Genomic DNA, 43037 nt, shown 5'->3' on the forward strand with positions numbered 1-43037 from the left:
TCTGCTTTGCGCCCTTTATCTGCTGTATGTATTCCGCAGTACTCTGCAGGGTATGGGCAATACGATTATTCCCATGCTGTCCGGTCTTATGGAATTTTTGGCACGGGTCTGCGCGGCGTTGATAGGGGCACGGATCTGGGGTGAAACGGTCCTGTTCTTCGCGGAACCGGGAGCCTGGATCGCGGCCGCTGTTCTCCTGGTCTTTGGATGTATATGGAAATTTAGGAAAGAATCGCGAACTTTTTCAGATTAAGTGGTACAATAGATCCGGATCAAAATGAATTTTGGCAAAAATAGACGAAAGGTGACAGTATTTTATGCAGCATAAGCTATCCGGCGGACATCTTGCCGCGCTCCTGACCATCCTCATATGGGGCAACACTTTTATTTCGACCAAATTACTGCTAGAGGACTTTCAGCCTGTGGAAATCCTGTTTTTTCGATTTCTGGTGGGATTCGCGGCTTTGTGGGCGGTTTATCCCCGCATGCTGAAACTCAGGGAACTCCGGCAGGAATTTGTATTCATGGCAGCGGGATTTCTGGGTGTCTGTCTGTATTATCTTCTGGAAAACATTGCCCTTACTTATACGCTGGCGTCCAACGTGAGCGTGATTCTGTCCGTAGCACCCCTTTTTACCGCTATCCTGGCGCGGCTGCTTTTAAAAGGGGAGGAGAAGAAGCTGTCCGCGAAATTTTTCCTGGGATTTCTTCTTGCCCTTATGGGGATCTGCATGATCAGTTTTAATGGGAGCGAACTGGCGCTGAATCCCGCGGGAGATATTCTCGCGGTTCTGGCGGCCGCTGTATGGGCCGGCTACTCCCTTCTGACAAAGAAAATCGGAAGCTTCGGCTATCCGGTAATCGCGGCTACAAGAAGAACCTTTTTTTACGGCCTGCTCTTTATGATACCGGCGCTGTTTGTTTTCGGCTTTCAGCCGGATATTTCCGATCTGGCGAAACCGGCGAATTTGTTTAACTTTCTTTATCTGGGGCTGGGAGCGTCGGCTCTGTGTTTTGTCACCTGGAATTTTGCGGTAAAGCAGATCGGCGCGATCCGGACCAGCATTTATATTTACATGGTTCCGGTTATTACCGTTGTAAGTTCCGCTCTTATTTTAAAGGAGCCGGTGACCGCGCTGGCTGCGGCGGGGACGGTTCTGACCCTGGGCGGATCGGTTTTATCGGAGCGGTAGCCTGTATCGTCGGTTCTTTGATTTTCAACTATTTTAGACGTTTAACTCAAATTTAACAGTCTGTTTTAACATCCTTTTAATGACACTCCTGTTCCCTTCTGATAAGATGCTTCTGGAAATTGAAGTTCAGAACGTAAGGACAGGAGTGATTCATATGATTACGTATGCGCAGGAATCCTTTTACTGTGAAATGAACAAACAGGCATGCAGCTATACGATGTATTTTCCCATGCTGTTCGATCATACTTTTCAGCTGGAACGTTTCAAAAAAGCAGCAGACTATCTTTTTCAAAATGTTCCGCATCTGGCAAGAAAAAGTGTCTCCGGATTTTGGCGGGCACGCTGGGTGGAACTGGAAGGCTTCGACAGTGAGCAGCTTTTTTCGTGCTATCGATTTAGCGATGGAATGTTAGAAAGCGAAGAAGAATTTTACAGGGAAGCGCTTAAAGCTTTCCAGAACCTTGAAGATACCCGGATTGATATGGAAACGGAAGCGCAGCTGAAATTTAAAGTGTTCGCAGATGAGAAACAGAGATGGACACTGGTGGTTCTGTGCATTCATCACTCGATTGCGGATGGAAGAGGGAGTATGCAGATTATTGATGTACTCAGCAGAGCCTATGAATCGGCGGGCGGACAGGAAAAGCTGCCGAAGCTTGAGAATTACAGAAAAGTTCCGGTTCACGCGTTAAAAGATGGATTTTTTACCATTCTGAAAAGGACGTTTCGCCAGGAGAAAGAGATGCAGAAACACTGCAAGGAGCTGTTTCCAACGGATCTCAGGGAAGAGCCGAGAAGGGAAAACTTTGAAGTCGTGCGCCTTACAAAGGGGGAACTGGAGGAACTGAAAGAACAGTATCGCCCCTGGAACTATTCTACAAATGATATTTTAGTCTACAAACTGCTGAAAGTCAGTTCAAGGCTTGGAAGCGGGGAGCCGGATGAACACGCTGTTCTGAATATCGGTATCGCGATTGATCACAGAAAAGATATCAGGCGGCAGATTCTTTCCATCACCAATTACGCGAGCATGTGTCCTTTCTATATGAATGAGTCTGATATTCAGGATTTGTATAAAGTCAAAAAACAGCTGCAGCATTTTAAGCAGAATGCGGCAGGCGTGAGCTTTTCAAAAGAATTTCTTCTTCTGGGAATGGTTCCTTTCGCGGTTCAGAAAAAAATTTTTAAGGGGGATGTCTCTAACACCATTCGGGCTATGTCCTGCAGGGGAATACAGACAACGAATATCGGAGAAATCACCCGCCATATTGGAGACTTTGGCAGCTCGCTAAGGCATGTGGAATTTATAGGACCGGCAGGGAAGTTCGGAATGCCGATTATTTCCATTTCATCCTATCAAGGCGAGCTGGCGATTTATTTCCGAAGAACCAATGATACCACAGGAATCTGCCGCAAGGTGCGCGAAATGTTTGAGGAAGAATTAGAAACAGGAAAGGGGACGAGAGACTATGTACAGGAACTTGGTTCTGCTATTTGACGGGATCGGAGAAGTGATAGGGGAAAAGACCCTGGGAAAAGATCCGGTAATTACAGAGCGATATCTGCGTATGCGAAAACACTTTCAGGAAGTTATAGAAAAAGAGCTGAATGAATTCCCGCGGCGGAGTGAAGAGGAAGAAAATCATGTGAAAGAATGGATTGATAAGTATCTTTACGATTGCTGCATGTATGAGCGATGGAAGCCATATATGGAGGTGGAGGCTGCCGTTCCTTACAGCATCGGACTGATTACCGCGCTCGCGTGTCTTCAGGGAATCCGGATTGAAGATGGAATCCGCCTGATTGTCAGTTCTTATTTTTATTCCAAGGGGAAAGGTGAAAAAGAAATGATGCTGATGATGGTAGCGGGATTTGAAAAGAGGGAGATTGCCGCGATGATTGAACAGGCGAGGGAGACCGGAAATGTGTTTCAGGCTGCGGAACTGGGAGATATCTATATGCTGCTGTCCGGATTAAAAGACAGTATGGAAAAACTTTATCCGGTGTTTATCGAAAACGGGGCGATGAAAACGGCGAAACTTCCCGCTCCGGTAGCTTATCATACGCCGCTGGCAAAAAAGCATATTCAGGAATTTGAATCCTGTGTACGGGATATTGAGGTGAAGGATATCCGCATTCCAATTTGTTCTATGTATTCCAATCAGATGCTCTGCCGGAAGGAGCAGCTTCAGCGGGAACTGGTGATTAATTTGTACCGGAAAATGAATGCGGCAGGCTGTATTGAGGCGATTATGCAAAAAAGGGAACGGATTTTCTTCGAAATCGGCGCGGGAAAATCGCTGTATAAAATTTACAGGAGTATCAACGGGGAAATCAACATACTGAAAAATCTGAGAGAAGGGAATTAGGGGGATGCGCATTTTAACCAAGTATCTGCTATCAACATTTCTGGAGAATTTCGGCAAACAATTTCTGATGTTTTTATCGATTGTCATCAGCACAGCACTTTTGATCAGCAGCCTGGCGGTGGTGGATCTTCTGACCGGCATTTATATGGAAAAATCGGTAAAACAGTATGGAGACTATAATATACAGATCAGTCAGGAACAAGGGAAAGTCTGGAATCTGGAAGATGTGGAAGAACTGAAAAACATCAGGCGCCTGTCCATGCTGACCGCCTTCGGAAGAGTATCTGATTATGAAAACCGGGACGTTCAGATTATCGGCGCGGAAGAAGATGAGCTTCAGGAATTTTCCCCTATGAAAGCCATCGAACAAAGCGGGGCGGCATTTCAGGGGAAAACCGCGATTATTTCGGAAAAGACAAAGGAAAATCTGGACGTGGAACTGGGTGACAGCCTGAACCTTTCGTTTGAAGGAAAGGAAGAAACCTACCGGATTATTGGTGTTTATGAGACCGAGTCCCTTTTTCAGGGGGATATGGAAGAACGGTTTTCCGTTGTCATACCTCAGGAGAATCTGGCAGCCTATGAAAAAGGAAAAACAAACTGTACGAGTGTGTATGCCTGTGTGGAAGAGGAACAATCGGACGCGTGGGCGGAATCCTTTAACAAAGCCCATAAAGAACAGTCTGTTATCTGCGCCAAAACCTATGATCAGGATGTAATTAAGAGTCAGTTTGAATGGATTCAACTGCCGATGCTTTTCATGCTTCTGATTACCCTGATTATGTCAGCCTTTATTATCTCCTGCACCTTCAGGCTGATTATCGGACAGCGTCTTCCAGTGCTGGGAACGTTCTTCAGTCAGGGGGCGTCTTCCGGGCAGATTTACGGCCTGTTCCTTATGGAAGGTCTTCTGTACGGAGTTGCGGGCGGACTGGCGGGATGCCTGGCCGGAAATTATCTGACCCGTTTTATTGCCAACTATTCGGTACATAGCCTGCGGTTTTCCGCATATGAAGACTGCCAGGTTCCGGGAAGTTATTTTCTGGCAGGATTTCTGTTTTCCATCCTGTTCTCCGCGGCGATGGTCATCATTCCCGTCCATTCTATAAAGAAAATTCCGTTAAAAGAGATTATCCTGAATATGATGGAACAGAAAAAGCAGCGGCGGCGCGGACCATTGATCTGCGGTCTGTGTTTCCTGGCGGCAGCGGCAGTGATGGCGCTGATTGCGGAGCCGACAAATTATGTGCTGTCCATGCCATGCATCTCCTTTTTCCTGATTGGAGCGGTCGTTCTGATCGGATATGCGGCTTATGCTGTCTGCAGACCGGCAGCGGCCTTTTTCCGGGGAAAATCCGCGGTCGGAATGCTGGCGTTTAATAATGTGGGAACCTCAGGAATTTTAAAAAATAACATCACCTTAATTACCGTCTGTATCACAGCAGTTCTGATTATCTCCGCTCTCAGCGCTTCCATTACAGAAGCCATCAACGGCAGCTACGCAAAGATGAATTTCGATATCTGCGTTACCGTTTCACAGGCTGAAAGTGAAGAAGCGGGAAGCGCGGTTTATGAAAATTTTGATCCCGATTCTGTCATTGAAATCGGAACGATTTCCACCCGGTTTGATGGCGATCCGCTGAAGCCGATGTACCTTTTCTATGTGGATCCGGAAGAATACCGGGACTTTGAAAACTATATGTCCTACGAAGATAAAGAAGCGCAGCTGAGGAAGCTGGATGGACAGAAAAACGGGATCATCGTTTCCCAGAGGATTGCCAGAACCTACGGGATCGAAGCCGGCGATACCATCTCCGTTGAATCCGATGGTGAGGAATATCAGCTGAATGTACTGTCGATTCTCGATGCGCGAATGTACTCAAGCGGCAACTATAATCTCATCACCAGGGAGACAGCCGCGGAGCTTTTCGGTTTTGAGTACCCTTCACAATATTATATCCGCACAGAGATTCCAAAAGAAGACGTGAAACAGGAACTGAGCGGGTATGGCGCGGAAATCACGGACAAACAGGATCAGGTGGACGCGGCGGAAGAAGAAATGCGGCAGTTTACGGATATTTTGTCAGTCTTTTCCTACGTGATAATGATAATGGGCGCTTTGGCTGTAATCAGTAATGTGACAATCAGTTTTCTGCAGAGAAAAAAGGATATGGCGGTTATGACGTCCATCGGAATCAGCCCGCCGCAGAAAACGGGGATGCTTCTGCTGGAATCACTGACGGTCGCGGTGGCGGGGATTGTGTTTGGAGTGATATCCGGAGGGATTTCTTTATATCTTCTGGGAGATGTATTCACGCTTCTGATGCTGGATCTGAACCTCGGATATGACGGCGCGGTGCTGGGAGTCATCAGTCTGGCAACTGTACTGATTGTTATGCTGACCGCAGTTCCGGTTGTTATAAAATGCGAAAAACTGGACATTGTGAAGGAGTTGAAATATGAATAAAGTGATTGACGCAAAAGGAATCTGCAAGGAGTTTATAATTGGGAAATCGAGAGAGCAGGTGCTGAAGCAGATCAGCTTTCAGGTGAGGCAGGGAGAATTCCTTTCTGTTATGGGGCCTTCCGGCTGTGGAAAATCAACGCTCCTGTATATTCTGGGCGGGCTGGATCTTCCGACAGGCGGCGAAGTATACAGCTTCGGGCGTTCTTATAAGGACATGAGCGAAAAAGAAAAAAGCAAAATGAGGAGAACGAAGATCGGGTTTGTATTCCAGTTTTATAATCTGGTTCCCAATCTGAATGTAGAAGATAATATTCTGCTGCCGATCCTGCTGGATGGAAAAAAAATAAAAGACTATGAGAATCCTCTTTCGGAAATTCTGGAAATTACAGGACTTACGGAACGAAGGAAATTCAAACCCAGGGAACTTTCCGGAGGGCAGCAGCAGAGAGTCGCGATTGCCAGAGCGCTGCTCTTCGGCCCGGAACTGATTCTGGCTGATGAGCCCATCGGAAATCTGGACTCCAAATCAGGAATCGAGATTATGGAACTGTTTAAAAAGATCAACCGTGAAATGGGAAAAACCATCATTCAGGTAACGCACTCCGAAGAGGCGGCTCTTTACGGAACCAGGCTGATACGGATGAAAGACGGCGTTATTAAGGAAGATAAGAGGATCGAGCAGAAATAATGGAAGAACAAATTGTGTATGTGAACCTGAAACAGGGTGATATTGCAAGAAGGGTGATTACACCGCAGATGCGAAAGCGGTTTATCGGGGCAATCGGGATTAATGTGATGATTCTGATGGAAGAACAAGCGCACAGGTATGATGCGCTGTCCGAAAAAAATGTCCTGATTTTCGGAATCGGACCTATCACGGGGACCGGACTGATGGCAGGCAACCGATGTGTGATTACAGCCAGGAGCCCGATTACAGATATTTATGGAGACTCTAATATTGGGGGAGACTTTCCTGTAAAAATGCGCTCACTGGGAATCCATCATCTGGTCTTCCGTGGAAAAGCAGAGACTCCTCAGTACCTCTTGTGCAGCGCGGACGGACAAATCCGGCTCTGCGCCGCGGAGGATCTCTGGGGAAAATCTACAGATGAGGTCACGGATATTCTGATAAAGCGCCACGGAAATGACTGTGATGTGGCCTGTATTGGAAAAGCCGGCGAAGAGCTGGTGCGGTATTCCAGTATCATTATGTCCAAAAACCATGCGGCAGGCAGAATGGGTACCGGCTGCGTGATGGGAAGTAAAAATCTGAAAGCAATTGTTGTGCAGGGACGAAAAAGCACGGTGGAGTACCGTGATCCGCAGGCATTACAGAAGATTAAGGAAAAATGGATCGATGGAGCGAAAAAATCCGCCATTTCCCATATGGGCGCAAGATACGGAACTTTATTCCTCCTGGAAGCCAATAATCGGAGCGGCGGGCTGCCGGTCAGAAATTTTCAGGCAGGAAAAGATCCGAAGGCAGAAGCGCTGTATCCGGTGGTATTTAACCGTGACTATAAAATCAAAAAAGAAGCCTGCTATGCATGCCCCATCGGATGCTCAAAAAAGTATCAGGTAAAAGATGGAAAATATAAGGGGCTTACCGGTTCGAGGATTGAGTTCGGGGCGGCGTCCATAGGTCCTATGACAGGCGTCTTTGACTGGCCGGGGGTGCTGCATATGAAGCTGCTGTGCGACCGTTATGGAATTGATACCATTGAAGCGGGGGCGGTGATCGCGCTGGCGATGGAAGGCTGCGAACGGGGAATTCTGAAAAAGGAGCAGCTTTTTGGAAGGAATGTGAAGTTCGGCAGTGTAGAGGACGCGGAATACCTGATGGAAAGGATCGTCAGAAGAGAAGGAATTGGAGATCTGCTCGCGGAAGGTGTATACAGGGCGGGGAAAGCACTGGGACTTGAAGATTATGTATTCTGCATCAATAAATCTTACACCGGACTGCAGTCAAACGCAAGACTGGTCCGTTCACTGGGATATATCACATCTACAAGAGGCGGCGATCATCTGAAAAGCTTTGCCTTTTCCATGCAGAATGGAGGCTACTATATCGCGCGCCATCTCTTTCATATAAAAAACGCCAGAAAGGAACTGGCAAATCCGGTTAATATCGGAAGAATTCTATGGTGGCATGAAAACTACAAAATTGTTGTGGACTGTATCGGAGTCTGCCTGTTCGCGATTCAGGGGCTGCCGTCTCTGGGGATCGGGATGTTTGATGATTTCGCGGATATTATGAACGCGATATATGGACTGGATATGAGTCCGGAAGATGTGTTCCACGCCGCGGAACGGATTTATCAGCTGGAGAATGTGTTCAACGTAGCCTGCGGGCTGAAGCTGGAACACTATATCTGGCCCAGACGAAAACAGGAAGAGCCTGTCAGACAGGAATTCTTAGAGAGGACTGTACTGACCGAAAAAGATCGGGATCAGCCGGGGATGCTGCCGGAATATTTCCGGTACCGGGGGTTGACAGAGAAGGGAAGACCTGTAAAGAAAAGGCTGGAAGAACTGGATATTCTGGATTTGTGCGAGGGGTATCCCTGTGAAGAGGCAGAAGCCGAATCTATGGCGGAACTGCTGCGGAATGTGGCCCTTGTAATTCACTATACATGGAAAGACAGACTTCATGTAAATCTGTCCTGCTTTCTCATGGATCGGATGCTGGAATTAAAAGACAGGACGCAGCTCCGAAAATTGGAAAAGCGACAATACTCGTCATAATATAATGGGTTCATTATATTATATATAAATTTTATCAACCTGAAATGGAGGAAAAAATGAGAGAATTAACAGCGGAAGTAAAAGAGGCAATGAAGAAGGAAGTGTATGATTTTTTTGCGGAGGAGAGTGACCGACCGGCAGAGGAAATTACAGACAGTCTTTCTGTCATGGAAGATCTGGACGGAGATTCTCTGATGTTTGTAGAACTGGTGGAAATGCTGAAGGGACAGTATAATCTGGATATTCAGCTGCAGACAGTCGGCAAATATCTGTTAAAACATCCTGCGGATACAGTGGGCGAAGTAATCGAAACGCTATACCTGGTGTATCAGTATGAAAACGGTATTGTGGAACTGGAGAGGGAGTAGGAATGACAGCTGTCGTGTTTCAAAACGCACTTACAACGATTGCGGTTAAACATCATATCGGTATTCTGACGATCAAAAACGGAAAACAGAACCTGATTGCCGACCCGGTGTTTATCCGGAAAGAAGAGCTGGAAGAGGTGATCCGTGCATGTGAACTGAAGGCTCTGATTCTGACCGGCCATGGAAAAAATTTTTCTTCAGGAGCGGATTCAGAACGGTTCGGAGACTACAAAGAACAGACGGAAGCGTTTAAAGAAAAACTCAACGAAGGAAAACGGGTGTTGGACTATATTGAGCAGCTTCCGATTCTGACCGTGGCTCTTACAAACGGAGCATGTTTTGGAGCAGGATTTGAAATCGCCCTCAGCTGCCAGTTTCGGATTGGCTGCAAAAATACGTATTTCTCATTTCCGGAGCGTAATCTCGGATTACTTCCGGGAATGGGAGGCACTGTGAGGCTGCCCCGCCTGATTGGGAGATCAAGAGCCATGGAACTTATTTTATCCGGAAATCTGATTAATGCGCAGCAGGCGCTTGAGTGGGGAATCCTCAACGAAATTGTACCCAAAAAAGAACGGATGGACGCGGCGGTGAAGTGGGTGGAAGCTCTTCTGGAGGGAACCTCGCACAAGCAGCGGGCAGAAATCATCCGCGCCGTAAATATGGCGCAGAACGCGGACATACAGCAGCTTTATCAGGCGGAAACGGAAACGTTTGTCAATCTGCTTTCCGACCGTTTTCGGCATAAGGAGCTGCAAAGAGAAAAGAAACATGAAGTGGAAAAACGAAGAAAAAGTAAACATTAACGCGGTTTTCCGCATTGAGAAAAAATATGCGGATCTGGAGCAGGTGTTTCAGCAGGTCTATGATACAGACTGCTATACCAGATGGTTTAACTGGAAACCCTTTGTCTGGCTGTCTTTTGATCAGAAATATCTGGAAGAAGGCTGCAAAGGAATCATTCGCTTTACGATTCCGCCTTTCCGTTATGAGCTGACAGTGACAAGAGTGGAAAAAAACCGAATAATTGAATTCCAGTCAGACGGCAGGCTGTTTGGCGGAACCGCCAGAATGGAGTTTTATGAAAAGGACGGGAATATCTATTACGAAGATCCTCATATTCTGTTCGGGAAGAACCGGCTGATTCACAAGTACTACTGCTGGTTTCTGGCAGGAAAACATGTACCGTATATGGAATCCCGATTTCAGATATTGCGGAAATTTCTCTTAAATCAGCAGAAGGACATTTCAAATGATGAAAACAAGATTTGAATTTAATGTCAGAGGTTATGAACTGGACTCTTTTGGACATGTAAACAATGCGGTCTATCTGAATTATCTGGAACAGGCCAGATGGGAGATGTTCCTGGAAAATGAAGAATGGGGCGCATTTTTAAAGAAAAATGAAGTGTTTCCGGCGGTAATTGAAAACCGTATCCGTTATCTGCGGGAACTGACGCCTTTCGCAAAAGCCTACGCGGAGACCCTATGGAAGCGCAGGGGCGCCTACCTGATCGCGCACCATAAGATTTACAATCAAGAGACACAGAAGCTCAGCGCGGTTGCGGAATGCAGGATGCTGCTTCTTTCCAGGGAACGGATCATCTATGAACCGCCGGAATCCATGAAAAATATGCTGGAGGAAGAATAGTATGGAATGGGAACCATTTGAACAGTATGAAGCCTTCGCGGTAGCTGATCAGAGTGAGTTTCAAAGGCAGCTGAAAAACGGAGAACTCCGCGGCCGGAAGCTGAAAGCGATGGCAGTGAGAATTCACGGCGGCAGTGAGGGGACCCTTCGGGAAGAACTTTTAAAAGCAGATCCGCAGGAACTGCCCTTTCTGCGAATCGGCATTCTAGAAGAAGAAGCGGATCTTCCGGCTCTTCAGACCGCGGCTCTCATGCATGTGAGAATTGCCCGGAAACATGTACGGTATCGAGGAACCTATTCGGATTTGCAGGTTCTGAACCGGAGCGGTCTTCTGCTGAAACATGCGGAGAAAGAAGGAGGCCGCAGACCGGATGAACCGCTGACTGAAACGCTTCTGCTGGAGTCAGGATACCTGTCCCGGGTGTTTGAGGGAGAGGAAAAAGAACCCCTGTTCCAATGGGTACAGGAGCATATCCTGTGCAGAGAGGCAGAGCAGATTCAGGCAATCCGCATGTGTTTTGAGCGGTACCTGTGGCTGTATGAAAAGACATCTGATCGGGGCCTGCTGCTTCAGGAGGAAAACCGCCAGTTCTGTCTGATGGCGGAACGGGCGCTTGAAAAAAGGAGTTCCGGGAAATGAATCATGTGAGTTATACCGTGGAAGAACGGATTGGATATCTTACCCTCTGCGGAGCACAGGGGAACAAAATGACAAAGGACTTTTTAGATGAGATCTGCGGGATCTTCCAGAAAAAAATCTGGAAATCACGGATACAAGGTCTGATTATTATGGGAGAAGGCAGACATTTCAGTTCCGGCGCGGATGTGGAACAGCTGATTCATAATACCGTATCCATGTCGGACATTTGCCGGGGAGAAGTTCGTTCTTATCCTTCCTGGTTTTTGGATTTTAAACAGACCCTGAACGGTATCGCGGCAATGAATATTCCGGCGGCAGCAGGCGTTACAGGAGTCTGCATCGGTTCCGGTCTGGAACTGGCGCTGGCCTGCGGCATCCGGATCTGCGCGGACAGCAGTAGGATCGGATTTCCGGAATCTACTTTTGGACTGCTTCCGGGAGCGGGAGGGACTTTAAGAGCCGCGGAACTGATGGGCAGCGGGAATGCCCTGCTGGCTGTTCTGGAAGGGAATCTGATGAAAGGGACAGAGGCAGTAAAAGCAGGACTGTTTCAGAAAAGCTGTTCCAAAAAAGAAGTGAAGAGAGAATGCGAAGCAGCTCTGGAAAGGGCATGGAGCATGAAAACGCAATGTTAGAAAGGAAAGGAAAATGAAACAGGCAAAACTTATCGGTACGAGCACCGCGCTCGCGAAGAACACAGTTCCTTTTGATGAGATCAATGACTATCTGGGGCTGTTTGACCGGGCTCCGGAGAAAATAAAAAAGTGGACCGAGCGGATTCAGCCGGTTATGAAGGAAATGTTGGGAGTAGAGTATACACACTACGCATTTAACTCTGAAACAAGAACAATGGACGAAGACAATCTCTCTTTGTCGGTAAAGGCGGCAAAGCTGGCGCTTGCGGACGCGGGGATGGATCTTTCGGAGATAGACTGTCTGATTTATGCGGGGGGATATTCCCATCAGATGCCTCCCATGTCCGCGAGGCTGCAGGGTGAACTTGGAATGGGACGCTGCGCGGAATATCAGATTCATGCGAACTGCACTTCTGTGTACAAAGCCGTTAAACTGGCTCACAGCTTTCTGCTCCTCGGAGAATACAAGAATATACTGGTCGTGTCCTCCAATGTGATCAGCTCCTGCTTTGTTCCGGAATATTACAATCAGGAAATTCTTACAAAAGAGGATATTTTCCTCCGCTGGTATCTGTGTGACGGTGCCGGGGCATTCGTTCTGACTGCCGCAGATGAAGAGGATGAAAGTGAAGGCTTCTATCTGGAGCATACCTATGTGGAGTCCGGCGGCGTTTCAAAGCCGTCCGCCATGGGCAACCGCTATCAGTATTACCTGACAAACCCGAAAGAGGAATATGAAAGAGGAGCCCATCATATTAAGCAGCTGTATATCAACGTTCTGAATGAATACGCTATGGAAGAGGACGGGCAGACCATCTTTTTCCACGCGCTGAAACGGATGCTGGCGCAAAAAGAAATCAATGTAAAAGAGCTTGCCGCTTTTGTAGTCAATATGCCTTCAAAATCCGTCCGGAATCTGATCTCTGAGGAATGCGCAAGTATCGGAATCTCCCAGGATATAATATTTAATTCTCTGGAAAAAAGCGGGTACGTAGGTCCTCCCGCAGGATTGATTTCGATTGATAAAGTGCTCAGAGAAAAGACCTTTAAAGACGGAGATCTGATTCTCAGTTTTGTCATGGAGGTAAGCAAGTTTATGCAGGCCGGATTTTCGCTTCGTTACCGCGGCGGGGAGAAGCGGGCATGAGAGGGAAAAAATCGCGAAAAAAATATGTGATTGCCATTATTCTGCTGATTGTAATAATCGCAGCAGGATGGTTTTTTTGGGCATCACGGGCGAATACCACGGTGCATACAGGGATTGATATTATGCTGGATGGACAGGGCGGCAGGAACGCCAGCGCGCTGGTAATCTATCAGCCGGGAAGAACCTCTTTTTCAGAAGACGTGGCGCGGGATCTCGCGGACGGCATCTGTAAAAGCGGATACCGGGTGCGAATTACCACTGTAAATCCGGAATTGTCCGACGACCTGTCCGGATACGATCTGGTTGTTTTCAGCAGTCCTGTGTATATGGGAGCCTGTTCCCCTCTGATAGAAGATTATGTGAAGTCGATTCGGAATTACGGAAAGGCGGAAGTCGCTTTTTGCGCCACCGGAATGCTGGAAAGCGCGCCGGAGCTGGAAGCTGTGGAACAGTGGTTTTCCGCGCATCCGCTGAAAAAGATTGGAAAAATTTCCAAACAGATGTATTTAGATGAGGAAAACTGCGCCCGAAACTGGGGACAGGAAATCGCGGGGGAATGAAATGAAAAAGAAGTTCAGGCAAATCTTGTGCGTGAATCTGATCACACTGCTGCGAATTCCTCTGACCATATTGTTTCTGGCAGAGACAGAAGCCGCTGTGACCGGCGGCGGGAACCTATGGTCTTTCTGGACAGTGATGACCGCGGGATGCGTATGTGCCAGCGACTTTCTCGACGGAAGGCTTGCGAGAAAATGGCAGGCGGTTACCGAGAAAGGTGCGCGTCTGGATCTGTTCTGTGATTCCGTTTATATTCTGGGAAGCCTTGGACTGCTCTGCGTCAGAAGGGTGCTGCCGTACTGGCTGCTGCTGGCTGTCTCCGGCAAGCTGGCGGAATTTCTGATTTGCTCCCGGATGAAAAAGTATAAAGAGAAAAAAGGCGGGAGGGTCTATTATTATGATCGGCCGGGAAGAATTCTGAGCGCGGTCTACTATCTGACACCGTTGCTGGTAGTGGCTTTCTGCCGGTTCGCGGGTGCAGAGGCGTATTCCCTTCTGTACGGGTACAGCGCGGCGCTCACAGGAGCGACCGTAGCTGTCAGTTGGCTGAAATTCAAAAAAGGTGCGAAAGCGGAGAATGCTTTCGGAAAGGAGATTCTTAGAAATGAAAGTTCTGTTAGTAAATCCCCCGATCCCGCATAAAATGCGTATGCTGGAATTTTCCGATGAGGCGGGGCGCAAAGCGATGTCCCTGCGGGTTATGGTAGGGCCGCCTCTGGCTCTGAACGAGCTGGCGGGGGTAATTCCGGATGAAGAAATCCTTATTCTGGATCAGAAAACCGAACAGGATCAGAATCCGGACTATGACTGCCTTGCGCATCTGGAAAAAACGGTGCGGGATTTTCAGCCGGATTTTGTCGGATTTACCTGTATTACTGCCCAGTACAACTCCGTAAAAAAGATGCTGGAACTGATTAAAAAAATAGATCCCTCGATTATCACACAGGCGGGAGGGCTTCATCCGACTTTGTGTACGGAGGACTTTGCGGATTCAAAAGCGGATATCATTGCGGTGGGGTTGGGAAAGCGAAGCTTCCGAGACGTGATCCTGGAACTCAGAGAAAACGGCTCCAAGGCTGATTTCAGCCATATTCCGGGACTCGCGTTTCCTTCCGCGGCCGGGATGCGGTACACCAAAAAACTGAGCGAGTTTTCTTATCAGGAGATCAAGGAGCACTTCATCATGGATGAGATTATGCCTAACCGCGCTCTGACGGATCGCTATGATTATATTATTCCGTATGAGAAAAAAAGGATTCAGTATATCAGTACTTCCCAGGGATGTACGCATAAATGCAACTTCTGTACAATCTGGCCGGTAGCGGGAGGACAGTATTTCCACAAAAGTGTGGATCTGATTCTCAGAGAAATCAAGCATATGGAACGCTATCCGATTATCCGGTTCTGTGACGCGAATACCTTCGGAGATCTAGGAAAGGCGCGGCAGCTTTTTACCCGGATTCTGGAGGAGGGACTGGATCATCATCAGTATATTGTAGATGTACGGACAGACTTTGTGATCCGCCATCCGGAAATCATGGAGCTTGCCTACCGGGCAGGAGTGCGGGTGGCAATCTGCGGTCTGGAATCTGTTAATGAAGAAGAACTGAAGAATTATGGAAAGAACAGTACCGTTCAGGATACAATCGGCGCGCTGCGGATTCTGAATCAGCTGGGAATGAAAGTAAACGGCAATTATATGGTGACCCCGGATTATGTGGAGCGGGACTTTGAGGCTCTGGGACAATTTGTGGAGGAAAACGCGATTTTTCATTCCGGTTTTACAATTCTGACGCCGTTCCCGGGGACTGCCCAGTGGGAGATGTACAAAGACAGGATTACGATTTCGGATTTTGACTATTACAATCTGACAAACGCAGTCTTTGACACAAAACTTCCGGAGCCGGTTTTTTACGATAAAGTGACAGAACTTTACAAGCTGGCGGCTGCATCGCGCCGGAAATTTATCAGGCAGTACGGCAGCGCCGAAGAAAAGGAAAGAGTGGAAGCGGTATCATGAAAATAAGTATTTTCGGCTGGGGAAAGATGGGAAAAGAGCTCTTGGACGTGTTTCTGGAATCAGACGCGCAGCTTGCCTGGATTGGAAGAAATCCGAAAGCAGAGCAAGAGGCGCGAAGATATGCGGAGAAAAGGCTGAAACGGATAAAAAAGACAAAAGGCTGGACAGAAGAAAAAAAGCAACAGAGGCTGAATGAGATACTGGTCTCTGCAGACAGAAAAGACGCGGAAGGCAGTGATTTTGTGATCGAAACAATTACCGAAGATCTGTCAGCCAAACAGGAGCTGTTTCAAAGCCTGGAAGATTATGTGGATCCGGAATGTATTCTTCTGACCAATACATCTTCGATTCCGCTGGAACGTATTTTTGAAAAGGCAAAGCAGCCGCAGCGGTGCGCGGGGCTGCACGCCTTTTATCCCGGAAGTCTGATCCGTACAGTTGAAATCAATTACAGCGATTCCGTGTCCCGTCAGTGCCTGCGAAAAATAAAGGAACTTGTGGAGCAGTCAGGGCGAAATTATGTTCTTCTGCCGGAACCTTTCAATCTGTTGTTTTCAAAGCTGATTTTCGTTCTGATGAACGAAGCCTTTCGAATCTATGAATGCTGTTCTCTCAGTACAGAAGCCATTGATTCCATTCTGAAAGAAAACTTTATGATGCTGGGGATCTTTGAAATTCTGAATACAACAGGAAATCTCATTGTCTATAATTGTGTGAAATACTTTGAGGAAGAAGAAAACGAGGCCTTTTATCATGGGTTTAAAAGCGCTGTTGCCGATATTCATGAAAATTACGGGGACTGCACCTTCGAACAGTACTGCCGGGATACCGGAAGGCAGAAATCCGAGAGAGGAAGCGCGGCGGAACACAAGGAAATACTGGAAAGATTTGAAGCGCTGTATGTAAACTATATGACACAAATTTTTCAGGACGATCGTCTGGATATAAGGCAGACGCTGGATGCATGCAGGGATATTCTGGGAATCGCCCGGAATCCGGAAGAAATTCTCCGGGAAATGGGAGAAGAGAGAATAAAAGAAATATTAAGCCGGAATTACGAGGCATTGCCCTGCAGCTTTTATCGGGCAGGTGATTATCGCATCTGGAACAGGAGGAAAATAAATTGAAGCACAAAAAGATTTATGTAACAGGAATGGGAATGGTTTCTTCCCTGGGTACCAGTACCGGGGAATGCTGGAAGGCGCTCTGCGAAGGAAAAAACGGAGTCCGGCGGATTAAAGGGTTCGATCCGGAAGGATTCGATACCCAGGTGGCGGCGGAAATCGATCCGTACTGTGTGGAAGCAAAAGCCAAAGACCTGTTTGGCAGAAGAGAGTCCAAACAGATGACGATCAATACAAAGATGGGGATGCTGGCAGTTCACGAAGCGGTTGAGCAGAGCGGAATCACGAAAAACGCGGTGGATAAGGACCGGGTAGCGGTTATTATGGGCGTAGTTTCTACAAATAATGCGATTACAGATAAAAAAAGCCAGGCCCATTATATCGTAAAGACCATGCCCAATTCCATCAGTGCCTGGACGACGATCCGGTACGGATTCGGGGGCGCCAACTTTAACGTTTCCTCTGCCTGCGCATCTTCCGCCTACGCGCTAATTCTGGGAGAGCACCTCATACGCTCCGGGATGGCGGACGTTGTAATTGCGGGCGGTTCGGACGCAAGCGTTCAGCCGGAGTATATCCGGGGCTTTAATCAGATTCTGGCCATGTCCAGCAATCCGGATCCGGAGAAAGCGTGCCGCCCGTTTACCGCGGATCGGGACGGATTTGTAATGGGAGAAGGCGCGGGCGTACTGATTCTGGAATCCGAGGAACACGCGCAAAGAAGAAACGCGGAAGTCTATGGAGAAATTCTGGGTTCTGCGTTCATCAGCGAAGCGGCCGATATCACAGCTCCGTGCAAAGACGGGGAAGGGATGGAAAAATGCATGCGCATGGCGATGAAAGCGGCAGAAATCAATGCCGATCAGGTGGACTGCGTTAATGCCCACGGAACCTCCACTTATCTCAACGATAAATACGAGACAATGGCCATTAAAAGAATTTTTGGAAAACATCAGAAAGAATTGAGCGTCACTTCCGTAAAGTCCATGCTGGGGCATACGGTAGCGGCCTGCGGCGCGATTGAAGGGATTGTATCGCTTCAGAGTCTCCGGCATAGTAAAATTACACCGACCATTCACTATGAAAACTCGGATCCGGAACTGGATCTGGATTATACGCCAAATGTGAGCCGCGACAGGGAGATTGATGTGGTACTTTCCAATTCCTTCGGCTTTGGCGGGCATAACGCGTCGATTGTATGGAAGAAAGCATAGCAAAGAGAGGGGTTTTATGTTCAAAAAAATCTTGTTTTTTTCTTTCCCGCTGGCAGGTCATGTGAACCCGCAGATCGGACTGTGTGAGGCGCTGGGAGAAAAAGGCGTGGAAATGGTATTTTATACAACCGCGGAGCATTTTCACAAGCTAGAACACATCCGGAATCTTGAGCTCCGGCCGTATCCGGAACCGTTCCGGCAGTATTTTAATGAAATCGGGGAAAAAAGGAAGATCCATCACAGGATGCTGACTATGTTGAGTACATTTTACCGGGACGCGGAACTTCTGATCGATTTCACGATTCAGCAGATGGAACAGGAGCAGCCATGTGTGGTTGTCTGCGATCAGTTTGCCATATGGGGAAGGGCCGCGGCGAGATACTGCGGGGTTCCGGTATGCAAATTCTTTTCCAGTATCCTGGCAGATGAAATTGTTTATGAGACGGATCCGTATTTTAAAAATGCCATCGCCTATATGATTTTAACGCAGGGCATCCGTATGTTTGATATTATGGGGGTAATCCGGAGAGTAAACCGCAGATACGGAAAACCGATTGTGGAAAACATTTCTCAGGTGATGGCGAGAGGTGACGGCCTGTGTCTGGTTATGACATCGAGAATTTTTCACCCGGGCGGCGAGAAATATCCCGAAAACGTCCTGTTTCTCGGCGCGGATCATCAGAAGAAACTGCCGCCTCCGGTCAGAAAAGATAAAATTTTTATCTCCCTGGGAACCGTTTCGCTGCGGCCGCATTTTTTCAGGGACTGTATCGAAGCGACAAAACATTTCGGCTATGAGTATGTGATTACGCTGGCAGGGAACAAGCGGCACAATATTGACGATTTAGAGTCTTATTCCAATGTAACGGTTTATGACAATCTGAATTTCGAGGATTATCGCAGAGTTGTAAACGAATCCGCCCTTTTTATTTCCCACGGCGGCTTCAACGGAGTTACAACTGCGCTTTTATATGAAACCCCGCTGCTCATCTGTCCGGTAAGCCCCGAGCAGATTAATACAGCGAAGCTGATTACCAAATATCGCTGCGGAGCCGGCTATTATAAAAAGAAAATCGACAGACAGGAAATGCGAAGACTGGCAGATTCTATTGTCGGGCAGCCGGATGTGCAGGAAAATCTGAAAAAACAGAGCCGGGGTCTGCAGGAAGCTATGGGTTACACCGGAGCGGCAGAAAGGATGATTCAGGAGTATATAAAGGAGGACGCGAGATGAAAAAAGCAGTTGTATATATTTCAAAAAACGGAACCACAAGGGATACCGTTGATCAGATTCGGAAAAGAGCGGCAGAATCGATTGATTATTATGATTTGGAGAAATCACAGGACATTCCGGTGTCACAATATGATCAGCTGTATCTCGGATGTGGAATCTATGCGGGCACCGTCAGCAAAGAGATGAGGAAGTTTATGAATAACGGGGAACTGAAAAACAAAGAAGTAACGTTTTTCGTTCATGGACTGGACAGCGCGGAGTCGCACCGTATGATTCTGGAACATTCCGTTCGGGATCATTCGTGGATGGAAAACTGCCCCATGTATTATCTCGGCGGAGCCTGTGATTTAAAAAAGCAGAATTTCCTGATCAGGAAAATGCTGAAGGCGATTGCAAAGAAGAAAAATCTGGATGCCGATCATATGGAAAATCTGGATCAGCAGGCGATCTGCGATTTTGTATCCCGGGTTTGTGAAGACAGGTAAGCGATATGAGTATCATTGAGGTGAAAGACGCGGGAAAAGAATATGGCGGACAAAGGGTCGTGGATCATCTGAACCTGCAGATCGGGGAAGGACAGATCTATGGCCTGCTGGGCCCCAATGGAGCGGGAAAAAGTACAACGATACGGATGATCTGTAATATCATCCGTCCGGATTTCGGTGAAATCCGCATATACGGACATGATATCAGCCGGGAATTCAGTCTGGTGCAGAAAAAGATCGGACTGGTTCCGCAGAATATCGCGCTGTATCAGCAGTATACAGCGGAAGAAAATATAAAGCTGTTCGGCGAACTGTACGGACTCAGAGGGGCAAGTCTGAAAAGGGGAACGGAAAAGGCGCTGGAGATGACAGGCTTGGAGCAGGTTGCGAAAAAGCAGTCCGGGACATTTTCCGGAGGAATGCTGAGAAGGCTTAACATTGCCTGCGCCCTGGTTCACAGCCCGAAGATCCTCATCATGGACGAACCGACTGTCGGAATTGATCCCCAGTCAAGAAATTATATTCTGGAAGCGATTAAAGCGAGAAATGAGGAGGGAACAACCATCATCTACTGCTCCCATTACATGGAGGAGGTTGAGGCTCTATGTACGATGATTTCGGTACTGGATAAAGGAAAAGAAATTGCGAAAGGAACAAAAGAGGAACTGAAGCAGCAGGTTGGAAAGAATAAAACACTGCTTGTGACAGGAGGCGCCTTTAATGAAAAACTTGCAGAATGCCTGCGCGGGGTACCGGGGGTTCTCTCCGTCAATGTGCGGGAAAAGGAACTTGCGGTTATCAGCAGAGAACAGGCGGAAAATCTGAGTGAAATCATTGACCGCATTCTGCAAAGCGGTGCGTCTGTTTCCGATATTCAGTATTCGGATGTAACTCTGGAAACCGTATTTCTGGCGCTGACCGGAAAAAAACTCAGGGATTGAGGTGAACCAGGTGATAACATTAATCAGACAAGGAATTAAATTTCAGATTCGAGATCGGAAGTGGCTGCTGTTTAATCTGTTGTTTCCGATCCTGCTGCTGGTGATGACGTCCTACTTTATGGCGGAGACCTTCAGCGGAGGCGGGGCAGAAGTGGGGAAAATACGTTTGGCAGTCTGTTCAGAGGAAGGACAGAACTTCGGACAGATGGCGAATCTGTCTCAGGGCGATGTGGAATTATCTGTTTACCGTGTGAATGGACTGGAAGAGGGGAAAGAGGAACTGAGACAGGGGAACTGTTCGGTCTTTTTATGGAGCTCCGGCGGCAATATCGCTGTGTATGCGGATAGAGACGCTTACGCGGAAAAAACATATGTTATCAGCCTGCTGGATCTGGCGGCGGGAGACAGTTCGATTCGGGATATGGGAATAGAAGCGGCGCCGGAGGAAATTCCGGTTCAGGAAGTACATCAGGACTTTACGGCGGCAGATTATTACGGTGTGGTGATTATCACAATGATGGTTCTTTATGTAATGATTGTCCCGCTTTCGTTATGTTCCTACGATACGGAGCACCAGATTATCGAGAGAATCGGAATCAGCCCGGTAAGCAGACCTGCATATTACACGGCGAGGATTCTTTCTTCGATTTTTCTGGAAATTATGATTATCGCGCCGATACTGCTGTTTTCCATACTGGTTTTAGGGGCGAACTGGGGCAGTCATGAAGTGTTGGCGGGACTGGGCCTGCTCCTTACGATTGTGATGGCGGTTTTTCTGGGGATGCTTGTGTACAGCCTGCTGCAGAATTACGAGAAAAGTCTGATTGTAATCCAGACACTGATTATACCGGTCTGGTCGTTCCTCGGCGGCGGCTATATCAAACTGCAGTCAGAGAACCCCATTCTTCAGAGTGTCCTGTTGCTTTCACCGATACGCTGGCTCAATCAGGGGCTGTTCCGCACGATCTATGCGGATGATACGCGGATGCTGTGCCAGTACCTTGGAATCGCGGCAGGGATAACAGCTGTCTGCGCGGTGCTGCTGGTCATAAGAACACATAGGAGAGTAAAGACGTGAGAGTGATTTGGATCTTATTAAAAAATAACATAAAAAATCTTACTGCGAAAAGTCCGGTTTTCACAATTTTGTTTATTCTGCTGCCGGTTATTATTTCCGTAGGAATTTCACTGCTGATTCCATCGACAAAGGTCTTTAGCGGTATCATTTTGGATCAGTCGGGAAGTGTGCTTTCCTCCGCGTTTGTTGACAGCCTCAGTTCGAATGAAAGCATGACCATTCAGGTAAAAAAAGAAGCGGATATTGCGGGAGAAATTAAGCTGGGGAATTATGATTTTGGAATCCTTCTGGATGAAGATTTTGACAGTGCTCTGAAACAGGGGAATCCGGCAGAATCTGTAAAAGTCTGGAGCAGTGACGCGTCCGGAACGCTGGGGATTGTAAAAGCGGCGGTTCAGACAGAGTTAAGCCGTTTTTCCGCAATCTGCAGGGCGGATCCGGGAAATGAACAGGAAAACCTCGAAGTCTACCAGAAGGGAAAATATAATGTGGAATCCAGAAATTCAGATGACAGCAGTTATGATTATTCCGCGGCTAATATGCTGTTTTCGTTTCTTATTATGTTCGCCTTTCTGCGCGCGATGACAGGGGCTTTCTTAATCAGCAAAGATAAAGAACTGGGCATATACACAAGACTGTTGCTCACACCGGCGACGGAATTTCATTATTACATGGCGAATCTGCTGAGCAATGTAATTCTGGTAGCAGTCCAGAACGGTGCGGCCCTGATTCTGATTTATCTTCTTTCCGGCGTTTCCATGGGGGGAACGGTTCCGGAAATTCTGCTGATTATTCTTGTACTGTCTTTTGTGGCGGCAGCCCTGGGGGATTTCTTTGTAGCGATAACAGATAATAAAGAGATCGCCAATATTTTATCGACTTTTGTAGCAATTATTCTGCTGATGGCGGGAATTGTTCCCAAAGAACAGCTTCCGGAGGGAGCGCTGTTCCTGTCAAACCTGATTCCTACGCGCTGGGCGGTTAATTGTCTGGAACTTCTGCAGGAAGGGGGCGGCATTTCGGACTGCGCGCTTTATCTGGTTCTGATGCTGCTGAGCGCGATTGCTTTACTGGCAATTACACTTGGCGCGGTACGCAGACGTTCTGTTCGGGGAGGCGCGGTATGAATCAGCAGGCGAGAAACCGGGAGTTCCGGGAGAACGAAACCGCTCTCCCGCAGCCGCCTTTTCAGGAAGAATCCCTGACGCTTTACTGCAGGAACAAAACCATCCGTCCGGTAAAAAAGCGGATCCTCAATGAACAGCGCCTGGAGCTTTATATAAATGGAAGCTTTTACGCCAACATGACCTGTTCCCCGGGAAATACAACGGAGCTGATCGCAGGCCATCTGTATACAGAGGGAATCCTTTCCTCTCCGGGCCAGCTGGAAACGCTGCGAATCATAAGGGAAGAAGACAAGTTCCATGTGTTTTTAAAAACCGCGGAGAAAAAGCCGCTTGTGCCGCTTGCGGCCTTTCCCTGGGAAGAAGAGCAGATTTATCGGATTGCGGAATGTTTTGAAGGCGGCACTCCGCTTCATGAAAAAACCAGGGGCACCCACAGCTGTTTTCTGGCGCGGGAAGATTCTGTGTTCGAACCCTGCGAGGATCTGAGCCGGCATAATGCCGTAGATAAAGCGGTTGGAAAAGCTCTGTTCGCGGGCGTGGATCTGACGGCCTGCATCCTTTTTACCAGCGGAAGAGTTCCGGTGGATATGATACAAAAGGCAATTCGGGGCCGGATTCCGGTGATGGTCAGCAATAAAATTCCCACCCGTCAGTCCATTGAACTGGCGCGTATTTACAATATAACGCTGATGGGACTGGCAAAGAAGGACTCGTTCTGCGTCTTTCATGATTCCCGTCTGTAAGTACAATCACATTTACTCTTTCTTAAAATGAAAAAGGCGCGCGGAATTTTTACCCGTGCTTTTTCATTTTTTGTGTTGACAGAAAAGTAAGTAAATGCTAAAATAATTAAAAGCTTAACTATTAATAAAAAAATAAATAGGGGATAAATAGGTAAGTGATAAAAAATCAAGGGGTGTGATAATAGATGAGTTTGGTGCCATATGTAGTAGACCAGACCAGCCGCGGGGAGCGTTCGTATGATATTTTCTCACGGCTTTTAAATGATCGGATTATTCTGCTTTCTGAGGAAGTAAATGATACAACGGCCAGTTTGGTTGTCGCTCAGCTGCTGTTTTTAGAGGCCGAAGATCCGGAAAAGGATATCCAGCTTTATATCAACAGTCCGGGCGGATCAGTAACCGCCGGTCTGGCCATTTACGATACGATGCAGTATGTGAAGCCGGACGTGTCTACCATCTGTATCGGGATGGCGGCTTCTATGGGAGCGTTCCTTCTGTCCAGCGGGGCAAAGGGAAAGCGGATCGCTCTGCCCAACGCGGAGATTATGATTCACCAGCCCTCCGGCGGGAGCCGCGGACAGGCAACTGACATCCAGATCCAGGCGCAGCATATTCAGAAAACAAAAGAAAAGCTGAATCGGATTCTGGCGGAAAATTCCGGGCAGCCCCTGGAAAAAGTGGAGAGGGACTGCGAAAGAGACTATTTTATGAGCGCCGAAGAGGCAAAAGATTACGGCCTGATCGACCGGGTAATCCACAGCAGGCATCCCGATTGATGAGTCGTCTGAAAAGTGGAAAGGGGTGATTTTAATGCTTTGTCAAAATTGTAATAAACAGGAAGCTGACAAAATCTTTGTTATAAATCAGATGGGAAAACAATATTACATACATCTGTGCAGCGACTGCCTGCATGAGATGTGGAAGTACGCCAATTCGGCGGGACAGGGTGAGTTCTTCAAAATGTTTTCCGGCTGGTGGCCGGGAAAAGAAGAGCCGCGGCAGTCAGGGACCAATCCGTTTCCCGATTCCGCGGAAAAGGATCTGAAGACGCGGCGCAGACTGGCCGCGCTTCATGAGAGACTGCGGGAGGCCGCTGAACAGGAAAACTATGAAGAAGCCGCCAGACTGCGGGATCATATAGCGGCTGTGGAAAGGGAGGCGTGTACACATGAATCTTAATACAAAAGCATACAGCGGCCGAACCGGCGGCGTGATTTATGAGGTCTTCCGTTTTGCCGCGAAAATGAGGCATGGATTCGCGGGGAGCGAGCATGTTTTGTGGGCCATTGCCCATGAGGGACAGGGCCGCGCCGCGGAGGTGCTGGGCAGATTCGGAGTAGGAGCGGATCTGATTGAAGAAGCAATCCGGCGATACGACCGGGACGCGGCGGAAAGTGGAGGCGTTCAGGCGATCCAGATGTCCCGGGAAATGCAGCGAATCTTAGAGGTTGCCGAAGACATTCGCAAAGAGCAGGAGGACGAAAGCGTCGAGCCGGAACATCTGCTGCTGGCGATTTTACGGCAGAGTGGATGCGCGGCCTTTCAGCTGCTGCACTCCTTGGGCGTGGACGCGGGGACTTTGCGCGAAGCGCTTTCCCAGGCCATGAGACAGCCCCTGCCGGAAGATATCCGGGAAGAATCGGGGCAGGAAGAAGGTGAACCCCTTCTTGAAAAATACAGCCGGGATCTGACGTCAGAGGCGGACGCGGGCCTTTTAGATCCGATGATCGGACGGGACAAGGTGGTGGAACGAGTGATCCAGATTCTGTCCCGCCGTACGAAGAATAATCCGGCGCTGATCGGAGAGCCGGGCGTGGGAAAAACCGCGGTGGCAGAAGGCCTGGCTCAGCGGATGGCGGCGGGACATGTGCCGCAGAACCTGCAGGGAAAACGAATTCTGTCTCTGGATCTGGCGGGTATGCTTGCGGGAACCCGTTTCCGGGGTGATTTTGAAGAACGGATTAAAGGGTTTCTGGAAGAAATCAAAAAAGACGGGCAGATCATTCTCTTTATCGACGAGTTTCATACTCTGATCGGAGCGGGCAGCGGCAGCAACGACGCCATGGACGCGGCGAATATTCTCAAACAGTCTTTGGGACGGGGAGAACTGCAGGTAATTGGAGCGACGACGCTGCGGGAATACCGCCAGTACATTGAAAAAGACGCCGCTATGGAACGGCGCTTTCAGCCGGTGATGATAGAAGAACCGGATCGGGAAGACGCGGTAAAAATCCTGATGGGACTGCGTGAAAAATATGAAGAGTTCCATGAACTGACCATTACCGACGAGGCGATCCGCGCCGCGGTGGAATTGTCGGATCGGTATATCTCCGATCGGTATCTGCCGGACAAGGCTATCGATCTGATGGACGAAGCGGCATCCCGGATTCGGGTGCGCAGTATGACGGTTCCGGCTCATCTTCAGGCTCTGGACGAGGAAGTGCGGAAGGTCTGCGAGGCAAAGAAAAAAGCGGCGGCAGCCCAGGAATATGAGCAGGCGGCTGTGCTGAGAGATAAACAGAAAGCCCTTTCCCAGGAGCTGAAAGAAAAACAGGAGCAGTGGCGAAACGGTCAGAACGCGGCAGTCACAGCGGAGGATGTGGCAGAGGTTGTTTCCGCGTGGACCAATATCCCGGTGACGATGCTGACACAGGATGAACGGCAGAGACTGCGGAAGCTGGAGGAGACCCTGCATAAGCGCGTTATTGGACAGGAACCGGCGATTTCCGCCGTTTCAAGAGCGATACGCCGGGCACGCACCGGTGTCGCCCAGCCGGGACGGCCGATTGGCTCGTTTCTGTTCCTGGGGCCTACCGGGGTTGGAAAGACGGAAGTCAGCCGCGCTCTCGCCGAGGTTATGTTCCAGGATGAAAACGCGGTGCTGCGTTTCGATATGTCCGAATACATGGAGCCCCACGCGGTATCAAAACTCATCGGTTCGCCTCCGGGCTATGTCGGATACGAGGAAGGCGGACAGCTGACCGAGCAGGTAAGAAGAAAGCCCTACAGCATTCTCCTGTTTGATGAGATCGAAAAGGCGCATCCCGATGTGTGGAATACGCTGCTGCAGGTGATGGATGACGGAAGGCTGACGGATTCTCAGGGACGGACAGTCAGCTTTAAAAATACCATTATCATTCTCACTTCCAATATTGGCGCGAAAAATATCGTCGGCAGGAATTCTCTGGGATTTGTCGCGGCTGAGGAAAAAAGTGAGGAACACAGGGCACGGGAAATGGAAAGCCGCGTTATGGATGAAGTGAAGCGGGCTTTTCAGCCGGAATTTTTGAACCGTCTGGATGAAATTATCGTATTTCGCCAGCTGGATAAAGAAAATATCCGCGAGATTGCCCGTAATCTGGCGGACCGCTTTGCGGAGCGCATGGCGGCGCAGGGCGTGAATCTGGAGGTGGATGAGACCGCCATCGATCTGCTGGCAGAGCAGGGCTTTGATCCGGTTTACGGAGCGCGGCCTCTGCGACGCGCGATCCAGTCGACACTGGAAAACGCGGTGGCGGATCGGATCTTGGAAGGCGGATTCGATAGCGGTGACAAGCTGATTGCCACTGCGCAAAACGGTAAAATGGAACTGCGAATCTGTAAAAATCCGCAAAAGATACTCAGCCCGGTAACCATATAAATCCTTCTCAATAAATGCAAATATAGAGAAAGCGCAGATCCGGATGAAAACGGCGTCTGCGCTTTTTCACGCTATTTTTTCTTTTTTTCTTCGCTGCAGAAGGATTCACAGTGTTCATTCAAAAGCGTAAGGAGCTGGATTAAATGCTGCATGTTATCCTCGCCAAAACCGGAAAGCAGCTCGCGCCAGGCCCGATCATAGCGGAGGCTGGATTCTTCCGCGGCCGCCTGTCCCTGGGGAGTCGCGTTAATCGCGATTTTTCTTCGATCTTCCGGATCGATTTCCCGGGTGATGTAATTCTTTTTTTCCAGGGTGTTCAGTATGTAGGATACGGCAGGCTTGGAGATATGCAGTTTTTTCTGGATTTCAGGCACATTGAGATTGGTTCCGCAGCTTTTGCCGCAGGCGCAGCCTTTCGTAATGCTCATCAGAATTACCAGTTCGTTAATTTGCATCTCACAATCGGAAACGAGCATGGATTCCATCTTCTTCAGGCGTATGGTAGCAGCCAGAAATTGTTCTCTCAGTTTGTCATCCATTCAAAAACTCCTTAAAAAATAAACATTTAACAATTAATCCAATTATACACGAAAATCCTTTCTTTTTCAAGGGTTTCCCGATTATCCGAGGCCTAAAATAAGGCCGATCATGCGTACGATCCAGGCGGCGATCCAGGCAATTACACACTGCATGATTACGACGCCCAGCGCCCATTTCCCTCCAAGTTCCCGCCTGACTGAAGAGATGGCGGCAACACAGGGGGTATACAGCAGCGTAAATACCAGAAATACGACAGCCGTCAGCGGTGTAAAGAGCGTGGAAAGGGCATTGGTGGAACCGCCCAGCAGAACGGTGAGGGTAGAGACTACACTTTCCTTGGCGCTGAATCCGGTGATCAGGGCAGTGGCGATCTTCCAGTCTCCAAAACCCAGCGGCCAGAAGATCGGCGCGATGAGCCCGGCAAGTACCGCCAGCAGGCTTGTCTGCGAGTCCGATACAACGTTTAGCCGCGCGTCAAAGCTCTGAAGGAACCAGATAATAATCGTGGCGATAAAAATCACGGTAAAGGCTCTGGTAATGAAGTCCTTGGCCTTTTCCCAGAGCAGCTGCCAGACATTTTTCGCGCCGGGTAGCCGGTAGTTGGGAAGCTCCATAACAAAGGGAACCGGCTCTCCGCGGAACATGGTTCCTTTAAGGAGAAAGGCATAGAGAATGCCCACAAGAATTCCCGTAAAATACAGCGCGATCATAACCAGCGCCCCATAGCGCGGGAAAAAGGCCGCTGTAAACAGGGCATAGATCGGAAGCTTTGCCGAGCAGCTCATAAAGGGAGTGAGCAGGATCGTCATCTTCCGATCCCGTTCGGAGGGAAGGGTGCGGCTCGCCATAACGCCCGGTACGGTACAGCCAAATCCCACCAACATGGGAACAATACTCCTGCCGGAAAGACCGATTTTTCGCAGCAGTTTATCCATGACAAAGGCGACTCGGGCCATATAGCCGCTGTCTTCCAGTATGGACAGGAAGAAAAACAGCGTTACAATAATGGGTAGAAAGCTCAGGACACTGCCGACGCCGGCAAAAATACCGTCGATGATAAAAGAACGAATGACCGGGTTGATTTCATAAGCGATGAGAGCCGCGTCCACAAGTCCGGTCAGCCAGGAAATTCCGGTTTCCAGAAGATCGGACAGCCAGCTTCCGATGACGCCGAAAGTCAGCCAGAAAACCAGCCCCATAATCCCGACAAACGCGGGGATAGCGGTGAATTTTCCGGTCAGAATCCGATCCATTTTTACGCTTCGCGTATGTTCCTTGCTTTCTTTGGGTTTTACAACGGTTTGCCGGCAGACGGTTTCGATGAACTGAAAACGCATGTCCGCGATGGCGGCAGACTGATCCAGTCCCCGCTCTTCTTCCATCTGGCGGATAATATGGTCCAGCATTTCCTGCTCATTGGGGTCCAGAGCCAGCTTTTCCAGTACCTGCGTATCACCTTCCGCCAGTTTGCTGGCGGCAAAGCGAACCGGGATACGGTGGCTGCGGGCGTGATCTTCGATCAGATGCATAATCGCGTGCAGACAGCGGTGAACCGCGCCCCCGTGATCCTTTGGATCGCAGAAATCGGCGCGGCCGGGGCGTTCCTGATATTTCGCCACATGCAGCGCGTGATCGATGAGTTCCTGAATCCCTTCATTTTTCGCGGCAGAAATAGGAATGACCGGAATTCCAAGCATGGCCTCCATGGCGTTGACGTCGATGGACCCGCCGTTTTCCCGCACTTCGTCCATCATATTCAGAGCCAGCACCATGGGAATATCCAGCTCCATCAGCTGCATGGTCAGATAGAGATTTCGTTCGATGTTCGTGGCGTCCACAATATTGATAATCCCGCGGGGGCGGCTTTCCAGCAGAAACTGCCGGGTGACCAGTTCCTCGCTGCTGTAGGGGGACATGGAATAGATGCCCGGCAGATCGGTGACCAATGTGTCCGGGTGATTTTTGATTTCTCCGTCTTTCCGATCGACTGTGACTCCGGGAAAGTTTCCTACGTGCTGGTTGGAGCCTGTGATCTGATTAAAGAGTGTCGTTTTGCCGCAGTTCTGGTTTCCTGCCAGGGCAAAAGTGATGGTCTCTCCTTCGGGCAGAGGATTCTCACCCGCCTTTGTATGATAGATTCCGCTTTCTCCAAGGCCGGGATGATGGGAAGGAATCTTTTTCGGCTGCTGCTTTAGCTCCCGGGAAGCTTCATGAAGATTGCTGATTTCAATTTTCTCCGCGTCCGCAAGCCGCAGGGTCAGTTCATAACTGTGGAGCCGCAGCTCCATGGGATCGCCCATAGGCGCCAGCTTGATCAGCGTTACCTCAACGCCCGGGATCAGACCCATATCGAGAAAGTGCTGACGCAGAGCTCCTTCTCCGCCGACAGAACGGATAGAAGCGCTCTGTCCTGGTTTTAATTCACTAAGTATCATATTTTATATTCTCCAAATTTGTTGATAATTTTTCTCACGTACCGACTCTATTATAGCGGGTTTTACGCGAATCCGCAATTTCCTTTTGCCGCCTTTGGCAGCCTTCTTGACAAACGGCGATATCGCCCGTAAACTGAACATAACTTATTTTTGTAAAAGAAGGAAAAGGAGGATGTGTATGAAAGCGGAGAAATTTGCAATCGCTTTCCTGCGGATTTATGACAGGAAGATCGCCAGCGGTGAGATTAGCTTCAGCCGCCTGAATATGAAAAAAGAGGATTTTACAAGGCTTTGTACAGATACAGACTACGTTCTGCCGGAAGAAGAGATTCAGAGGTTGTGTCAGGTAATGGCGCTGACGGAGGAAGAAACCGAGTTATTGTTGTCGTTTACAGGAAAGGAGTAGCTGGGAACGGATGAAAAAACGCATAACTGCAATACTAATTGGAATAATGCTTCTTCTGACAGGCTGCGGAGCGGCAGACAGTGGGAGCGACGGAGAAGCTGGAGAAAGCGGCGATGTAAATTTCAGCAAGTTCACGGCAGCGGATCTGGAGGGAAACGCGGTGGAAGGCTCGGTGATGGGAGAAGCGGATTTGACGGTTCTCAATATCTGGGCCACCTTCTGCAGTCCCTGTATTGAGGAAATGCCGGGTCTTGGGGAATTGTCCGAGGAATATAAAGGAAAGGGCGTGCAGTTCATCGGTATTCCGGCAGACGCGACGACGGAGGACCTGCTGCAGACAGCGAAAGAAATCGTTTCTTCCACCGGCGCGGACTATCTCCAAATCGCGCCCAATCAGGAACTGATGGATCTCTATCTGAATCAGGTGATGTCGGTTCCGGAGACTTTGTTCCTGGATAAGGAAGGAAACATCTTACAAAGCTTTGTCGGTTCCCGCAGCAAATCCGAATGGAAAGAGCTGATAGAGGAAGCGTATCAAGAGGTGAAATAATATGGCGGGAAGAAAAAACGCGATTGCAATCGGACTTTTTTCATTGGGTCTGCTTTTAGCCGGAATCGGACTCTTTCAGGGGGAAGCGGCGATCGTGACGCGGAAGGCGGTTCGTGTTTGTCTGGAGTGTATCGGAATTGGTTAAAAAAGCGGGAACACGGCTGCGCTTGATGGTGCAAATCGCGGCGGCAGCCGTGAGCAACGGGTATATCAGCGGATTTTTGAATGGAACCATTTATCAGGGCAGTCTGAAACAGTTTTGCGTGCCGGGACTGAACTGCTATTCCTGTCCTGGCGCTCTTGGATCCTGTCCCATTGGAGCGCTGCAGGCAGTGCTTGGAAGTCCGGGAAAATATTTTTCTTTTTATGTGATTGGATTTCTGATGATGGTCGGCGCTCTGGCAGGAAGGTTCGCGTGCGGATGGCTGTGCCCCTTCGGACTGCTTCAGGAGCTGATTTACAAAATACCGGGGCTGCGCAAGGGAAAAAGCCTGCCGGGGCACCGGTTTTTGAAATACTTCAAATATCTGATCCTTGGGGTTCTGGTCCTGGCCCTCCCGCTGATTTTTACCGATCTGGCGGGACAGGGAACACCCTGGTTCTGTAAACTGATCTGTCCGGCGGGTACCCTGGAGGGCGGCTGGACGCTGACCCTTTTCGATCCGCGGCTGCGGGAAGCGATGGGATGGCTCTTTACATGGAAGAGCTTCCTGCTGCTGCTCCTGCTGTTCCTTTCTCTGGTTTCTTACCGCCCCTTCTGCAAATATCTGTGTCCTCTGGGCGCGGTTTACGGGCTGTTTAACCCTGTCTCCTGTCTGCGCCTTGAGGTAAAAAAAGAGCGGTGTACAGACTGCGGCGCCTGTGAAGCGGTCTGCCCTATGAGTCTGAACCCTGCCGAAAATCCGGGAAGCCCCGAGTGTATCCGGTGCGGAAAGTGTATCTCCGCGTGCAAATTCGGCGCCCTTTCGCAGACGGTACTGCCGGGCGGCTTGCAATTCAGAAAAAAGAAAGAACAGGGCGCTCAAAATTTACGAAAGGAATTCTAAGCGATATGAATCAAAAAAGAATTGCGGCGGTCGCCGTACTGGCGGCAGCTTCCGCGGTTACCTCTGTAATCGCGGTAAAAACAGGTGTGGATCCGCCTCCCGCGAATATCGCCGGCGCCTTCGCGTCGATCCTGGTGCTGGTCATTGCGGCAAAACTGCTGAAAGCAACCGACGATCTGTTTTACTGCGGTATTTTCGCTCTTTTTCTCTATTTTGCGGAGAAGCGGAAGAACCCGTAAGAATTTTTACAGACCATACTGTCCGGTAACCGGATCCTCGAAAAGGAAGATATGGGGTGGATCTACGGTAAACAAAAGAAAACTGACGAGAACAGCGGCAAGCAGCACCCGTGAAATCAGCTGGACGCCGATGCCGGCGCAGTTTTCTTTTTTCATCAGAAAATAACTCAGGAACCAGGTCAGAGCCGCGGCAATGAAAAAGGTGGCGATGTCCGCCCAGAGATAATGGGTTCCGGCTGCCGCTGTATAACCGTAAAAGATCAGGATAATAGCGGCCATACCCAAAATCAGGGAAAGAACTTTCGCGGGGAGAAAGCCGCCGCGAAAGCGGCCGTAGGCGATAGATTCAAAGATGGAAAAAAGCAGCACGGGAGCGGCGAGCAGCTTCAGATGTTCCCAGGTGCTTTCGTTTACAGCGGAAAAGGCCGCCACCAGAGGATGTTCTCCGGACCAGTGATAGAAAAAATGATCCAGACTTCCAAATACAATCGTAAAAAACGCGCCGGCTATATGCCACTTTTTGATATTCATGCAAGCACCTCCTGCATTAGTGTATGCGCAGAAGGCAGATGTTTTACATGGAACTTTTCATTTTTCGATAATAGATGAGTCCGGCGGCGTCCGCGAGAATCCATCCGATGGGAATTGCCCACCAGATTCCGGCAAGACCGATAGGCGTAGGAGCAAGGCAGTAAGCCAGAAGCACCCGCATCCCCAGGGAAATGACCGTCAGCACAATGGAAATTCCGGGACGTCCGACACCGCGATAAAGTCCGTAGAGCAGGAACAGACAGCCGATGGCGAAATAAAAGGTTCCCTCAATGCGTAGATATCCGACCCCGATGGCAATAATTTCCGTCTCTGAAGCATCAACAAAGATTTTCATCAGCTCCCCGGCAAAACACCAGACCGCGGCAGAGATAACAATACAGAAGAAAAAAGAAACTGCCAGAGCGGAGCGGATGCCCCTTTGAATCCGTTCTCTTTTTCCGGCGCCCGAATTCTGGGCAATAAACGTGGAAAAGGCGTTGCCGAAATCCTGAACCGGCATATAAGCGAAGGAGTCGATTTTGACCGCCGCGGCAAAAGCCGCCATGACCGCCACGCCGAAGCTATTGACAAGGCCCTGGATCATCAGGATGCCGAAATTCATAATGGACTGCTGGACAGAGGTGAGAATGGAAAATTGAATCACTTGTTTCCATAGCCGGGGTTGGATCCGCAAATGCTTTTTCTGTACGCGCAAAATCGGCTGGGTGAGGAGGCAGTAAAGAAGAACGCCGGCAGCGGAGACCGCCTGAGAGAGAACGGTCGCCCAGGCGGCTCCCGCCACGCCCATGTGCAGCCCCAGCACAAAGCATAAGTCCAGCGCGATATTCAGGACCGCGGAAATGCCCAGAAATATCAGGGGCGTCAGGGAATTGCCAAAGGCTCGGAGCACCGACGCGAAGTAATTATAAAAAAAGGTGAAGACCATGCCGTAGAAGATGATCCGCAGGTAGGTTTGTGTCATTTCCCGGATTTCAGCGGGAATCTGCAAAAGGTCGATAATGGGATCAATAAAAAGCAGCACGCCGGCCGTGAGGAGCAGTGTCAGAGCGGCAATAAAGAGAAAGGAAAAAGCAAGGGCGGATTTCAGATCATCCTCTTTTTTCGCGCCGTAACACATGGAAAAGGCAACACCGCTTCCCATACAAAGCCCCAGTATGACCGAGGTTAAAAAGGTCATTAACGTAAAAGAAGAGCCAACCGCCGCCAGGGCGTCCGCTCCGATAAAACGTCCGACAATCAGCGTATCGGCGATATTATAAAGCTGCTGCAGCAGATTCCCCAAAATCATGGGAATGGAAAACAGCAACATGGATTTCGTCACATTTCCTTCCAGTAGATTCACTCGCATAATGTTACATTATATCAGCTTAATGTCAAAAGGGCAATTTATTCGCTAGTTGAAGTTTTCTGACTTTTATATTAAAATAAAAAGCGCATAAGAGGTAAGGAGTAAAAAAATGGACAGGGACATCGTACGGGAGTTTGACAGTAAAAAACAAAAAAAGAGCCTGGAAGCGTTGCAAACGCTTCATTTTTTTGACTAAATTGCAAGATCAAATAGGACAGAATTGAAAACTTCATCAGGTTTTACGATGTATTTTGAACTGAAACAGGAATTGTTCGATCGTTTGAGAGAAATATGTATGGAAACCAGACGCGCGGAAGAATCGATGTCCGTTACCCGGATGCTGACGCGGCTGATGGATTTGGAAGGGCTGCCGATGCATTGTCCGTATCACCATTTTATCGTACCGGCGGCGCTTTTGACTCAGTCTGCGGTTTTCGAAAAAAGGGACGTTTCGGAGCTTTCCGCGTGGCTGGATCTGGCGGAGGAACGGGCGAAAACCGTACCTGCCGGGTTTTGCGGAGAATGCGGTACGTGTGGCTCCGCGGTAGGTGTCGGCATGTTTCTTTCCATTTATACGGGCGCGACGCCGAAATCTGTGGAAAACTGGCAGCAGGCCAATGAAATTACCGGAATCTGCCTGCAGAAGATTGCGGCCTATCCGGGTCCGAGATGCTGTAAACGGACTTCTTTTCTGGCAGTCAATGAAGGGGTGCCTTATCTCAATGAAAAGCTGGGGCTGGAATTTACCATCGAAACCGATCCATCCTGCACCTACCATAATCGGAACGCGGAATGTCTGGAAGGAGAATGCCCGTTTTATGAAGGAGGAGAAGCTATGCGTGATACCGGGCGAGCGATTATTGTGGAAGCGGAAAAAATGCCGAAGAAGGATCCGGCGAAAATCTGTAAATGCATGAATGAGCCGGTGAAACTGGAATCCAAAAAAGGAACTTTGTTTTGGGTGAAACAAACTGGAGACACTGTGAAAAAAGGAGAGGTGATCTGCGAAGGAGAGGTTGAGAAGAAGACTGTAGAATTTCCGGCTCCCTGCGACGGCGTGCTGACGCAGCAGTGCGTGGGGGACGGAGAAGTGTTTACTGCGGGAGATATTCTGGGTTATGTGCGTCCCTGTGGCAGCGAATTACCATGAAGTGGGAAAACGTAAAGCAGCTTTAAGGAAAATCTGTATCAGCAGTTGTACATTGTTTCAGGAATCAGTTTGTGCTGGCGCGGACTTAACCGTTATTGTTATTGTTATTATTGTTGTTGTTGTTATTATTATTATTATTGGAGGAAGTTCCACCGGAATCCGAGCCGCCGGAATGGTAATGAGGTATGAGAGCAAAGCTCTTTTGATCCATTTCAATCCGGTCAAAGGAATCATCAGCCGCTGTAACTGCGAAAGCCTTTACAATCTCCCGGTTGCTGTTAACAAGTGAAATAATATGCCGACCCGCGACGACCGCGTTCCTCTCAGACTGGCCAAGAAACCTGTAAATCCGGCTAAATACATCTTCGGTAATATCCGTGTAATGACTGGCGAGGGTATAGCATTTCTGCAGGCGGACGACTTCATGATACGTCCTGGGCGCAATGTTAATCATGTTTCAGAGCCTCCTTACAATTTACATAAAAAAATTCAATATTTTGAAAGGGAAGGTTTATGGCCTGTATGTGATAATAGGCGTTCTTTTTCTGTTTGGCGTAATGATAATCTCTTAATTCCGAGGTTGTAAAAAAAAGATTATTGGGTTTCACCTCAGAAAGCCGATGATAATACAGACTCAGAATCTTCGTAATATTGATGGTATAATAGCCCTCTTTATCGGAAGGCTCCTGCTTTAACGTGTTTGTAAATACCTGGTGTGTCATAATGTGTTCCTGCTTCATTCGCTGCTCATCGCCATACAGGATGGTATTTCCGCTTAACAGCATCATGTACAACGAATTATTCGCGGGATAATCACAGTCCTCCAACACTCCTTTCCGGATATACAGCTGCAGCTCCGTCTCATCCGTCAGATAAAGAAGATCCCGCCGCTTTTTCAGAATCTGTGATTCCAGCTGATATTCGATACCGTTTGCTTTCAGTATGAAGATATGCGGGCTGTAGATATTCTCCAATTTACTGTCGCGCTTTATAATCGCCTGCAGCTGGGAAGGATCGGAACTGGAACTTTCTTCCGAAAACGGCTCATAATCTCCGGCAATCAAGGGGCGCATTTTGGAAAGATAGGAATACGCAGAAGCAGCCGGGTTGCTGTCTTTTGGATAAACCTGCGGATTGTCTCTGTAAATCTCCTGCTGTAGCCTGCAGGTATAAGAGCGGCTGGTATGGGAAACGGTTTTAACATAGGGACATCCGGTCTTGCAGAGATATAAATAGCTGCATTGAGCGCACTGCGGGTCGAATCCTGATCGGTTATGGCTTTGAAAAATTTTTACCTCCGCGGCTTTCAAAATATCCGCGACAGAATCTTCATAAATATTGCCATAGTAAAAGTCTCTGTTTTTCTGCCCCCTTACACAGGAATACAGATCTCCGTTTCGTTCCAGAAGAAAGAACTTCTCTCCGCAGTTATCCGAATTGGTACAATATGCCGGGGTGAATTCGGCGAACCAGGCGTTTTTCACGCCCTTATCCAGATCGGTCCCTGTAAAAGTCTGCCGCATCCGTTTGTAAAATTCAACCTGCTCTTCTTCCGTCATCGGGTGCAGTCCGATTTCCCCCGGATCGCCAAATCCGATCATAAAATTGAAATCGTTCATATCCAGACAGGTATGTTTGTGCAGAAATTGAATATCACGGATCATTTCATCCATTCGCTTATAATGTTCTTTAAAAACCGTGGCCGAAACTTTTTTGCGATTTGGAATTCCCTCCAACAGGGAAATATTTTTCAGTATGGTCTGCAGGGTCTTTTCCCCGCCTTTGGTGATCCGATATTTCTCATGCAGAGAAAAAGGCAGGTCCAGACTTCCGCTGACAGAAACACAAAATTCCCTTATGGTATCGATATGCTTCTCCAGACGGAGCAGATTGGTTTTTATATGCGGACGGCCTGCTTTCAAACCATTTTTTTCGAGAAGAGTTTGGTTTTCCCGATAATAGTCTGCTATGTAATGGATGATATCCCGGAAATCTTTTTCGGACAGGGTAGTCACCTCTCCGCCGTGCAGGGAGATATGAAAAGGAAGAACACCGGCTGTGCGGAATTTATCCACCGCATACCGCAAAGTTTGCAGATACCGGCTATCCGGCTGCAAGTCCATTGTATTCTCTTTTAAATAACAGTAGCCGCACTGCATATTACAGTTCATAGTTGGCACATACAGTAAATGAATTAATCGATTTTCGGTTTTCATTTTGAACACTCCTGAGTTCGTTAATGAACCTGTGGCAGTGGAGCTGTGAATCCGAATTCCAGAGACACACACCACCAGGCAATCGCGGCAGCGATTAGAATAACTGCCAGGGGCGCGATCCAGACAGGTATAGATTGGGCCGTTATCGAAGTATTCGCTATCAGACTGTCAATGTCCGCGTCCGGATTGCGTTTTATATGATTGTAGAGGAAGGTTACAATTGTGCATCTGCGTATAAGAAAAAAATATAGAATCAGTGCGATGGCTTCCGCAAGAATACACGCCGCAGCCTGGACTGCCGCCAGAAACAAGAATGCGTTAACAAATGTTACTGCTCCCAGAAGGATCGTAAAGAGCCCTTTTTTCAAACTTAATGCGGGAGTAGTAGCCGTTTCATAGTTCATGTGATATCGTGCGGCTCTCTGTTTGATAAGGTCCTCGAACAGTTTTTTCTCCGGCTGAAGATATCGGTTGTCAATAACAATCGTCGGACCTCTGCCTGTTTCCGGCGGGGGAGCGGTATCTTTCTTTACGATTTTGATTCGTTTTTTTCGTGTCTTTTCCGCCGTGTTTCGTGAGCAAAAAAGTGCCAGGAACCACACGGCCAGACAGATAAGATAAAGTGAACCGCTACTTGTCACCCCCAGTATAAAAGCCAGTTTTGGAAGAAAGGAAAAGAGCCAGATAAAGGACAGAGCCCATATCATGTATTTCAGGATCCGCAAAGCTCCAACCTCCTTTAAACAAATGGATTTCTCTGTTTTTGATTATGAGCGTCAGCAGGCGGGATGTCAAGTTAAGTCTTTGTAAAGAGAAAAGGCACGTAAAAAAGCTGCCGAATCCGTACGGCAGCTTTTGCTCTTTCGCTATTGGGGGAAAACAGATATGTTTATTCCGAGCGTTTCGCAGTCATATGGGCGATGGTCAGTTCGTAGGCGCAAAAATTTCCTTCCTGAGCTTTCATATATTTCATACCGCCGTCCATCAGGCCAGGGGAGTATTTTTCCACTGTATATTCCATGGCGGGCCTGATTTCTTCCGGCGTTGTCAGGCGTTTCACATCGCCATAGACGATGACACTCCGATAAAAGGTGGTGAATTTGGTGGGCTGAACATCGTCTAGATCCACAACGGAAAGGCAGACCGACGGATTCTTTGTCAGCAGATCGTATTTTTGCCCGGCCACAGCGCCATGAAAGTAAATTTTTCCATTTCCATAGGCAAAACTGACAGGCACGGAATAAGGATACTTATCCTCCCCGTTAATTGCCAGCGTTCCATGCGTGACCTTTTTCAGAATGGCGATGGCTTCTTCCTGGGACAACTGCTGTTCTTTTAAGCGCATTTCTCGAAACATAGATGTGTGCTCCTTTCTTTGTGCCAGCCAGATAATAAAGAAAGCATTTGATTTCGCATCTTCTAAGGCCTAACGATACGAAATAAATGCTCGAAAGCTTACCCGGCGGCAATTTACATATTTTTCTGTATTTTACCGCGATTTGAGATTCAAGTCAAGTGGGAGTGCTCTAAAATGTGGGGGCGTTTTGCAAAGTTTATGGGGAAAAATCCCACAAAATCCACGAAACGCCCCCATGTTGCTTTGTTCTTTTAAGAATGCTTGACAGAACGTTAAAAATGCATATAATAGTTTATAAATAAACTGTTTAAAGACAAACTAAATGGGGGCGGAGATGCGAAATAATACAGAACTATGGCTCGGAATCCGCAGGGTTCTGAAATTGTATGATCAGATGCTCAGAGAAGTTTGTGAGGAGTATCATCTGACTGCGGTTGAGGCGGAGATTATCAGTTTTTTACAACATAATCCGAATAGAGACACCGCGGCGGACATTACAGAACTCAGGATGCTGAATAAGAGCAGTGTTTCCAAAGCAGTTGAGGCTCTTATCCAGAAGGGGATTCTCCAGAGAGTCCCGGATAAAGAGGATCGAAGAAAAATTCATTTAAAACTGTGTGCCCAGGCAGCGCCGGTCCTTGCGAAGGTGGGCATGATTCAGGAGCGGTTTTGGGAAGTGATCTTTCAGGGATTTTCAGAAGAGGAGAGACTCCAGTATACCAGGTTCAGCCGGAGAATTTTTGAAAACGCGGCTCAGGAGAAAGAAAGGGGAGAAAGGTAATGCGGCAGGATAAGGATTTCCTTGGGAAAGAGCCGGTAGGAAGGCTTCTTTTGCGTCTGGCGCTGCCAACTGTAACAGCGCAGATTATCAATATGCTTTATAACATCGTGGATCGGATTTATATCGGACATATTCCGGATATCGGCGCGATGGCGCTGACCGGAGTGGGAGTGTGTATGCCGCTGATTATGATTGTTTCGGCCTTCGCAGCGCTGATCGGATACGGTGGGGCTCCCAGGGCCTCGATTTTTATGGGAAAAAAACAGCCAAAAGAAGCGGAGCGGACTCTGGGGAACTGCTTTACCATGCAGATTGTGATTTCGGTTCTTTTGACGGTCGCGCTGCTGATCTGGAATCGGGATTTCCTGCTTGCCTTCGGAGCCAGTGAAAATACGATTGAGTATGGTACGGATTATATGAATCTTTACGCGCTGGGAACCATCTTTGTACAGCTTACTCTGGGAATGAATTCTTTCATTACTGCTCAGGGATTCGCGAAAACCGGCATGCTGTCGGTTCTGATCGGCGCGGTTGCCAATATTATTCTGGACCCGATTTTTATTTTCGGACTGAATATGGACGTTCGCGGCGCGGCTCTGGCGACGGTTATTTCCCAGGCCATGTCCTGCGCGTGGGTGCTGGCGTTCCTGTTTGGGAAAAAGACTTTCTGGAAAATCCGCAAAGAATATCTGCTTCTAAAGGGAAATGTGATCCTGCCCTGCCTGGCGCTGGGAGTATCGGTGTTTATCATGCAGGCCAGTGAAAGTGTGATTTCCGTATGTTTTAATTCGTCCTTGCTGAAATACGGCGGAGATGTGGCAGTGGGAGCCATGACGATCCTGACCAGCGTTATGCAGTTCGCTATGCTGCCTCTGCAGGGACTGGGTCAGGGAGCGCAGCCGATTATCAGTTATAACTATGGAGCCGGGGACGCGGGACGCGTGAAGGAAGCGTTTAAGAAACTGGTGCAGGTAAGCCTGATCTACGCGGCGATTTTGTGGGTTCTTGTTATGGCGGCGCCTCAGGCCTTCGCGGCGCTCTTTACGGCGGACGCGGAGCTGATGGAATTTACAGCCGGAGCGCTCCGGGTTTATATGGCGGCGGCGATTCTTTTCGGAATTCAGATCGCCTGCCAGATGACGTTTATCGCCCTGGGAAAAGCAAAAGAGTCCAGTCTGGTAGCCATTATGCGAAAATTTATTCTGCTGCTTCCGCTTATTTACATTATGCCGCATATCTGGAAATCCAATCAGACTATGGCGGTTTACCTGGCGGAGCCGGTGGCGGATCTGCTGGCAGTTACCTTTACCGCGATTCTGTTTTTCCTGCAGTTCCGAAAAGCGCTAGCGAAAATTGAGAAGCCTCTCGCTTAAGAATCAAATCGGAAGGGAGAACAGCTGCTTTGAAATTCAGAGGCAGGCGATCCCCTCTGCCGGAACAGCTCCCGCTTCTCCGATAAAGAATTGATCTCTTCCCCTGTTTTTTGCCAGGTAAAGGTAGTGATCCGCGGTCCGATAAAGCTCATCGATGTCCCGGATGGTTCCAACCTGGACGGCGCCGATGCTGCAGGACAGATTTTGACCGTCACATGGAATCTGACGAACGGTTTCGAGGAATTGGCTTAGCTTTTCCTCCAGCCGCTCCCGGCTGACAGGGGGATAAAGCAGAACGGCAAATTCATCGCCTCCGAGTCGGCCGATAATGCCGGAATCCGAAAATATATTCCGCAGGCCTTGCGCAACCTTGTATAGAATTTCATCTCCTTTCGGATGCCCCAGAGAGTCATTCACTTGTTTGAAATAGTCGATATCAAGGATCAGAAAATATCCGGAACCTTCCCTTTGGAAAGCGGACGTTTTAAGCATATGCTCACAAAGAGGAAAAAATCCGTGTCGATTCAGGACATCGGTCAGCGCGTCGGATTTCGCCTCATGGCGCATATAGGAAGTGTAACGCTGGACAAACAGAAGGAACAGCGAAACAAGAAATACCAGAGAAAGAATTCCCAGCAGGAACTGAATCTGAAGATGGAACAAATTGTAGTTTGCTGTCTGACTCAGAGAATATCCGTCCACTTTAAGGACATAAACCATTCGCTGTAAAAAGTAAAGCGCTATCGCGCAGGAACAGCTCAGCGTGAGAATTGCGATGATAAACCCGGGAAGAAACGACCGATGAGCAGTCAGATGGAGATTCTGAACAGCCTGCATCCTTTTCTGGAAGCGTAGAAAAAAAGCAGAATTCCAGAGTTTATAGATGACAAGAACAATGAGCATTGCCGCGAAAGAAGTCGCGAGTCCGCTAGGAGAAAGGATGTCTGAAAAGGCGCTGAATGCGTGAAAACCCATCTGAGGAAACAAAAGTCCCATAATTCCGTATACAAAAAAGGCATGAATAGTTCTCCCGAAAAAGGAAACGGCTCCAATCCAAAAAAGAGTACCGCGTTTGGCGCGTTTCGCCAGAAAATACAGAATTCCGATCACAAGACCGAATAAAAGCCTGGAACCGACGCTTAAAAGCAGACTGGATATTGGTTCCCCGCTGAGTATGGGAGAAAAAATCCGATCTCCGGCCGCGACATAAGGGGCAGAGGCTTTCCACATGCTGGCGAGTCCAAAGACGCAGCCCAACGCGGCAGAAGCGCCGGGACCCAAGAGACAGCCAGCCAGAAGCACCGGAATATACGCGAATGTAATGGAGATCGGTTCCACATGAAAATAGCCGAGAAACGAAAAAGACATAAGAAGTTCAATGGCGATCAGAATGAGAAACAGCGGCCACTGGACGGCGCTGTTTTTCTGCAGGTCAAAAAAGGATTTCATAACAAAACCTCCATCAATTCGTCGGATCGTACTGCTCCGTTCATTGTTCTCCATTATACCATGAGGCTGTGGAAAGGGCAATGCGGGTGAAGTTCTAGGGCGGTGTCAAGTTGTTGTGGAGTTTTTGGTTGACAGATCCAAAATGATTATCATCTAGCTTAGCGGTATGCCTCTGTTCATGCTAAGGCTTCTGATCAGTGTCTGGGTCCCGCTGCT

General features: G+C 48.6%; 45 protein-coding genes (1 of these 45 cut by a window edge). 36 read left to right on the forward strand and 9 right to left on the reverse strand.

Annotated elements, in window-relative coordinates; all coding sequences use genetic code 11:
- The 28 genes from H9L42_RS07855 to H9L42_RS07990 all read left to right on the forward strand — a co-directional run.
- Positions 1–253, forward strand: the end of a protein-coding gene (locus H9L42_RS07855; RefSeq protein WP_243235707.1) for an MATE family efflux transporter. Its footprint begins 914 nt before the window's first position; the window shows 253 of its 1167 coding nt (coding positions 915–1167); the start codon falls outside the window, past its left edge; its stop codon occupies positions 251–253.
- A 64-nt stretch (positions 254–317) separates the two neighbouring features.
- Positions 318–1193 carry a DMT family transporter gene (locus H9L42_RS07860; protein WP_187302844.1) on the forward strand — a complete coding sequence of 292 codons (876 nt, stop codon included), beginning with the start codon at positions 318–320 and terminating at the stop codon, positions 1191–1193.
- Positions 1194–1347: 154 nt separating this feature from the next.
- Complete coding sequence (locus H9L42_RS07865; protein ID WP_187302845.1) at positions 1348–2691, forward strand: hypothetical protein; 1344 nt, start codon at positions 1348–1350, stop codon at positions 2689–2691.
- Positions 2663–3562 carry an ACP S-malonyltransferase gene (locus H9L42_RS07870; protein ID WP_187302846.1) on the forward strand — a complete coding sequence of 300 codons (900 nt, stop codon included), beginning with the start codon at positions 2663–2665 and terminating at the stop codon, positions 3560–3562. Before H9L42_RS07865 ends, H9L42_RS07870 begins: the two co-directional genes overlap by 29 nt.
- A 4-nt stretch (positions 3563–3566) precedes the next feature.
- Entirely contained in the window at positions 3567–6029 is a 2463-nt protein-coding gene (locus tag H9L42_RS07875) for an ABC transporter permease (protein ID WP_187302847.1), read from the forward strand.
- Positions 6022–6717 carry an ABC transporter ATP-binding protein gene (locus H9L42_RS07880; RefSeq protein ID WP_187302848.1) on the forward strand — a complete coding sequence of 232 codons (696 nt, stop codon included), beginning with the start codon at positions 6022–6024 and terminating at the stop codon, positions 6715–6717. Before H9L42_RS07875 ends, H9L42_RS07880 begins: the two co-directional genes overlap by 8 nt.
- A complete protein-coding gene (locus H9L42_RS07885) occupies positions 6717–8774 on the forward strand; it encodes an aldehyde ferredoxin oxidoreductase family protein (RefSeq protein ID WP_187302849.1) in 2058 nt (685 codons plus the stop codon). The genes H9L42_RS07880 and H9L42_RS07885 overlap by 1 nt, the downstream gene beginning before the upstream one ends.
- A gap of 56 nt (positions 8775–8830) precedes the next feature.
- On the forward strand, positions 8831–9142 hold the full coding sequence (locus H9L42_RS07890) for an acyl carrier protein (RefSeq protein WP_187302850.1): 312 nt from the start codon (positions 8831–8833) through the stop codon (positions 9140–9142).
- A gap of 2 nt (positions 9143–9144) precedes the next feature.
- Entirely contained in the window at positions 9145–9948 is an 804-nt protein-coding gene (locus tag H9L42_RS07895) for an enoyl-CoA hydratase/isomerase family protein (RefSeq protein WP_187302851.1), read from the forward strand.
- Entirely contained in the window at positions 9914–10414 is a 501-nt protein-coding gene (locus H9L42_RS07900) for a hypothetical protein (protein WP_187302852.1), read from the forward strand. Before H9L42_RS07895 ends, H9L42_RS07900 begins: the two co-directional genes overlap by 35 nt.
- The gene (locus H9L42_RS07905) at positions 10395–10793 is read left to right on the forward strand and encodes an acyl-CoA thioesterase (protein ID WP_187302853.1); all 399 of its coding nucleotides are present in this window, start codon (positions 10395–10397) and stop codon (positions 10791–10793) included. The genes H9L42_RS07900 and H9L42_RS07905 overlap by 20 nt, the downstream gene beginning before the upstream one ends.
- Position 10794: 1 nt before the next feature.
- Complete coding sequence (locus tag H9L42_RS07910) at positions 10795–11433, forward strand: hypothetical protein (RefSeq protein WP_187302854.1); 639 nt, start codon at positions 10795–10797, stop codon at positions 11431–11433.
- Positions 11430–12068: an enoyl-CoA hydratase/isomerase family protein gene (locus tag H9L42_RS07915; RefSeq protein WP_187302855.1), complete on the forward strand. Its 639-nt coding sequence runs from the start codon at positions 11430–11432 to the stop codon at positions 12066–12068. The genes H9L42_RS07910 and H9L42_RS07915 overlap by 4 nt, the downstream gene beginning before the upstream one ends.
- Before the next feature lie 13 nt (positions 12069–12081).
- Positions 12082–13215: a 3-oxoacyl-ACP synthase III family protein gene (locus H9L42_RS07920; protein ID WP_187302856.1), complete on the forward strand. Its 1134-nt coding sequence runs from the start codon at positions 12082–12084 to the stop codon at positions 13213–13215.
- Positions 13212–13775: a flavodoxin family protein gene (locus H9L42_RS07925; protein WP_187302857.1), complete on the forward strand. Its 564-nt coding sequence runs from the start codon at positions 13212–13214 to the stop codon at positions 13773–13775. The genes H9L42_RS07920 and H9L42_RS07925 overlap by 4 nt, the downstream gene beginning before the upstream one ends.
- A gap of 1 nt (position 13776) precedes the next feature.
- A complete protein-coding gene (locus tag H9L42_RS07930) occupies positions 13777–14415 on the forward strand; it encodes a CDP-alcohol phosphatidyltransferase family protein (RefSeq protein WP_187302858.1) in 639 nt (212 codons plus the stop codon).
- Positions 14378–15793, forward strand: a complete 1416-nt coding sequence (locus tag H9L42_RS07935; RefSeq protein ID WP_187302859.1) for a B12-binding domain-containing radical SAM protein — start codon at positions 14378–14380, stop codon at positions 15791–15793. The genes H9L42_RS07930 and H9L42_RS07935 overlap by 38 nt, the downstream gene beginning before the upstream one ends.
- Positions 15790–16920 carry a 3-hydroxyacyl-CoA dehydrogenase family protein gene (locus H9L42_RS07940; RefSeq protein WP_187302860.1) on the forward strand — a complete coding sequence of 377 codons (1131 nt, stop codon included), beginning with the start codon at positions 15790–15792 and terminating at the stop codon, positions 16918–16920. Before H9L42_RS07935 ends, H9L42_RS07940 begins: the two co-directional genes overlap by 4 nt.
- Positions 16917–18131, forward strand: a complete 1215-nt coding sequence (locus tag H9L42_RS07945; protein WP_243235708.1) for a beta-ketoacyl-[acyl-carrier-protein] synthase family protein — start codon at positions 16917–16919, stop codon at positions 18129–18131. Before H9L42_RS07940 ends, H9L42_RS07945 begins: the two co-directional genes overlap by 4 nt.
- A gap of 16 nt (positions 18132–18147) precedes the next feature.
- Positions 18148–19365 carry a glycosyltransferase gene (locus H9L42_RS07950; RefSeq protein WP_187302861.1) on the forward strand — a complete coding sequence of 406 codons (1218 nt, stop codon included), beginning with the start codon at positions 18148–18150 and terminating at the stop codon, positions 19363–19365.
- Positions 19362–19850, forward strand: a complete 489-nt coding sequence (locus tag H9L42_RS07955; RefSeq protein WP_187302862.1) for a flavodoxin domain-containing protein — start codon at positions 19362–19364, stop codon at positions 19848–19850. Before H9L42_RS07950 ends, H9L42_RS07955 begins: the two co-directional genes overlap by 4 nt.
- A gap of 5 nt (positions 19851–19855) precedes the next feature.
- Positions 19856–20791, forward strand: a complete 936-nt coding sequence (locus H9L42_RS07960) for an ABC transporter ATP-binding protein (protein ID WP_187302863.1) — start codon at positions 19856–19858, stop codon at positions 20789–20791.
- A 10-nt stretch (positions 20792–20801) separates the two neighbouring features.
- Positions 20802–21869 (forward strand): ABC transporter permease, encoded by a 1068-nt coding sequence (locus tag H9L42_RS07965; RefSeq protein WP_187302864.1) that lies wholly within the window; start codon positions 20802–20804, stop codon positions 21867–21869.
- Positions 21866–22996, forward strand: coding sequence for an ABC transporter permease (locus H9L42_RS07970; protein WP_187302865.1), 1131 nt, complete (start codon positions 21866–21868; stop codon positions 22994–22996). The genes H9L42_RS07965 and H9L42_RS07970 overlap by 4 nt, the downstream gene beginning before the upstream one ends.
- On the forward strand, positions 22993–23739 hold the full coding sequence (locus H9L42_RS07975; RefSeq protein WP_187302866.1) for a formate dehydrogenase accessory sulfurtransferase FdhD: 747 nt from the start codon (positions 22993–22995) through the stop codon (positions 23737–23739). The genes H9L42_RS07970 and H9L42_RS07975 overlap by 4 nt, the downstream gene beginning before the upstream one ends.
- Positions 23740–23924: 185 nt before the next feature.
- Entirely contained in the window at positions 23925–24515 is a 591-nt protein-coding gene (clpP, locus tag H9L42_RS07980) for an ATP-dependent Clp endopeptidase proteolytic subunit ClpP (protein ID WP_187302867.1), read from the forward strand.
- A 34-nt stretch (positions 24516–24549) separates the two neighbouring features.
- Entirely contained in the window at positions 24550–24918 is a 369-nt protein-coding gene (locus H9L42_RS07985) for a UvrB/UvrC motif-containing protein (protein ID WP_187302868.1), read from the forward strand.
- Entirely contained in the window at positions 24908–27379 is a 2472-nt protein-coding gene (locus H9L42_RS07990; protein ID WP_187302869.1) for an ATP-dependent Clp protease ATP-binding subunit, read from the forward strand. The genes H9L42_RS07985 and H9L42_RS07990 overlap by 11 nt, the downstream gene beginning before the upstream one ends.
- Before the next feature lie 71 nt (positions 27380–27450).
- Here the strand turns inward: H9L42_RS07990 and H9L42_RS07995 are convergent, their stop codons facing one another.
- The gene (locus H9L42_RS07995) at positions 27451–27918 is read right to left on the reverse strand and encodes a MarR family winged helix-turn-helix transcriptional regulator (protein ID WP_187302870.1); all 468 of its coding nucleotides are present in this window, start codon (positions 27916–27918) and stop codon (positions 27451–27453) included.
- An 81-nt stretch (positions 27919–27999) separates the two neighbouring features.
- Positions 28000–30354 carry a ferrous iron transport protein B gene (gene feoB, locus H9L42_RS08000; RefSeq protein ID WP_187302871.1) on the reverse strand — a complete coding sequence of 785 codons (2355 nt, stop codon included), beginning with the start codon at positions 30352–30354 and terminating at the stop codon, positions 28000–28002.
- A gap of 178 nt (positions 30355–30532) precedes the next feature.
- Between feoB and H9L42_RS08005 the strand changes: the two genes are divergently transcribed.
- Genes H9L42_RS08005 through H9L42_RS08025 form a run of 5 tightly spaced genes read left to right on the forward strand, consistent with a single transcriptional unit; the run spans position 30533 to position 32595 of the window.
- Positions 30533–30760, forward strand: a complete 228-nt coding sequence (locus tag H9L42_RS08005) for a hypothetical protein (protein WP_187302872.1) — start codon at positions 30533–30535, stop codon at positions 30758–30760.
- A 10-nt stretch (positions 30761–30770) separates the two neighbouring features.
- Positions 30771–31310, forward strand: a complete 540-nt coding sequence (locus tag H9L42_RS08010) for a TlpA family protein disulfide reductase (RefSeq protein WP_187302873.1) — start codon at positions 30771–30773, stop codon at positions 31308–31310.
- Between the two features lies 1 nt (position 31311).
- Positions 31312–31455, forward strand: coding sequence for a CD1871A family CXXC motif-containing protein (locus H9L42_RS08015; RefSeq protein ID WP_207734945.1), 144 nt, complete (start codon positions 31312–31314; stop codon positions 31453–31455).
- Between the two features lie 25 nt (positions 31456–31480).
- Positions 31481–32356, forward strand: a complete 876-nt coding sequence (locus H9L42_RS08020; RefSeq protein WP_187302891.1) for a 4Fe-4S binding protein — start codon at positions 31481–31483, stop codon at positions 32354–32356.
- 5 nt (positions 32357–32361) lie between these two features.
- Entirely contained in the window at positions 32362–32595 is a 234-nt protein-coding gene (locus tag H9L42_RS08025) for a hypothetical protein (protein WP_187302874.1), read from the forward strand.
- A 6-nt stretch (positions 32596–32601) separates the two neighbouring features.
- Here H9L42_RS08025 and H9L42_RS08030 read toward each other — a convergent pair whose 3' ends face one another.
- Together H9L42_RS08030 and H9L42_RS08035 are read right to left on the reverse strand one after the other, a co-directional pair.
- On the reverse strand, positions 32602–33126 hold the full coding sequence (locus H9L42_RS08030) for a DUF6512 family protein (RefSeq protein ID WP_187302875.1): 525 nt from the start codon (positions 33124–33126) through the stop codon (positions 32602–32604).
- Between the two features lie 43 nt (positions 33127–33169).
- Positions 33170–34495, reverse strand: coding sequence for an MATE family efflux transporter (locus H9L42_RS08035; protein ID WP_187302876.1), 1326 nt, complete (start codon positions 34493–34495; stop codon positions 33170–33172).
- A gap of 295 nt (positions 34496–34790) precedes the next feature.
- Here H9L42_RS08035 and H9L42_RS08040 point away from each other — a divergent pair, with 295 nt between their 5' ends.
- Positions 34791–35645: a DUF5714 domain-containing protein gene (locus H9L42_RS08040; RefSeq protein ID WP_187302877.1), complete on the forward strand. Its 855-nt coding sequence runs from the start codon at positions 34791–34793 to the stop codon at positions 35643–35645.
- Positions 35646–35730: 85 nt separating this feature from the next.
- On the opposite strand, the gene H9L42_RS08045 is transcribed toward H9L42_RS08040, so the two are convergent.
- From H9L42_RS08045 to H9L42_RS08060, 4 genes are all read right to left on the reverse strand, one after another.
- Entirely contained in the window at positions 35731–36099 is a 369-nt protein-coding gene (locus H9L42_RS08045; RefSeq protein ID WP_187302878.1) for a hypothetical protein, read from the reverse strand.
- Entirely contained in the window at positions 36092–37861 is a 1770-nt protein-coding gene (locus H9L42_RS08050) for a radical SAM/SPASM domain-containing protein (RefSeq protein ID WP_187302879.1), read from the reverse strand. The genes H9L42_RS08045 and H9L42_RS08050 overlap by 8 nt, the downstream gene beginning before the upstream one ends.
- A 20-nt stretch (positions 37862–37881) precedes the next feature.
- A complete protein-coding gene (locus H9L42_RS08055) occupies positions 37882–38586 on the reverse strand; it encodes a hypothetical protein (RefSeq protein WP_187302880.1) in 705 nt (234 codons plus the stop codon).
- A 164-nt stretch (positions 38587–38750) separates the two neighbouring features.
- Positions 38751–39218 (reverse strand): pyridoxamine 5'-phosphate oxidase family protein, encoded by a 468-nt coding sequence (locus H9L42_RS08060; RefSeq protein ID WP_187302881.1) that lies wholly within the window; start codon positions 39216–39218, stop codon positions 38751–38753.
- A 334-nt stretch (positions 39219–39552) separates the two neighbouring features.
- Here H9L42_RS08060 and H9L42_RS08065 point away from each other — a divergent pair, with 334 nt between their 5' ends.
- Entirely contained in the window at positions 39553–39999 is a 447-nt protein-coding gene (locus H9L42_RS08065; protein ID WP_187302882.1) for a MarR family winged helix-turn-helix transcriptional regulator, read from the forward strand.
- The gene (locus H9L42_RS08070) at positions 39999–41372 is read left to right on the forward strand and encodes an MATE family efflux transporter (RefSeq protein ID WP_187302883.1); all 1374 of its coding nucleotides are present in this window, start codon (positions 39999–40001) and stop codon (positions 41370–41372) included. Before H9L42_RS08065 ends, H9L42_RS08070 begins: the two co-directional genes overlap by 1 nt.
- A 36-nt stretch (positions 41373–41408) precedes the next feature.
- On the opposite strand, the gene H9L42_RS08075 is transcribed toward H9L42_RS08070, so the two are convergent.
- A complete protein-coding gene (locus H9L42_RS08075) occupies positions 41409–42821 on the reverse strand; it encodes a GGDEF domain-containing protein (protein WP_187302884.1) in 1413 nt (470 codons plus the stop codon).
- Positions 42822–43037 lie beyond the last annotated feature (216 nt).

Origin of the sequence: Zhenpiania hominis, assembly GCF_014333425.1 — a bacterium.
Taxonomy (GTDB): domain Bacteria; phylum Bacillota; class Clostridia; order Peptostreptococcales; family Anaerovoracaceae; genus Hominibacterium; species Hominibacterium hominis.

Excerpts from the sequence above, each read along its gene's own strand:
- H9L42_RS07860 (WP_187302844.1), top strand. The coding sequence starts at position 318 with ATGCAGCATAAGCTATCCGGCGGACATCTTGCCGCGCTCCTGACCATC.
- H9L42_RS07865 (WP_187302845.1), top strand. The coding sequence starts at position 1,348 with ATGATTACGTATGCGCAGGAATCCTTTTACTGTGAAATGAACAAACAG.
- H9L42_RS07870 (WP_187302846.1), top strand. The coding sequence starts at position 2,663 with ATGTACAGGAACTTGGTTCTGCTATTTGACGGGATCGGAGAAGTGATA.
- H9L42_RS07875 (WP_187302847.1), top strand. The coding sequence starts at position 3,567 with ATGCGCATTTTAACCAAGTATCTGCTATCAACATTTCTGGAGAATTTC.
- H9L42_RS07880 (WP_187302848.1), top strand. The coding sequence starts at position 6,022 with ATGAATAAAGTGATTGACGCAAAAGGAATCTGCAAGGAGTTTATAATT.
- H9L42_RS07885 (WP_187302849.1), top strand. The coding sequence starts at position 6,717 with ATGGAAGAACAAATTGTGTATGTGAACCTGAAACAGGGTGATATTGCA.
- H9L42_RS07890 (WP_187302850.1), top strand. The coding sequence starts at position 8,831 with ATGAGAGAATTAACAGCGGAAGTAAAAGAGGCAATGAAGAAGGAAGTG.
- H9L42_RS07895 (WP_187302851.1), top strand. The coding sequence starts at position 9,145 with ATGACAGCTGTCGTGTTTCAAAACGCACTTACAACGATTGCGGTTAAA.
- H9L42_RS07900 (WP_187302852.1), top strand. The coding sequence starts at position 9,914 with ATGAAGTGGAAAAACGAAGAAAAAGTAAACATTAACGCGGTTTTCCGC.
- H9L42_RS07905 (WP_187302853.1), top strand. The coding sequence starts at position 10,395 with ATGATGAAAACAAGATTTGAATTTAATGTCAGAGGTTATGAACTGGAC.
- H9L42_RS07910 (WP_187302854.1), top strand. The coding sequence starts at position 10,795 with ATGGAATGGGAACCATTTGAACAGTATGAAGCCTTCGCGGTAGCTGAT.
- H9L42_RS07915 (WP_187302855.1), top strand. The coding sequence starts at position 11,430 with ATGAATCATGTGAGTTATACCGTGGAAGAACGGATTGGATATCTTACC.
- H9L42_RS07920 (WP_187302856.1), top strand. The coding sequence starts at position 12,082 with ATGAAACAGGCAAAACTTATCGGTACGAGCACCGCGCTCGCGAAGAAC.
- H9L42_RS07925 (WP_187302857.1), top strand. The coding sequence starts at position 13,212 with ATGAGAGGGAAAAAATCGCGAAAAAAATATGTGATTGCCATTATTCTG.
- H9L42_RS07930 (WP_187302858.1), top strand. The coding sequence starts at position 13,777 with ATGAAAAAGAAGTTCAGGCAAATCTTGTGCGTGAATCTGATCACACTG.
- H9L42_RS07935 (WP_187302859.1), top strand. The coding sequence starts at position 14,378 with ATGAAAGTTCTGTTAGTAAATCCCCCGATCCCGCATAAAATGCGTATG.
- H9L42_RS07940 (WP_187302860.1), top strand. The coding sequence starts at position 15,790 with ATGAAAATAAGTATTTTCGGCTGGGGAAAGATGGGAAAAGAGCTCTTG.
- H9L42_RS07950 (WP_187302861.1), top strand. The coding sequence starts at position 18,148 with ATGTTCAAAAAAATCTTGTTTTTTTCTTTCCCGCTGGCAGGTCATGTG.
- H9L42_RS07955 (WP_187302862.1), top strand. The coding sequence starts at position 19,362 with ATGAAAAAAGCAGTTGTATATATTTCAAAAAACGGAACCACAAGGGAT.
- H9L42_RS07960 (WP_187302863.1), top strand. The coding sequence starts at position 19,856 with ATGAGTATCATTGAGGTGAAAGACGCGGGAAAAGAATATGGCGGACAA.
- H9L42_RS07975 (WP_187302866.1), top strand. The coding sequence starts at position 22,993 with ATGAATCAGCAGGCGAGAAACCGGGAGTTCCGGGAGAACGAAACCGCT.
- clpP (WP_187302867.1), top strand. The coding sequence starts at position 23,925 with ATGAGTTTGGTGCCATATGTAGTAGACCAGACCAGCCGCGGGGAGCGT.
- H9L42_RS07985 (WP_187302868.1), top strand. The coding sequence starts at position 24,550 with ATGCTTTGTCAAAATTGTAATAAACAGGAAGCTGACAAAATCTTTGTT.
- H9L42_RS07990 (WP_187302869.1), top strand. The coding sequence starts at position 24,908 with ATGAATCTTAATACAAAAGCATACAGCGGCCGAACCGGCGGCGTGATT.
- H9L42_RS07995 (WP_187302870.1), bottom strand. The coding sequence starts at position 27,918 with ATGGATGACAAACTGAGAGAACAATTTCTGGCTGCTACCATACGCCTG.
- feoB (WP_187302871.1), bottom strand. The coding sequence starts at position 30,354 with ATGATACTTAGTGAATTAAAACCAGGACAGAGCGCTTCTATCCGTTCT.
- H9L42_RS08005 (WP_187302872.1), top strand. The coding sequence starts at position 30,533 with ATGAAAGCGGAGAAATTTGCAATCGCTTTCCTGCGGATTTATGACAGG.
- H9L42_RS08010 (WP_187302873.1), top strand. The coding sequence starts at position 30,771 with ATGAAAAAACGCATAACTGCAATACTAATTGGAATAATGCTTCTTCTG.
- H9L42_RS08015 (WP_207734945.1), top strand. The coding sequence starts at position 31,312 with ATGGCGGGAAGAAAAAACGCGATTGCAATCGGACTTTTTTCATTGGGT.
- H9L42_RS08020 (WP_187302891.1), top strand. The coding sequence starts at position 31,481 with ATGGTGCAAATCGCGGCGGCAGCCGTGAGCAACGGGTATATCAGCGGA.
- H9L42_RS08025 (WP_187302874.1), top strand. The coding sequence starts at position 32,362 with ATGAATCAAAAAAGAATTGCGGCGGTCGCCGTACTGGCGGCAGCTTCC.
- H9L42_RS08030 (WP_187302875.1), bottom strand. The coding sequence starts at position 33,126 with ATGAATATCAAAAAGTGGCATATAGCCGGCGCGTTTTTTACGATTGTA.
- H9L42_RS08035 (WP_187302876.1), bottom strand. The coding sequence starts at position 34,495 with ATGCGAGTGAATCTACTGGAAGGAAATGTGACGAAATCCATGTTGCTG.
- H9L42_RS08040 (WP_187302877.1), top strand. The coding sequence starts at position 34,791 with ATGGAAACCAGACGCGCGGAAGAATCGATGTCCGTTACCCGGATGCTG.
- H9L42_RS08045 (WP_187302878.1), bottom strand. The coding sequence starts at position 36,099 with ATGATTAACATTGCGCCCAGGACGTATCATGAAGTCGTCCGCCTGCAG.
- H9L42_RS08050 (WP_187302879.1), bottom strand. The coding sequence starts at position 37,861 with ATGAAAACCGAAAATCGATTAATTCATTTACTGTATGTGCCAACTATG.
- H9L42_RS08060 (WP_187302881.1), bottom strand. The coding sequence starts at position 39,218 with ATGTTTCGAGAAATGCGCTTAAAAGAACAGCAGTTGTCCCAGGAAGAA.
- H9L42_RS08065 (WP_187302882.1), top strand. The coding sequence starts at position 39,553 with ATGCGAAATAATACAGAACTATGGCTCGGAATCCGCAGGGTTCTGAAA.
- H9L42_RS08070 (WP_187302883.1), top strand. The coding sequence starts at position 39,999 with ATGCGGCAGGATAAGGATTTCCTTGGGAAAGAGCCGGTAGGAAGGCTT.
- H9L42_RS08075 (WP_187302884.1), bottom strand. The coding sequence starts at position 42,821 with ATGAAATCCTTTTTTGACCTGCAGAAAAACAGCGCCGTCCAGTGGCCG.